This window comes from Phenylobacterium sp. SCN 70-31 (assembly GCF_001724605.1).
Classification (GTDB): domain Bacteria; phylum Pseudomonadota; class Alphaproteobacteria; order Caulobacterales; family Caulobacteraceae; genus Phenylobacterium.
The window spans coordinates 1-55,121 of the sequence record NZ_MEEX01000037.1 but is presented as its reverse complement, the minus strand read 5'-3'; the positions used below and the strand labels follow the sequence as shown (position 1 = coordinate 55,121).

The 55,121-nt window shown below is 70.3% G+C and carries 55 protein-coding genes and 1 tRNA gene (1 of these 56 running past the window's edge); 41 read left to right on the top strand and 15 right to left on the bottom strand.

What is annotated here, in order from left to right:
• The 10 genes from ABS78_RS21025 to ABS78_RS20980 all read left to right on the top strand — a co-directional run.
• Positions 1-160 carry the final stretch of a cupin domain-containing protein gene (locus ABS78_RS21025; protein WP_293384140.1) on the top strand. 215 nt of this gene lie to the left of the window's left edge, so only the last 160 of its 375 coding nucleotides appear in the window; its start codon lies beyond the left edge, outside the window; it ends in the stop codon at positions 158-160.
• Positions 161-189: 29 nt separating this feature from the next.
• A complete protein-coding gene (locus tag ABS78_RS21020; protein ID WP_293384234.1) occupies positions 190-528 on the top strand; it encodes a metalloregulator ArsR/SmtB family transcription factor in 339 nt (112 codons plus the stop codon).
• Positions 525-998: an SRPBCC family protein gene (locus ABS78_RS21015; protein ID WP_293384137.1), complete on the top strand. Its 474-nt coding sequence runs from the start codon at positions 525-527 to the stop codon at positions 996-998. Before ABS78_RS21020 ends, ABS78_RS21015 begins: the two co-directional genes overlap by 4 nt.
• 64 nt (positions 999-1,062) lie before the next feature.
• The gene (locus ABS78_RS21010) at positions 1,063-2,316 is read left to right on the top strand and encodes a TCR/Tet family MFS transporter (protein WP_293384134.1); all 1,254 of its coding nucleotides are present in this window, start codon (positions 1,063-1,065) and stop codon (positions 2,314-2,316) included.
• A 155-nt stretch (positions 2,317-2,471) separates the two neighbouring features.
• Entirely contained in the window at positions 2,472-3,917 is a 1,446-nt protein-coding gene (locus ABS78_RS21005; protein ID WP_293384130.1) for a Do family serine endopeptidase, read from the top strand.
• A gap of 88 nt (positions 3,918-4,005) precedes the next feature.
• Entirely contained in the window at positions 4,006-5,613 is a 1,608-nt protein-coding gene (locus tag ABS78_RS21000; protein WP_293384127.1) for an AbgT family transporter, read from the top strand.
• Positions 5,614-5,665: 52 nt separating this feature from the next.
• A complete protein-coding gene (locus ABS78_RS20995) occupies positions 5,666-6,970 on the top strand; it encodes a replication-associated recombination protein A (RefSeq protein ID WP_293384124.1) in 1,305 nt (434 codons plus the stop codon).
• Between the two features lie 199 nt (positions 6,971-7,169).
• Positions 7,170-7,622: a hypothetical protein gene (locus tag ABS78_RS20990; RefSeq protein ID WP_293384121.1), complete on the top strand. Its 453-nt coding sequence runs from the start codon at positions 7,170-7,172 to the stop codon at positions 7,620-7,622.
• 9 nt (positions 7,623-7,631) lie between these two features.
• Complete coding sequence (locus ABS78_RS20985; RefSeq protein ID WP_293384118.1) at positions 7,632-8,381, top strand: RluA family pseudouridine synthase; 750 nt, start codon at positions 7,632-7,634, stop codon at positions 8,379-8,381.
• Between the two features lie 99 nt (positions 8,382-8,480).
• Complete coding sequence (locus ABS78_RS20980; protein WP_293384115.1) at positions 8,481-8,966, top strand: hypothetical protein; 486 nt, start codon at positions 8,481-8,483, stop codon at positions 8,964-8,966.
• A gap of 9 nt (positions 8,967-8,975) precedes the next feature.
• Here the strand turns inward: ABS78_RS20980 and ABS78_RS20975 are convergent, their stop codons facing one another.
• Positions 8,976-10,223 carry a hypothetical protein gene (locus tag ABS78_RS20975; protein WP_293384112.1) on the bottom strand — a complete coding sequence of 416 codons (1,248 nt, stop codon included), beginning with the start codon at positions 10,221-10,223 and terminating at the stop codon, positions 8,976-8,978.
• A 57-nt stretch (positions 10,224-10,280) separates the two neighbouring features.
• Here ABS78_RS20975 and crcB point away from each other — a divergent pair, with 57 nt between their 5' ends.
• The 3 genes from crcB to ABS78_RS20960 all read left to right on the top strand — a co-directional run bounded on the left by crcB (position 10,281) and on the right by ABS78_RS20960 (position 12,458).
• A complete protein-coding gene (crcB, locus tag ABS78_RS20970) occupies positions 10,281-10,664 on the top strand; it encodes a fluoride efflux transporter CrcB (RefSeq protein ID WP_293384109.1) in 384 nt (127 codons plus the stop codon).
• The gene (locus ABS78_RS20965) at positions 10,661-11,638 is read left to right on the top strand and encodes an RluA family pseudouridine synthase (RefSeq protein ID WP_293384106.1); all 978 of its coding nucleotides are present in this window, start codon (positions 10,661-10,663) and stop codon (positions 11,636-11,638) included. Before crcB ends, ABS78_RS20965 begins: the two co-directional genes overlap by 4 nt.
• An 85-nt stretch (positions 11,639-11,723) precedes the next feature.
• Positions 11,724-12,458, top strand: coding sequence for an ATP12 family protein (locus ABS78_RS20960; RefSeq protein ID WP_293384103.1), 735 nt, complete (start codon positions 11,724-11,726; stop codon positions 12,456-12,458).
• A 3-nt stretch (positions 12,459-12,461) separates the two neighbouring features.
• Here the strand turns inward: ABS78_RS20960 and ABS78_RS20955 are convergent, their stop codons facing one another.
• Complete coding sequence (locus tag ABS78_RS20955; protein WP_293384100.1) at positions 12,462-13,061, bottom strand: PEPxxWA-CTERM sorting domain-containing protein; 600 nt, start codon at positions 13,059-13,061, stop codon at positions 12,462-12,464.
• Between the two features lie 244 nt (positions 13,062-13,305).
• Here ABS78_RS20955 and ABS78_RS20950 point away from each other — a divergent pair, with 244 nt between their 5' ends.
• From ABS78_RS20950 to ABS78_RS20935, 4 genes are all read left to right on the top strand, one after another.
• Positions 13,306-14,301, top strand: a complete 996-nt coding sequence (locus ABS78_RS20950) for an LLM class flavin-dependent oxidoreductase (protein WP_293384231.1) — start codon at positions 13,306-13,308, stop codon at positions 14,299-14,301.
• 103 nt (positions 14,302-14,404) lie between these two features.
• Complete coding sequence (locus ABS78_RS20945; RefSeq protein ID WP_293384097.1) at positions 14,405-15,937, top strand: acyl-CoA carboxylase subunit beta; 1,533 nt, start codon at positions 14,405-14,407, stop codon at positions 15,935-15,937.
• 97 nt (positions 15,938-16,034) lie between these two features.
• The gene (locus tag ABS78_RS20940; protein ID WP_293384094.1) at positions 16,035-17,045 is read left to right on the top strand and encodes a BON domain-containing protein; all 1,011 of its coding nucleotides are present in this window, start codon (positions 16,035-16,037) and stop codon (positions 17,043-17,045) included.
• Between the two features lie 44 nt (positions 17,046-17,089).
• Positions 17,090-17,932, top strand: a complete 843-nt coding sequence (locus ABS78_RS20935; RefSeq protein ID WP_293384091.1) for an aminoglycoside phosphotransferase family protein — start codon at positions 17,090-17,092, stop codon at positions 17,930-17,932.
• Here ABS78_RS20935 and ABS78_RS20930 read toward each other — a convergent pair.
• Both ABS78_RS20930 and msrB read right to left on the bottom strand, forming a co-directional pair.
• Positions 17,866-18,588 (bottom strand): hypothetical protein, encoded by a 723-nt coding sequence (locus tag ABS78_RS20930; RefSeq protein WP_293384088.1) that lies wholly within the window; start codon positions 18,586-18,588, stop codon positions 17,866-17,868. The genes ABS78_RS20935 and ABS78_RS20930 overlap by 67 nt on opposite strands.
• Before the next feature lie 95 nt (positions 18,589-18,683).
• The gene (msrB, locus tag ABS78_RS20925; protein ID WP_293384084.1) at positions 18,684-19,175 is read right to left on the bottom strand and encodes a peptide-methionine (R)-S-oxide reductase MsrB; all 492 of its coding nucleotides are present in this window, start codon (positions 19,173-19,175) and stop codon (positions 18,684-18,686) included.
• A gap of 194 nt (positions 19,176-19,369) precedes the next feature.
• On the opposite strand from msrB, the gene ABS78_RS20920 reads away from it, so the two are divergent.
• On the top strand, positions 19,370-21,343 hold the full coding sequence (locus ABS78_RS20920) for an acetyl/propionyl/methylcrotonyl-CoA carboxylase subunit alpha (protein WP_293384081.1): 1,974 nt from the start codon (positions 19,370-19,372) through the stop codon (positions 21,341-21,343).
• Between the two features lie 219 nt (positions 21,344-21,562).
• On the opposite strand, the gene lipB is transcribed toward ABS78_RS20920, so the two are convergent.
• A complete protein-coding gene (lipB, locus tag ABS78_RS20915; RefSeq protein WP_293384078.1) occupies positions 21,563-22,312 on the bottom strand; it encodes a lipoyl(octanoyl) transferase LipB in 750 nt (249 codons plus the stop codon).
• Between the two features lie 56 nt (positions 22,313-22,368).
• On the opposite strand from lipB, the gene ABS78_RS20910 reads away from it, so the two are divergent.
• From ABS78_RS20910 to ABS78_RS20885, 6 genes are all read left to right on the top strand, one after another.
• Positions 22,369-22,620: a FliM/FliN family flagellar motor switch protein gene (locus ABS78_RS20910; protein WP_293384075.1), complete on the top strand. Its 252-nt coding sequence runs from the start codon at positions 22,369-22,371 to the stop codon at positions 22,618-22,620.
• A gap of 88 nt (positions 22,621-22,708) precedes the next feature.
• A tRNA-Leu gene (locus ABS78_RS20905) sits at positions 22,709-22,793 on the top strand.
• A gap of 178 nt (positions 22,794-22,971) precedes the next feature.
• Positions 22,972-24,387 carry a magnesium transporter gene (gene mgtE / locus ABS78_RS20900; RefSeq protein WP_293384072.1) on the top strand — a complete coding sequence of 472 codons (1,416 nt, stop codon included), beginning with the start codon at positions 22,972-22,974 and terminating at the stop codon, positions 24,385-24,387.
• Between the two features lie 97 nt (positions 24,388-24,484).
• Positions 24,485-25,768 carry a lysozyme gene (locus ABS78_RS20895; RefSeq protein ID WP_293384069.1) on the top strand — a complete coding sequence of 428 codons (1,284 nt, stop codon included), beginning with the start codon at positions 24,485-24,487 and terminating at the stop codon, positions 25,766-25,768.
• A gap of 37 nt (positions 25,769-25,805) precedes the next feature.
• The gene (locus ABS78_RS20890; RefSeq protein ID WP_293384066.1) at positions 25,806-26,972 is read left to right on the top strand and encodes an isovaleryl-CoA dehydrogenase; all 1,167 of its coding nucleotides are present in this window, start codon (positions 25,806-25,808) and stop codon (positions 26,970-26,972) included.
• Positions 26,969-27,379, top strand: a complete 411-nt coding sequence (locus tag ABS78_RS20885) for a DUF3574 domain-containing protein (protein WP_293384063.1) — start codon at positions 26,969-26,971, stop codon at positions 27,377-27,379. The genes ABS78_RS20890 and ABS78_RS20885 overlap by 4 nt, the downstream gene beginning before the upstream one ends.
• On the opposite strand, the gene ABS78_RS20880 is transcribed toward ABS78_RS20885, so the two are convergent.
• Complete coding sequence (locus ABS78_RS20880; RefSeq protein WP_293384060.1) at positions 27,374-28,189, bottom strand: helix-turn-helix transcriptional regulator; 816 nt, start codon at positions 28,187-28,189, stop codon at positions 27,374-27,376. The two genes, ABS78_RS20885 and ABS78_RS20880, sit on opposite strands and share 6 nt — an antisense overlap.
• A gap of 185 nt (positions 28,190-28,374) precedes the next feature.
• Between ABS78_RS20880 and ABS78_RS20875 the strand changes: the two genes are divergently transcribed.
• The gene (locus ABS78_RS20875) at positions 28,375-30,717 is read left to right on the top strand and encodes a hybrid sensor histidine kinase/response regulator (RefSeq protein WP_293384057.1); all 2,343 of its coding nucleotides are present in this window, start codon (positions 28,375-28,377) and stop codon (positions 30,715-30,717) included.
• Between the two features lie 143 nt (positions 30,718-30,860).
• Here the strand turns inward: ABS78_RS20875 and ABS78_RS20870 are convergent, their stop codons facing one another.
• Complete coding sequence (locus ABS78_RS20870; RefSeq protein ID WP_293384054.1) at positions 30,861-32,672, bottom strand: patatin-like phospholipase family protein; 1,812 nt, start codon at positions 32,670-32,672, stop codon at positions 30,861-30,863.
• A 65-nt stretch (positions 32,673-32,737) separates the two neighbouring features.
• On the opposite strand from ABS78_RS20870, the gene ABS78_RS20865 reads away from it, so the two are divergent.
• Both ABS78_RS20865 and ABS78_RS20860 read left to right on the top strand, forming a co-directional pair.
• The gene (locus tag ABS78_RS20865; RefSeq protein WP_293384051.1) at positions 32,738-33,577 is read left to right on the top strand and encodes an enoyl-CoA hydratase-related protein; all 840 of its coding nucleotides are present in this window, start codon (positions 32,738-32,740) and stop codon (positions 33,575-33,577) included.
• Positions 33,578-33,586: 9 nt separating this feature from the next.
• Complete coding sequence (locus ABS78_RS20860; RefSeq protein WP_293384048.1) at positions 33,587-33,997, top strand: DUF1489 domain-containing protein; 411 nt, start codon at positions 33,587-33,589, stop codon at positions 33,995-33,997.
• A gap of 32 nt (positions 33,998-34,029) precedes the next feature.
• Here the strand turns inward: ABS78_RS20860 and panC are convergent, their stop codons facing one another.
• On the bottom strand, positions 34,030-34,884 hold the full coding sequence (panC, locus tag ABS78_RS20855) for a pantoate--beta-alanine ligase (protein ID WP_293384045.1): 855 nt from the start codon (positions 34,882-34,884) through the stop codon (positions 34,030-34,032).
• A 155-nt stretch (positions 34,885-35,039) separates the two neighbouring features.
• Between panC and ABS78_RS20850 the strand changes: the two genes are divergently transcribed.
• Positions 35,040-35,909 (top strand): division plane positioning ATPase MipZ, encoded by an 870-nt coding sequence (locus ABS78_RS20850; RefSeq protein ID WP_293384042.1) that lies wholly within the window; start codon positions 35,040-35,042, stop codon positions 35,907-35,909.
• Positions 35,910-35,931: 22 nt separating this feature from the next.
• Entirely contained in the window at positions 35,932-36,366 is a 435-nt protein-coding gene (locus tag ABS78_RS20845) for a DnaJ domain-containing protein (RefSeq protein ID WP_293384039.1), read from the top strand.
• Between the two features lie 3 nt (positions 36,367-36,369).
• On the opposite strand, the gene ABS78_RS20840 is transcribed toward ABS78_RS20845, so the two are convergent.
• Positions 36,370-37,686, bottom strand: coding sequence for a D-alanyl-D-alanine carboxypeptidase (locus ABS78_RS20840; RefSeq protein ID WP_293384036.1), 1,317 nt, complete (start codon positions 37,684-37,686; stop codon positions 36,370-36,372).
• A 275-nt stretch (positions 37,687-37,961) separates the two neighbouring features.
• Between ABS78_RS20840 and phaP the strand changes: the two genes are divergently transcribed.
• From phaP to ABS78_RS20800, 8 genes are all read left to right on the top strand, one after another.
• Positions 37,962-38,396 (top strand): TIGR01841 family phasin, encoded by a 435-nt coding sequence (gene phaP, locus ABS78_RS20835; RefSeq protein WP_293384033.1) that lies wholly within the window; start codon positions 37,962-37,964, stop codon positions 38,394-38,396.
• 132 nt (positions 38,397-38,528) lie between these two features.
• Positions 38,529-38,990, top strand: a complete 462-nt coding sequence (locus ABS78_RS20830) for a RidA family protein (protein ID WP_293384030.1) — start codon at positions 38,529-38,531, stop codon at positions 38,988-38,990.
• Positions 38,991-38,998: 8 nt separating this feature from the next.
• Positions 38,999-39,766: a glycerophosphodiester phosphodiesterase family protein gene (locus tag ABS78_RS20825; RefSeq protein ID WP_293384027.1), complete on the top strand. Its 768-nt coding sequence runs from the start codon at positions 38,999-39,001 to the stop codon at positions 39,764-39,766.
• Complete coding sequence (locus ABS78_RS20820; RefSeq protein WP_293384024.1) at positions 39,763-40,941, top strand: GNAT family N-acetyltransferase; 1,179 nt, start codon at positions 39,763-39,765, stop codon at positions 40,939-40,941. The genes ABS78_RS20825 and ABS78_RS20820 overlap by 4 nt, the downstream gene beginning before the upstream one ends.
• 67 nt (positions 40,942-41,008) lie before the next feature.
• The gene (locus ABS78_RS20815) at positions 41,009-42,271 is read left to right on the top strand and encodes a S41 family peptidase (protein WP_293384021.1); all 1,263 of its coding nucleotides are present in this window, start codon (positions 41,009-41,011) and stop codon (positions 42,269-42,271) included.
• A gap of 74 nt (positions 42,272-42,345) precedes the next feature.
• Positions 42,346-42,780: an HIT family protein gene (locus ABS78_RS20810; RefSeq protein WP_293384018.1), complete on the top strand. Its 435-nt coding sequence runs from the start codon at positions 42,346-42,348 to the stop codon at positions 42,778-42,780.
• Positions 42,777-43,136: a hypothetical protein gene (locus tag ABS78_RS20805; RefSeq protein ID WP_293384015.1), complete on the top strand. Its 360-nt coding sequence runs from the start codon at positions 42,777-42,779 to the stop codon at positions 43,134-43,136. Before ABS78_RS20810 ends, ABS78_RS20805 begins: the two co-directional genes overlap by 4 nt.
• A 204-nt stretch (positions 43,137-43,340) precedes the next feature.
• A complete protein-coding gene (locus tag ABS78_RS20800; RefSeq protein ID WP_293384012.1) occupies positions 43,341-44,117 on the top strand; it encodes a LemA family protein in 777 nt (258 codons plus the stop codon).
• 195 nt (positions 44,118-44,312) lie between these two features.
• On the opposite strand, the gene ABS78_RS20795 is transcribed toward ABS78_RS20800, so the two are convergent.
• Positions 44,313-44,978 (bottom strand): hypothetical protein, encoded by a 666-nt coding sequence (locus ABS78_RS20795; protein ID WP_293384009.1) that lies wholly within the window; start codon positions 44,976-44,978, stop codon positions 44,313-44,315.
• A gap of 152 nt (positions 44,979-45,130) precedes the next feature.
• Between ABS78_RS20795 and ABS78_RS20790 the strand changes: the two genes are divergently transcribed.
• Positions 45,131-45,457 carry a hypothetical protein gene (locus ABS78_RS20790; RefSeq protein ID WP_293384006.1) on the top strand — a complete coding sequence of 109 codons (327 nt, stop codon included), beginning with the start codon at positions 45,131-45,133 and terminating at the stop codon, positions 45,455-45,457.
• A gap of 372 nt (positions 45,458-45,829) precedes the next feature.
• On the opposite strand, the gene clpA is transcribed toward ABS78_RS20790, so the two are convergent.
• The 4 genes from clpA to ABS78_RS20770 all read right to left on the bottom strand — a co-directional run bounded on the left by clpA (position 45,830) and on the right by ABS78_RS20770 (position 50,811).
• A complete protein-coding gene (gene clpA, locus ABS78_RS20785; protein WP_293384003.1) occupies positions 45,830-48,145 on the bottom strand; it encodes an ATP-dependent Clp protease ATP-binding subunit ClpA in 2,316 nt (771 codons plus the stop codon).
• Between the two features lie 5 nt (positions 48,146-48,150).
• Positions 48,151-48,480 carry an ATP-dependent Clp protease adapter ClpS gene (clpS, locus tag ABS78_RS20780; RefSeq protein ID WP_293383999.1) on the bottom strand — a complete coding sequence of 110 codons (330 nt, stop codon included), beginning with the start codon at positions 48,478-48,480 and terminating at the stop codon, positions 48,151-48,153.
• A 170-nt stretch (positions 48,481-48,650) separates the two neighbouring features.
• Positions 48,651-49,922 (bottom strand): DNA polymerase IV, encoded by a 1,272-nt coding sequence (locus ABS78_RS20775; RefSeq protein WP_293383996.1) that lies wholly within the window; start codon positions 49,920-49,922, stop codon positions 48,651-48,653.
• Positions 49,923-49,929: 7 nt separating this feature from the next.
• Positions 49,930-50,811: an ROK family protein gene (locus ABS78_RS20770; protein ID WP_293383992.1), complete on the bottom strand. Its 882-nt coding sequence runs from the start codon at positions 50,809-50,811 to the stop codon at positions 49,930-49,932.
• Positions 50,812-50,945: 134 nt separating this feature from the next.
• On the opposite strand from ABS78_RS20770, the gene ABS78_RS20765 reads away from it, so the two are divergent.
• Positions 50,946-52,526 (top strand): carboxylesterase family protein, encoded by a 1,581-nt coding sequence (locus tag ABS78_RS20765; RefSeq protein WP_293383989.1) that lies wholly within the window; start codon positions 50,946-50,948, stop codon positions 52,524-52,526.
• On the opposite strand, the gene ABS78_RS20760 is transcribed toward ABS78_RS20765, so the two are convergent.
• Positions 52,516-53,172 carry a hypothetical protein gene (locus ABS78_RS20760; protein WP_293383986.1) on the bottom strand — a complete coding sequence of 219 codons (657 nt, stop codon included), beginning with the start codon at positions 53,170-53,172 and terminating at the stop codon, positions 52,516-52,518. The two genes, ABS78_RS20765 and ABS78_RS20760, sit on opposite strands and share 11 nt — an antisense overlap.
• Positions 53,173-53,292: 120 nt before the next feature.
• On the opposite strand from ABS78_RS20760, the gene ABS78_RS20755 reads away from it, so the two are divergent.
• Both ABS78_RS20755 and ABS78_RS20750 read left to right on the top strand, forming a co-directional pair.
• Entirely contained in the window at positions 53,293-53,658 is a 366-nt protein-coding gene (locus tag ABS78_RS20755) for a response regulator (RefSeq protein WP_293383984.1), read from the top strand.
• A 2-nt stretch (positions 53,659-53,660) separates the two neighbouring features.
• Positions 53,661-55,025 carry a PleD family two-component system response regulator gene (locus ABS78_RS20750; protein ID WP_293383982.1) on the top strand — a complete coding sequence of 455 codons (1,365 nt, stop codon included), beginning with the start codon at positions 53,661-53,663 and terminating at the stop codon, positions 55,023-55,025.
• Positions 55,026-55,121 lie beyond the last annotated feature (96 nt).

Below are 55,121 nucleotides of genomic sequence, written 5' to 3'. Positions count from 1 at the left end.
CATGATCCTCGACGAGGCCGGGAGGGAGCGCCGTCTGGAGATGGCGCCGGGGGCCACCTGCGTCGTGCCGAAGGGGGTCTGGCACCGCGCCCTCGTGCCCGAGCCCAGCCGGTTCATCGCCATCACCTACGGCGCCGGCACGACGCACCGCCCCGCGTGACGTCCGCCGCCCGAGATCTGGCCACAGACCTGGCCCCGGCGCTGGATCGGACCCTGGCCGCCCTGGCCGATCCGCACCGCCGGCGCGTCGTGGACCTGCTGGCCGAGCGGCCCCGGGCGGCGGGGGAACTGGCGCGCGCGCTGGAGTTGTCGCCGCCGGCCATGAGCCGGCACCTGCGCACCCTGCGCCGGAGCGGGCTGGTGGAGGAGACCCATCCCGAGTTCGACGCGCGCGTGCGCATCTACGCCCTGAGGCCCGAACCCATGGTCCATCTGCTGCGCTGGCTCGAGGAGAGCGAGCGGCTCTGGAGCGCCCAGCTCGCCGCCTTCAAGGCCCACATCGAGGCCTCGGGAGCTTCCGGGGAATGACCTCCAGGGTCTATGTCGCCCTGCGCGTGAAGGCGTCGCCGTCCCGGGCCTTCCAGGTGTTCGTGCAGGAGATCGGCGCCTGGTGGCGGCCGAGCGGGCTCTTCCAGACCACGCCGCGCGCCCCCGGCGTGCTGGCCTTCGAGCCGGGGGAGGGCGGGCGACTGACCGAGACGCTGGCGAACGGCAAGGTGTTCGAGATCGGCCGGATCCAGGCCTGGGAGCCCCCGGAGCGGCTGGTCTTCTCCTGGCGCCAGGCCAGCTTCCCGTCCGACCTTCACACCGAGGTCGAGGTGCGCTTCGAGGCCGTGGGCGACGAGACCCGCGTCAGCGTCGAGCATCGCGGCTTCCATCGCGTGCCGGCCGACAGCGCGGCGCGCCACGGCTTCCCGGATCACGCGCTTCTGGCGCGCCTCGGGGAATGGTGGCAGGGACTTCTGGCGTCCTATCGTGGGCGTGCGGCCGGCCCATGAGGCGATCCGCCGGAAAGATCGGCCGGGAAAACGACGCCGAACGGCGCGTGGAGGAGGGGACAGCGTGACCAGTCCGGCGTCCGGCGGGCCGTCCGCCACGGCCAGAAAGGCCAGTTTCGGCTTCATCTTCGCCCTGGCGCTGATGAACTCGGTCTCGTTCGGGATCATGATCCCGGTGCTGCCCAACCTCATCAAGGAATTCACGGGCGGCGACACGGCCGCCGCCTCGGAGTGGAACCTGGTCTTCGCCTCCACATGGGGCCTGTTGCAGTTCGTCTGCGGACCGATCCTGGGCCTGATGTCCGACCGCTTCGGCCGCCGGCCCGTGCTTCTGATCTCGCTGTTCGGGCTGGCCGTCGATTTCGTCTTCATGGCGCTGGCCCCGGGACTATGGTGGCTCTACCTGGGCCGGATCCTCAACGGCATGACGGCGGCCAGCTTCTCGACCGCCAACGCCTATCTGGCCGACGTCACCGCGCCGGATCAGCGCGCGAAGGTGTTCGGCTGGATGGGGTCGGCCTTCAGCTTCGGCTTCATCTTCGGCCCGTTCATCGGCGGACAACTGGGTGAGATCGATCTGCGCCTGCCGTTCGTGGCGGCGGCCGGCCTGACCTTCGTCAACTGGCTGTATGGACTCTTCGTCCTGCCCGAGAGCCTGGCGCCGGAACGGAGGACGAAAGCCTTCGACTGGAAGAAGGCCAATCCGGTGGGCTCCCTGGTCCTGCTGCGCTCGCGGCCCGGCCTGCTGCGGCTGGCCAGCGTCGGCTTCCTGTTCCAGCTCGCCCACGTGGTCCTGCCGACGATCTTCGTGCTCTACATGGGCTACCGCTACGACTGGGGCCTCGCGGTTCTCGGCTGGACGTTCCTGGCGACGGGTGTCTCGGGCGTGGTGGTGCAGGTCTTTCTGGTGGGGCCGATCGTGAAGCGGTTCGGGGAGAAGACCGCAGTCATCCTGGGGGCGGCCGCGGGGTGCGTGGGTTTCGCCTGGTACGCCTGGGCGCCCACCGGAGCGCTCTATCTGTTGGCCGTGCCCGTCTTCGCCTTCACCAGTCTGATGATGCCCGGGCTCCAGGGCCTGATGACCCGCAAGGTCGAACCCAGCGAGCAGGGCCAGCTTCAGGGCGCCAACCAGGCGCTCATGGGACTTTCGTCCATCTTCGGCCCCGTGATCTTCGGGGAGGCGTTCGCCTGGTCGATCCGCCACGAGGGATTCCACCTGCCGGGCCTCGCGATCTATCTGGCGGCGGCGATGATGGGCCTGGCGCTCCTGCTCATCCTGGGGGCGGCGCGGCCGCCGCCCCGCGAACCGGGCGCCTGACTTCGGGACCCCGATCCCGCGTGGCCTCGTCCCGGGCGACCTGATACCGAGTGGGCCTCACCCGCACAGGCCTTGATGCGCCGGCGTCGGGCTTCGCCATGATTGCGCCGAAAAGGGGCGTAGCGTTCCGCCGACTTCTTCTGCCTGGAGACTCCATGCGCGCGTCCCGCGTTCCCGTCCTCGCCCTGGTCCTGCTGCTGGGCGCCTGCTCGCCCCGTGATGGCCAGGCCCAGTCCAATTCACCTGGAACAAGTTCGTCCGGGGCGAACCTGCCCGCGGCGAACCGCGCGCCGCCCGCCAACGCCGCGACGATGAAGGTGTCGTTCGCGCCCGTGGTGCAGCGGGCGGCGCCCGCGGTGGTCAACATCTCCGCGCGCCGGCTGGTGCGCCAGCAGACCGATCCGTTCTGGTCCCTCTTCGGACTGGGCGTGCCCCAGGCCCGGCTGGCCGCCTCGCTGGGCTCGGGCGTGATCGTGCGCGAGGACGGGATCGTGGTGACCAACAACCACGTGGTCGAGAACGGCCAGGAGATCACCATCGGCCTCAACGACCGGCGCGAGTTCCCGGCCCGCATCCTGCTGGCCGATCCGCGGACCGACCTGGCCGTGCTGAAGGTCGAGTTGCCGCCGGGCGAGCGCCTGCCCGTGCTCGCCATCGACGATTCCGGCGACACCCAGGTCGGCGACCTGGTGCTGGCCATCGGCAACCCGTTCGGGGTGGGCCAGACCGTGACCAACGGCATCGTCTCGGCCCTCAACCGCGCCACCGACCCGACCGGAGAGGCCGGCGCCGCCTATGTCCAGACCGATGCGGCCATCAATCCCGGCAATTCCGGCGGCGCCCTGGTCGACATGGACGGCGACCTGATCGGCGTGAACAGCTTCATCCTCTCGCGCTCGGGCACCTCGTCGGGCGTGGGCTTCGCCGTGCCGGCCGAGGTGGTGCGACGGGTGGTCGAGACCGCCGTGGGCGGTGGTCGCGCGGTCGTCCGGCCCTGGCTGGGCGCGCGGACCCAGAGCGTCAACGCCGACCTGGCCCGCAGCCTCGACCTGCCGACGCCTCAGGGCGCCCTGATCGCCGACATCTATCCGGGCGGCCCCGCGGCCCGCGCGGGGCTCAGGACCGGCGATGTGGTGCTGCAGGCCGAGGGGCGGCCCATCGTCGACGCGTCCGGCCTCAACTATGTGGTGCGCAACGCCCGGCCGGGCGAGACCATCCCGCTCACCATCCGCCGCGCCGACGGCCGCGACCAGCAGCTGACCCTGCGCGCCGATCCGCCGCCGGCGACCCCGGCGCGCGACGAGCGCACCCTGGCGGGCCGCCATCCGTTCGACGGGGCCACGGTGGCGAACCTGTCGCCGGCGGTGGCCGATGAACTGGGCCTGGACCCGTTCGTGGGCCAGGGCGTCCTGGTGGCCCGCGTGGAACGGGGCGTCGCCATGAACATCGGCCTGCGCCGCGGCGACATCATCCGCGAGGTCAACGGCGCGAAGATCGCCTCGGTGCGCGATCTGGCGGCGGCGGTCGGCCAGCCCGCGCGCACATGGCGCCTGGCCATCGAGCGCGACGGGCGGATCGTCACGGCCACCTTCTCGGGCTGATCCGACGCGTTATGGTAGGGGGCGTCGCTTTGGACGCGGCCGAGTCCCGGCCGCCTACCGGCCGCGGTCTCCGGGGGAGTGTTCGAGCTTGAGCGACGAAGTGACGGGCGGCGGACCGCCGCGGACACGCGGGTTCCTGGGCGCAGTCGAGCGGCTGGGCAATCTGCTGCCCGACCCCATCATGATCTTCGTCTGGCTGATCGCGGCGCTGATGGTGCTGTCGGCGATCGGCGCGTCCCTCGGCTGGTCGGCCTCGCTCACCTACGCCGGCGCCGAGGCTCCGCAGTACGGCACGCTGGAGAACGGCGTCCTGACCTTCAAGGCCACGTCGCTGTTCTCGGAGGAGAACATCGGCAGGCTCCTGACCGAGATGGGGCGTACGCTCACCGGCTTCGCGCCCCTGGGCCAGGTCCTCGTCATCATCTTCGGTGCGGCCGTGGCCGAGCGTGTCGGGCTCCTGAGCGCGCTGATACGGGCCAGCCTGCGCAATGCGCCGAAGGTGATCCTGACGCCGGTGGTGGCGATCATCGGCATGGTTTCGCACCATGCGTCCGACGCGGCCTATGTGGTCTTCATTCCGCTGGCGGCGTTGCTGTACGCCGCCGTGGGCCGCCATCCTCTGGCGGGCCTGGCCGCGGCCTTTGCGGCGGTGTCGGGCGGGTTCGCCGGCAACGTCACGCCCGGCCAGCTCGACGTGCTGCTGTTCGGCTTCACCCAGGAGGCGGCGCGCATCATCGACCCGGCCTGGACCATGAACCCGCTGGGCAACTGGTGGTTCATCCTGGCCATCGTCGTCGTCTTCACACCCATCGTCTGGTTCGTGACCGACCGGATCATCGAGCCGCGGCTGGGGCCGTGGGGCGGCGAGGCCGACGACGAGCTGAAGGCCGACCTGGCCAAGTCGGCGCTGACTCCGGCCGAATGGCGCGGGCTCAAGCTCGCGGGGCTGGCCGCACTGCTGGTGGTGGCGCTGTTCGCCGCGCTTTCGCTATGGCCGGGCTATACGCCGCTGATCGACGAGAGCCGCGAAGGACCGTCCCGGCTGCAACCGTTCTACAGCGCGCTCATCGCCGGCTTCATGCTGCTGTTCCTGCTGGGCGGCATCGCCTTCGGGATCGGCACGGGGGCCGTCAAGGGCGCGTCCGACGTGCTGGAGAAGATGATCGACGGGGTGCGGATGATGGCGCCCTACATCACCTTCGTCTTCTTCGCGGCGCACTTCGTGGCGATGTTCAACTGGTCGCGTCTCGGGCCCATCGCGGCGATCCAGGGCGCGGAACTGCTCCAGGCGCTCAGCCTGCCGGCGCCGTTCCTGCTCGTCAGCGTGCTGGCCTTCTCGTCGGTGCTGGACCTGTTCATCGGCTCGGCCTCGGCCAAGTGGAGCGCATTGGCGCCGGTGGTGGTGCCGATGTTCATGCTGCTGGGCATCTCGCCCGAGATGACCACGGCGGCCTACCGGATGGGCGACAGCTACACCAACATCATGACGCCCCTGATGTCGTACTTCCCGCTGGTCCTGGCGTTCTGCCGCCGCTGGGATACGAGCATCGGCGTGGGCTCGCTGCTGGCGATGATGCTGCCCTATGCGCTGGCGTTCATGGGCGCGGGCGTGCTCATGACGGTGGCCTGGGTGTTCTTCGACCTGCCGCTGGGGCCGGGCGCGACGGTTCACTACACCCTGCCGGGCGCGCGCTGATGGTGTCGACGGCGGCGTCGACGCCGCCGCGGGGCGTGCTACACCCCTGGGCATGGCCGACCTCTTCGAAGCCGCGGGACTGACGCCGGCGCAGCCCGCGCCGCTGGCCGACCGGCTGCGCCCGCAATCGCTGGACGAAGTGGTGGGCCAGGACCACCTGCTGGGCGCCGAGGGTCCGATCGGACGCATGGCCGCCGCGCGCCGGCTGTCGTCCATGATCCTGTGGGGGCCGCCCGGCACCGGCAAGACAACCATCGCCCGCCTGCTGGCCAAGGCGGCGGGCTACGAGTTCCAGCAACTCTCGGCGGTCTTCTCGGGTGTCGCCGACCTCAAGAAGGCGTTCGAACAGGCGCGGACGCGGCGGTTGGCGGGCCAGGCCACCCTGCTGTTCGTGGACGAGATCCACCGCTTCAACCGCGCCCAGCAGGACGGTTTCCTGCCGTTCGTGGAGGAGGGGATCGTCACCCTCGTGGGCGCGACCACCGAGAACCCCTCGTTCGAGTTGAACGGCGCGCTGCTATCGCGCTGTCAGGTCTATGTGCTCAAGCGCCTGGACGATGCGGCGCTGGACGGCCTGCTGGCCAAGGCCGAGGTGCAGGAGGACCGTCCGCTGCCCCTGGAGGCCGATGCGCGGCAGGCGCTGGTCAACATGGCCGATGGGGACGGCCGCTACCTGCTGACCCTGGCCGAAACCCTGTTCAACATCGCCTCGGCAAAGCCGCTCACCATCGCCGAACTGGGCCAGATCCTCCAGAAGCGCAGCCCTGCCTACGACAAGGACCGGGAGGAGCACTACAACCTCATCTCGGCGCTGCATAAGTCGATCCGCGGCTCCGATCCTGACGCGGCGCTGTACTGGCTGGCGCGGATGCTGGCGGGTGGCGAGGACCCGCTGTTCATCGCGCGTCGCCTGGTCCGCGCGGCGGCCGAGGACATCGGCGCGGCCGATCCGATGTCGCTGGTGCTCGCCAACGCCGCCAAGGAGACCTACGACTTCCTCGGCAGTCCCGAGGGCGAGATCGCCCTGGCCCAGGTGGTCGTCCACCTCGCGGCCGCGCCCAAGTCGAACGCGGTCTACAAGGCCTTCGGCGCGGCCATGAAGGCGGCGAAGGATACCGGTTCGCTGATGCCGCCGGCCCACATCCGCAACGCGCCGACCCGGCTGATGAAGGACCTGGGTTACGGCAAGGGCTACGCCTACGACCACGACACGGCCGAGGGTTTCTCGGGCCAGAACTACTTCCCCGACGGCATGCCGCGCCGCCGCTTCTACGAGCCCCGCGGCGAGGGCGCCGAGGCCCGCGTCAAGGAACGCCTCGACCGCTGGGCGGCGCTTCGGCGCGAAAGGGGCGGTTAGGGCGGAGGCGCCGGCGGGGCGAGACGCGAAGCGGCGCCTCTCGAATTCCGAGGAACCCCGGAAAACGCGGACGAGCGTGGACGGCGACGCTGTGATCCCGCGCTCGCGGTTGCAGGACGGAACTGACGGCGCTTTCCGGGAGAACATTGTTTTCCCTTCGCGTCGGGCCTAGCCTCGCCGCGAGCCGGGAGGATCAGACATGACCGAGTCCATGGATAAGCCGCGCGAGGCGGCCCCCTGGCATCTGTGGCTTGTGGGGGCGGTGGCGGTGCTGTGGAACGGCTACGGGGCGTTCGGCTATCTGCTGACCCATCTCCAGGGCGAAGCCTTTCTGCGCAGCGCCGGCATGACCGAGGCGCAGATCGCCTTCACCACCGGCGGGCCGGCCTGGATGACCGCCGCCTGGGCTATCGGTGTCTGGGCCGCCCTGGCCGGGTCGCTGCTCCTCCTTCTGCGCTCGAAATGGGCGTTCCACGCCTTCTTGCTCTCGATCGCCGGCTTCGTCGGCTCGATGATCTACACGCACCTCCTCTCGACTGGCGGCGAGGTGATGGGGCCGTCGGGGGCGGCGATCAATGTGATGGTGGGCGTGAGCCTGATCCTCTTCGCCCTCTACGCACGGCGGATGACGGCGCGGGGTGTTCTCCGCTAAGCCCGGCGGGTGAAGCCCCATCCCAAGCCTGTCGTCCCCAAGCCCGTCGCCCTGAGTCCGGAGGAGATCGCCTTCGTCCGCGGCCTGGTGCTGTACGAGGACTCCGAGATCCTGGCCCTGAACAAGCCGCCGGGCCTCTCCAGCCAGGGCGGGCGGGGCCAGGTCCACACCCTGGACGAGCTGCTGTGGGCGTTCGCCAGACCGGGCAAGGCGCGGCCACGCCTCATCCACAGGCTGGATCGCGACACCTCGGGCGTCATCCTGACCGCGAAGACCAAGCCCGCGGCCGGCTTTCTCGGCAAGGCGCTGATGGCGCGCAAGGTGGCCAAGCACTATCTCGCCATCGTGACGCCTGGGGCGCCCGAGCCGAGGTCCGGGGTCATCGACCAGCCGCTGCGCCGCGACGAGCAGGGTCGCGAGGCCTTCATGCGCCCCTGCGACGCCGGCCATCCCGACGCCGAGACCGCGGTCTCGCGCTATCGCGCCCGCGCGGCAGGCGAAGGCGCGGCCCTGCTGGAGTTGTCGCCCGAGACGGGGCGGATGCACCAGCTCCGGGTCCACCTGGCGTCCATCGGCCGGCCGATCGCCGGCGATGCGCGCTACGGGGGCGCGCTGGTGGTCGACGGACACCCGGTTCCCCGCCTGATGCTGCACGCGGCCGCGCTGGAGTTTCCACACCCGGCCGGCGGGCGCAGGCGGCTGGAGGCGCCCCCTCCGGCGGACATGACGGCCCTGGCGACGGCCCTCGGACTGGCCTGAACTCCGCGTCCGGGGCCGTGGCGTGGAACGGCCGCGCCAGATGCTCCGTTTCGGTCTAGAAGGGCGACGAGGGACGCCTGCCACGCTTCGGATCGCCACATGCTTCGCCCCATCCTCGTTCTCGTCGCGGCGCTGAGTCTCGCCGCCTGCGCCACGGCGCCGACGCTCTACCAGCCGGCCGCCGGGCCCGGCGCGGTGGGCTATCGCGAATACCGCATCGAACCCGGCCGCTACCGCGTCACGTTCCAGGGCGGTCCCGGCGCGCCCCCGGCCCAGGTGCAGGACTACGCCCTGCTGCGGGCCGCCGACCTGGCCATCGCCGAGGGCTACGACTGGTTCCGTGTCTCGGACCGCTTCATGGAGGGCCGTCCAGACAACAGCCCGCGGGTCGGGGTCGGCGTGGGCGGTGGAAACTACGGCTGGCGCAGCGGCGTCGGCGTGGGCGTCGGCACCAGCTTCAACCTGGGCGGCGGCCCGGCTGTCGCGTCGACCGTCGAGGTCGTCATGGGCCGCGGCGCGCCGCCGCGCGACGCCGACGTCTACGACGCCCGCGCGCTGCGAGGCACGCTGGGCGCGCGCGTCTAGCGATTTCCGTCAGGCTACGTCGCGCCGAGTGACGTCACCGGGTGCGGCGCGAATGGCGGCGTGGGTGAATCCCGCGTCGTCGGCCATCTCGAAGTGGATTCGTTCGGCCAGGCCCTGGGCGATCAGGGCCGGCGCCTTGCCCCGCATCTGGTGCGCCATCGACCGCATGAAGGTTTCCAGCCGGGCGTCTGGCAGACCCAGGTCGGCGAAGTCGGCGACGAGGCCGTTGAAGCGGGCGCCGCTCACGGGTCCCAGAGCCTCTCGGTTCGGCTGGAGGCGCGCCAGGACGCCCCGGGTGATCCCGCCCACCAGACTGACCACCTCGACCAGGCGGCCCGAGGGCGTGCCCCGCTCCACGTCGATGAACTCCAGCATCGCGCCCTGACGCACCTTCTCGTTCGATGCGCCCGGCACATTGAGCAGGAGGTGGCGGCCCTTGCGCCCGCCCATCGTCCGGAACGAGACGGGCAGGATGACGGGCGGCTGCTTGCGCGCGTCCTCGGGCAGGAACAGCCCGCCGAAGGCCAGGGTGGCGCGGTCGATGGCCAGCATGTCCTCGTCGGCCAGCCGGCCGAACTTGCGGACCGGAATCACCTCGCCGGTGTCGCGGAAGGTGACGGTCGGTTCGATCCGGAGCACCGCGGTGACGCCGTGGCGCAGGCTCACCACGTGCTCCAGCGCGAAGTCGATCTGGATCGCCTGGCCGTTGAAGGCCACGAACGACACGGGGTTCCGCTCGCGCTCGCGCTCGGCGCTGACGCGACTCCGGTAGGGCGAGAAGGCCGGCGCGGGCTCGGCCGGGGTGGCGCTGGACCGGGCTGCGGCGATCGCCTCGGGGTCGACGTCGGCGCAGCTCAGGTAGTCGCCGTCGATCCTGGTCACCGCCCTGATGCGGATGTCGCGGCGGTCGGCCGAGCCCAGGAAGAACTCCAGCACCTCTTCCAGCACCCGCATGCCCACGGCCTGGGCGGCGACCCCGTCCTCGGTGGTCATGGCGACCAGGACGTCCGTGTCGCTCAGTTGATGGTGGATGTCCTGGTAGGACAGGTACTCGTTCAGCTTCCGGGCCATGTAGCCCCAGACGTCGTCCCGCTTCTTGTCCCAGCGATCGCCCGAACGTTCGCGGATGGCCTCGACGCTGATCACGAACACACCGCCCCGCTCCAGGCGGTCGGAACCGGCCAGCCGCTCCAGCACCGTGGAGGCGGTCTTGGCGCTGATGCGCGTGATCGGCGTGTCGACGGGGGCGTCCGACATGACGGCAGCCTGACCCACGTTGGCAAAGGAACCGTTGCCGAGCATAACGATGGCCGCATGCAGACACTTCTACTGGTGGCCGGCGGTGGGGCGGTGGGCGCGACGGCGCGCTATCTCCTGGGCGTTCAGGCGATGCGGACGCTGGGCTCGGCGTGGCCCTATGGCACGTTCGCGGCCAACGTGATCGGCGGGTTCCTCATGGGCGTGCTGGCGGGGGTGCTGGCGCTGCGAGGCGGGGCCGATCAGGAGAAGTGGCGGGTGCTGCTGGGCGTGGGCGTGCTGGGCGGCTTCACCACCTTCTCGGCCTTCTCGCTCGAGGTGGCGCTGATGATCGAGCGGCGGGCGTGGGGCCAGGCTTTCGCGTACAGCCTGATGTCGGTGGTCCTGTCGGTCGCGGCGCTGTTCGCGGGCCTGATGCTCATGCGGCGGTGGATGGCGTGAAGGAGGTCCGGACGCTCTACGTCGACAAGGGCGAGGAGGGGGTGCGCCTGGACCGGTGGTTCAAGCGTCGCTGGCCGCACCTGAACCATATCCAGATCCAGAAGCTGACCCGATCGGGACAGATCCGGGTGGACGGCGCCCGCGCCAAGCCCGACACGCGGCTCACGGCCGGAAGCCAGGTGCGTGTGCCCCCGCTGCCCGATGCGCCGCCGCCGCAGGAGAAGGGGCGGCTTCCCGACCGCGACGTCGCCTTCGCCCGGAGCCTGGTGATCTACGAGGACGAGGAGGTCCTCGCGCTGAACAAGCCGTCGGGCCTGGCGGTCCAGGGCGGAACGAAGACGAACAGGCACGTCGACCGTCTGTTGTCGGCGTGGGGCGAGGGGCTGGAGCGGCCCCGGCTGGTCCACCGCCTGGACCGCGACACATCGGGCGTGCTGGTGCTGGGCAAGACCCCCGGCGCGGCGGCGAAGCTGGCCGGGGCGTTCGCACGGCGGCGGGCGCAGAAGACCTACTGGGCCATCGTGGCGGGCTTCCCGAAGCCGGGCGACGGCGTCCTCGACCTGCCGCTGGCCAAGCGCGGGGTGGGCGACCGCGAGATGATGGTCCCCGTCGATCCCCGGGACGAGCGCGCCGAGACGGCCGAGACCGAGTTCGTCACCTTGGCCCGCGCCGGTCCCAAGGCGGCCTGGATGGCGCTCTGGCCGCATACCGGGCGCACGCACCAACTCCGGGCCCACATGCTGGCCATGGGCCATCCGATCCTGGGCGATCCGAAATACCACGACGAGACCTCGGTCGGTCTGTCCGAGGGACTTCGGCTCCAGCTCCACGCCCGACGCCTGGTCCTGCCGCATCCTTCGCGCGGGACCCTGATGCTCGAAGCCCCCATCAGCCCCGAGCTGAAGGCCGGCTTCGAGCGTTTCGGCTTCGATGAGCACGAGGCCGATCCCGAGCCATTCCGCCGACGGCGTTAGATCCGCCCAAGGAACGTCGCCGCCTTGCGGATATCCTGTTTCCCCGCCATGTGAGCGCCCGTCGCCGCCAGTCGAAAGGGAACACATGGACCTGCGCAAAGGCTTCCATGAGCCGGCCGAGAAACCCCGGCGCTTCTATGAGGCGGTGACCCTCGCCGACGCCGAGGGCGGATTCCAGGTGCTGCTGGACGGTCGCAACCTGCGCACGCCCAAGGCGATGCGGATGATCCTGCCGACCCGCGCGGCGGCCGAACAGGTCGCCGAGGAGTGGGCAGGCCAGGGCGAGACGATCGAAATGGCCGCCATGCCCGCCACGCGGCTCGCCAACACGGCGATCGAGTCGATCCCGGCAGCCCGCGAAGGGGTCGCCGACCAGGTGGCGCAGTATGCGGCCTCGGATCTCGTCTGCTATTTCGCCGAGGCCCCCGAGGCGCTGGTGTCGCGCCAGCGGGCCGGCTGGGAGCCGGTGCTCGCCCGGGCGGAATCGGAGGCGGGGCTGCGTTTCGAGCGATGTGCGGGGATCGTCCACCGCGACCAGCCGCCGGAGACCCTGGCCGAAGTGCGCCGTCTGGCTCTGGCCCTGGGCGATTTCGAGCTGGCGGGCCTGGCCTTCGGCACGCCGCTGTTCGGTTCGGCCGTCCTGGCGCTGGCCCTTCATCGCGGCTGGCTGTCGCCGGACGAAGCGTTCGATCTCTCCCGCGTGGACGAGGCCTTCCAGGAAGAGAAATGGGGCGTCGACGAGGAGGCCGCCGAGCGCGCCCAGCGCCTGCGCGCGGAGGCGCAGATGCTGGGCCGCTGGTTCCGGAGCCTCGCCGGCTGACGGTCAGGCGAAGGCGAGCCGCCGCCGCGCGCGCATCATGGCGCCCACGCCGCCGAAGCCCAGGATGAGCATGGCCCAGCTCGCGGGCTCGGGGACCAGCGCGGCGGGCACGCCGACTTCCCCGGAATTGAACGCCGCCAGGCCCGTCGCCGCGCCGTTGTTGACCACCGCCTGCGCCGAGAAGCCGTCGATCGCGACGCCCGAATAGATGGACCGCGCGGTAAGGCCGGCGAACGACACGTCGCCGAACGGACCGCCGCTCGCATTGAACGGGGCGCCCGTCCACCGGAACACCAGATTGACGATCAGGGGATCGTCGTCCTGGCCCGGAGGCGGGAGCAGCAACGAGGTGTTCTCGGTATAGGCGTCGACATCGCCCGAATAGATTCCGGCGCTTATCGAGCCGTCCACGTAGCCGAGGAAGTCGAAGATCACGAGCGTGGAGCCCTCGACCAGGCCCTGATCGCCCGCCAGCGTACCGCTGTACGAGAACTCGTAGTCCGAACCGACGAGCGTAACGGTGTCCAGAACCGGGATGATGGCCGCGTGGGCCCCGGTGGACAGCGCCAATGCGGCCGCCGCCGCCAACAGGACGTTTTTCAAGGTTCGACCCTCCAACTCACGCCGTCTCCGGCGCTCCCAAAGAGCCCACACCCCGATGATCGATCTTGGTCACGCCGGCTGACGCCTGGCAACTTGAAAGACCGATGAAATCCAAAATTCTTCTACTTTTTTCAGACCCTTAGATTGGCTGTGGACGCCGTGCGCGGCCCGGAAGCGCCGCCGTCCGTCCCGCAAATCTCTCGGGCGGGTCGCGCCAGCGCCCGCGAGCCCCTAAATGGGCGACATGGTCCCGCTCTCCGTCCTCGATCTGTCCCCCATCGTCCAGGGCGGAAGTCCCGGCCAGTCGCTGCGCGCCAGCCGCGATCTCGCCCATGCGGCCGAGCGGCTGGGCTACCGGCGCTACTGGCTGGCCGAGCACCACAACATGACCGGGATCGCCAGCGCCGCCACTGCGGTCGCCCTGGCCTATGCGGGCGAAGGCACGTCCACGATCCGTCTGGGCGCGGGCGGCGTCATGCTGCCCAACCACGCGCCCCTGGTCATCGCCGAGCAGTTCGGGACGCTCGAGGCCATCTTCCCCGGGCGGATCGACCTGGGCGTGGGCCGCGCGCCGGGCACGGACCAGCTCACCGCCCGCGCGCTGCGCCGGACGCTGGTGGGCGGCGTCGACCGCTTTCCCGAGGACGTGCTGGAACTGATGGCCTTCCTGGCCGATCCCCAGCCGAACCAGGCCATCCGCGCCGTGCCGGGGGCGGGCTCGAACGTGCCGGTGTGGATCCTGGGCTCCAGCCTGTTCGGCGCCCAGCTCGCGGCGGCGCTGGGGCTGCCCTTCGCCTTCGCCTCGCACTTCGCGCCCCAGATGCTGGACGAGGCGGTGGAGATCTACCGCCGGGAGTTCACGCCGTCGTCCGAAGGCGCGAAGCCGCACCTGATGCTGGGCCTGAACGTGGTTGCGGGCGAGACGGACGCCGAGGCTCGGTTCCTGTTCACCTCGATACAGCAGGCGTTCCTGAACCTGCACCGGGGTCAGCCCGGCCCGCTGCCGCCGCCGCGCGAGGACGCGGACGGCCTTCTGGCGGGCGCCACGCTCCAGCCCGGTTCGCCGCTTTCGAAGGCGGTGGTGGGCGGGCCGGACACGGTGCGCGCGGGTCTGGCGGCCTTCATCGAGCGCCATCGCCCGGACGAGATCATCGTGACCGCCCAGATCTTCGAGCAGACCCGGCGCATCCGCTCACTGGAGCTGGTGGCCCAGGCCCGCGACGCCCTGACGTCGGCATAGGCGGGACCTGGCGCGGCTCGCGCCGGGAGGGGATGCCCCCGCGTGAACTTGCCTCGATGGATGCGCGGTTCTACGGCTGCGCGTCCGTGAAGGAAGGTCGTCCGTGAAGCATATCCTGGAAGAACTCGAAAAGCGCCGCGCCGAGGCCCGTCTGGGCGGGGGCGAGAAGCGGATCGCCAGCCAGCACGCCAAGGGCAAGCTGACCGCGCGCGAGCGGATCGACCTGCTGCTGGACGAAGGCTCGTTCGAGGAGTTCGACATGTTCGTCGAGCACCGCGTCGCCGAGTTCGGGATGGACAAGCAGCGCATCCCCGGCGACGGCGTCGTCACCGGCTGGGGCCGCATCAACGGCCGGGTGGTGTTCGTCTTTTCCAAGGACTTCACGGTGTTCGGCGGCTCGCTGTCATCGGCCCACGCCGAGAAGATCCTGAAGGTCCAGCGCCAGGCGATGAAGGTGGGCGCGCCCGTGATCGGGCTGTTCGACGCCGGCGGCGCGCGAATCCAGGAGGGCGTGGCGGCCCTGGGCGGCTATGCCGACATCTTCCTGGAGAACACCCTGGCCTCGGGGGTCATCCCTCAGATCAGCGTGATCATGGGCCCCTGCGCGGGCGGCGACGTCTATTCGCCCGCCATCACCGACTTCATCTTCATGGTGAAGGACACCTCCTACATGTACGTGACCGGTCCCGATGTGGTGAAGACCGTCACCCATGAGGACGTCAGCCACGAGGACCTGGGCGGCTATCGCGTCCATGCGCTGAAGTCGGGCGTGGCGGACGGAGCGTTCGAGAATGACTTGGAGGCGCTGACCCAGGTGCGCCGGCTGGTCGACTTCCTGCCGCTCAACAACCGCGAGAAGCCGCCGGTCCGCGAGGCCTACGACGAGCCCGGGCGGGCGGAGATGAGCCTGGACACCCTGGTCCCGGCCAATCCGAACAAGCCCTACGACATGAAGGAGCTGATCCTGAAGGTCGTGGACGAGGCCGACTTCTTCGAGATCAGCCCCGACTTCGCCAAGAACATCGTCGTCGGCTTCGCCCGCATGGACGGCCAGCCGGTGGGCATCGTCGCCAACCAGCCGCAGACGCTGGCCGGCGTTCTGGACATCGATTCCAGCCGCAAGGGCGCCCGCTTCGTGCGCTTCTGCGACGCCTTCGAGATTCCGATCGTCACCTTCGTGGACGTGCCGGGCTTCATGCCGGGCACCAAGCAGGAGCAGGGCGGCCTGATCCGCCACGGCGCTAAGCTGCTGTTCGCCTACGCCGAGGCCACCGTGCCCAAGATCACCCTCATCACGCGCAAGGCCTACGGGGGCGCCTACGACGTGATGAGCAGCAAGCACATCCGCGGCGACATCAACTACGCCTGGCCCACCGCCGAGATCGCGGTGATGGGCTCGAAGGGAGCGGTGGAGATCATCTTCCGCAGCGAGATCGGCGACCCCGAGGCGATCGCGGCGCGCGAGGCGGAGTACAAGGCCCGCTTCGCCAACCCGTTCGTGGCGGCCTCGCGCGGCTACATCGACGATGTGATCATGCCGCACTCCACGCGGAAGCGGATCGTCAACGCGCTGAAGAACCTCAAGGGGAAGCAGCTCACCAACCCGTGGAAGAAGCACGACAATATCCCGCTCTGACGGCGGCGGACTTTCGGGGAACCCCTTCGCGGCGGACTTGTTCTGAAAGCCAGGCGGGCGCGGACCGCGCCTGTGACTCGGAACAAAGGAGAACGCCATGGCGGGACGCTGGCACGACGAATGGGACTGGCGCGCCGAGCGCGACCGGCGCGACGACGATCGCTACGATGCCTATGACGCCGATAACGGCGGCCGCGCGCGCTGGTCGCGATCGGAAGGTCGTTCCTTCGAAGGCGACCGTGGGTTCGGCGAACAGGATCGGGTGTTCGGTGAACAGGACAGCGGCGTCGGCTATAACCGCGGTCGGGACGAACGGCCCGACTGGCAGCGCGCCGACTACCGCGGCGTTTCCCCCGCCATGCGCCGGGGAGACTACGACGCCGGCTATCGCGCCCGCACAGGCCAGGACGCCCGGCGCCACGACAGCCATACCAATCCCTACGGCGCCAACGACTGGCGCAACGAACAGCCGGGCCCCTACGGCTATGCTCCGGAGGGCCGCCGGTTCGGGACCGCCGACGCCGACCGCCGTTGGTCGCGGGAGATGCGCCGACCCGTGTACGGCGACAGCTTCGAGTCCGCGCGCAGCTACCGCGACTCGGACGAGGGCCGGGACTTCGAGGACCGCGCGCGCGAGGCGGGAGACTTCTTCCGTCGCGCGGGGCAGCGGATCTCCAACTGGTTCGGCGACGCCACCGACTTCGACGAAGACCGCCGGCGCTATGACGCCTATCGCGGCCATCGCGGCCTGGGGCCCAAGGGCTATCAGCGTTCGGACGACCGGATCGGCGACGAGGTGAACCAGCGTCTCACCGATGACGCTTGGCTTGACGCCAGCGAAGTCAGTTGCTCGGTCTCGGGCGGCGAGGTGACGCTGTCGGGTACGGTGATCAGTCGCGAAGCCAAGCACCGCGCCGAGCGACTGGTCGAGGACATCTCGGGCGTGAAGCATGTGCAGAACAACCTGCGGATCGACCGCGGCTCGTACTTCACCCGATCAGGCCGGGGCTTCGGCTACAGCGCCGACGAAGCCGGCATGGCGTCGTCCGAAACGCTCAAGGACGTGACCGACGGTCACAACGGCCCGCCGGCGCAGAAGAAGAGCTAGCGGCCGCGACAGGCGCTTCCCGGCCACCTAGGCTGGGAGACGTCATGCTGTCCGCCTTCCAGCCCTGGTTGGTCCGCTGGGGCCTGGAGCCCGATGGCGACCCCGCCGTCACGCCCTATGCGGGAAGCCGCCTTCTGCCCGTCCGCCAGGGCGGGGTCGCCGCCATGCTCAAGCTGGCCTCGTCGGCGGACGAACGCCGCGGCGCGCGGCTGATGGCCTGGTGGGCGGGGCAGGGCGCGGCGCCCGTGCTGGCCCACGACGACGACGCGCTTCTGATGCTGCGGGCCGGCGGCGACGGCGACTTGAGACAGGCGGCGGACGCGGCGGCGTTTCCTCGCCTGTGCGAGGTGGTGGCGGCGTTGCATCGTCCGCGCCCGGACCCTCCGCCCATGCCGCCTCTGTCGCGGCTGTTCAGGGCGTTGCTGGACTCCGGCGAGCCGCGGCTGGCGGCGCCGGCGGCCGTGGCGCGGATCCTGCTGGACGATCCTCGGGACCAGGTTCTGCTGCACGGCGACATCCATCACGGCAACGTCCTGGACTTCGCCGCGCGAGGCTGGCTGGCGATCGACCCGTGGGGCTATGCGGGCGAGCGCGCCTATGACTACGCCAACATCCTGCGCAACCCCGACTTCGATCGTGTTCGGACGCCGGGGCGGTTCGACCGCGGACTCTCGGAAATCTCGCGCCTCGCCGCGTTGGATCCCGACCGCCTGCTCCGCTGGACCTACGCCCACGCGGGCCTCGCGGCGGCGTGGGAGCTGATGGATGGCCACGACCCGGCGCGGTCCTGGACGGTGATGGCGCTGGCGGAGGCGCGGCTTCAGAGCGGCGGCGCGGGCGGGGCGAGGCCGGCCCGGGGCGTGATGGGCGCGCCGCCGCCGAACTGAGGGCACCGGTCCCAGTTGAAGGCGCGGACGCCGAAGACGTCGATGCAGGCCGGAACCTCGCCCGATCGGATGCGCCCTTGCTGCTGGAGCCAGGTGCATTGGGCCACCGCGCCGATGAGGTAGCTGGCGACCGGCGATTCGGGGTGGCGTCGATTGGCGATCCCTCGATCCCCGGCCCGGGTGTCGGTGAAGGCCAGGCCGTAGCCCATGGGCGTCAGCACGATGGTATGGGCGTACTCGTGCGCGGCCACGTTGATGGCGCACGACTGCGCCACGATGTCGGGTTGGGCGAAGGCGGCCAGCACCCGGCGGCCGATCAGCATGTCCGAATAGCGCCCTGTGACCGCGCCCTCGCCGGCGGCGGCGAGGATGGGGCCGCCGTCGTTCACCACCGCGACCTGGGCCGGTGCGAAGCGGGCGCCGAACGGCTTCAGGGCCACGATATCGGCGACGCGCGCGATGGTGGCGTCCTGTTCGGACGGGCGGGCGTAGACCACCGGATAGCGGTCCTCCAGGACCAGCAGGTTGCGGCGGAAGTCGTCGGAGACCAGGACCGCGTGGGCCTGCTCCAGGAGGCGTGCGAGCCTGGTCGCCTCGGCGTCGTCCGCGGCATGGAGGCTGTCATAGGGCGCGCGCCCGGGCGCGGTGTCCTCCATGCGGTTCCCCCAGGCGATCCACGCGACCATTCCCACGGCCGCGAGGGTCGCCCAAACTCCGCTGCTCCAGAGCGCGGAGCGCTCGCGCTCGGCCATCAGCCGGCGGGCAGGGAATGGGCGTTGTCGCCACGGCCCAGGGGGTCGCGCAAGGGCGCGCCTGTCGGCGTGAACTCCAGCGAGACCGAGTTGATGCAGTACCGCAGCCCGGTGGGCGGGGGACCGTCGGGGAAGACGTGGCCCTGATGACTGTCGCAGCGGGCGCAGCGGGTTTCGATCCGCACCATGCCCCAGGACGTGTCGCGCACGCCCTTCACATGGGTCTCGTCGATGGGCGCCCAGAACGAGGGCCAGCCGGTGCCGCTCTCGAACTTGGTCCTGTGCCGGAACAGCGGCAGCCCGCAGAGGCGGCAGCCGTAGACCCCGTCGTCCTTCTGGTCGAGCAGCCCGCCGCAGAACGGCGCCTCGGTGCCATGGTGCAGCAACACCTCGGCCTCCTCGCGCGTCAGCCCCGCTTCCAGGCGCTTGCGTTCCTCTGCGTCAGGCGGCGAGAGGGAGAAACCGGAGGGAGAGACCGTTGGCGTGCTCATGGACGCCAATCTAGGGTCGCCTCCTCCGCCGCGGAAGACCGGAGTCGACGCGCCATGATCATCCCGACCGCCCCAGGGACCGAAGAAGGCCGGGACGTCGGGACGCCGGGGGGCGGGGGTCTCGGCCTGCTGGCCGGAACGCTCATGGCCGTAGCTCCGCGCGCGGGTATGAAGCTGGGTGCATAAGGACTGGAATGTTCTCGAAAATCCTGATCGCGAACCGCGGCGAGATCGCCGTCCGGATCATCAAGACCTGCCGTCGGCTGGGGATCAAGACGGTGGTCGTCTATTCCGAGGCCGACGCCGATTCGATGGCGGTGGAGATGGCCGACGAGGCCGTCTTCATCGGCGGGGCCCCGGCGGCTGAAAGCTATCTGGTGGCCGACAAGATCGTGGACGCGGTGCGCCAGACCGGCGCCGAGGCGGTCCATCCCGGCTTCGGCTTCCTGTCCGAGAACGCCGGGTTCGCGCGCCGGCTGGCCAAGGAGGGGATCGTCTTCATCGGGCCCAATCCCAAGGCCATCGAGGCCATGGGCGACAAGATCGAGTCGAAGAAGTTCGCCGCCAAGGCCGGCGTCTCGACCGTGCCTGGCCACGTGGGCGAGATCGACGACACCGCCCACGCCATCAGGATCGCCGAGGAGATCGGCTATCCGGTGATGATCAAGGCGTCGGCCGGCGGCGGCGGCAAGGGCATCCGGGTGGCGTGGAACCGCAAGGACGTGGAGGAGGGATTCCCCGCGGTGCGCGCCGAGGCCAAGGCCAGCTTCGGCGACGACCGCATCTTCATCGAGAAGTTCATCGAGAGCCCGCGCCACGTCGAGATCCAGGTGCTGGGCGACAAGCATGGCAACGTCGTCCACCTGTTCGAGCGCGAGTGCTCGATCCAGCGCCGCAACCAGAAGGTCATCGAGGAGGCGCCCAGCCCCCTGCTGGACGAGAAGACCCGCAAGGCCATGGGCGAGCAGGCCGTCGCCCTCTCCAAGGCCGTGGGCTACGACAGCGCCGGCACGGTGGAGTTCGTGGCCGGCCAGGATCGCAGCTTCTTCTTCCTCGAGATGAACACCCGCCTGCAGGTCGAGCACCCGGTCACCGAGATGATCACCGGCGTGGATCTGGTCGAGCAGATGATCCGTTCGGCCGCCGGGGAGAAGCTGCCGTTCGCCCAGAAGGACCTGAAGATCAACGGCTGGGCGATGGAGAGCCGAATCTACGCCGAGGACCCGTACCGCGGCTTCCTGCCCTCGATCGGCCGGCTCGTCCGCTACTCGCCGCCTCAGGAGGGCGAGACGCCCTACGGCTTCGTCCGCAACGACGCCGGCGTGCGCGAGGGGGACGAGATCTCGATGTTCTACGACCCGATGATCTCCAAGCTGTCGACCTGGGGGAAGACCCGCGAGGCGGCCATCGACGTGATGGGCCGGGCCCTGGAGGACTTCCACATCGAAGGTCTGGGCCAGAACATCCCGTTCCTGGCCGGCGTGATGGACCAGGCCCGGTTCCGGTTGGGCAAACTCTCGACCAACTACATCAAGGACGAGTTCCCCGACGGCTTCCAGGGCCTGCCGCCGACGGACGAACAGCGCGACATGATGGCGGCGGTGGCGGTGGCCATGCATCGGCGTCTGCAGGAACGCGCGTCGCCGGGACGGGTTCGCGACGACTGGATGGTGGTGGCCGGGCTGAAGACCCTGGCGGTGAACGTCCAGGCCATCGACGGCGGACTGACGCTCGACATCGAGGGGCGCAAGTTGCGGCTGGAGGATATCGCGTGGCGGCCGGGCCAGCCGCTGTTCCGGGGCAACCTGGACGGCCGGGACTTCACGGTCTCGGTGAAGCCGGCCGCGGAAGGCTTCGTCATCCGCCATCGGGCCAGCACCCTGCACGTCCTGGTGCTCACCCCGCGCTCGGCCGAGTTGCACGAGAAGCTGCCCCCCAAGAAGGCGGCCGACACCTCGAAGATGGTGCTGTCGCCCATGCCGGGCCTGGTGGTCTCCATCGACGTGGCGGCGGGACAGGAGGTCAAGACCGGCGAGGTCGTGGCCGTGCTCGAAGCCATGAAGATGCAGAACATCCTGCGGGCCGAGCGGGATGGGACCATCAAGGCGGTGAACGTGAAGGGCGGCGACAGCGTGGCCGCCGACGAAGTGCTGGTCGAATTCGCCTAGGGACGTCACCGGCCTCCGCATGAGCGGAGGTCCGGTATGTTTCGTCCACGGATTCTCACGGATCGACACGGATTGATGGCCACGGGGGCATCCGTGCCGATCCATGTTTCCTTGAAGTTCGAGAGGCGCCGCTTCGCGGCCGCTCAGGACGCGACGCCAGCGATCTCCACGACCCGTTCGTGTGTTCGCGCCCGATCTCCCGCGAGAGAGGGAATGGGCTCAGGATACGTCGGACGTTGGCGCTTCCGCGTCTTCCAAGGGCCCGAACACCCTCTGGAAGCTGGCCTTCAGCGCCGTATCGGCCTCGGCCATCGTCACGGGCAGGCCGAGGTCGACGAGGCTGGTGACGCCGTGGTCGGTGACGCCGCAGGGGACGATGCCGCCGAAATGGCTCAGGTCGGGCTCGACGTTCAGCGACACGCCGTGGAACGAGACCCAGCGGCGCAGCTTCACGCCGATGGCGGCGATCTTGTCCTCTCGGGTCGGCACGCCGGGCGCGCGTCGCTCGACCCAGACGCCCACGCGGCCTTCGCGCACGTCGCCTCGGACGTTGAAGGTGTTGAGCGCGCCGATCACCCACGCCTCCAGGGCCGCGACGAATGCACGAACGTCGCGCCGCCGCTTCGACAGGTCGAGCATGACGTAGGCCACGCGCTGACCCGGCCCATGATAGGTGAACTGGCCGCCGCGACCGCTCTGGAACACGGGGAAGCGTCCGGGATCGAGCAGGTCGCCCGCCTTGGCCGAGACGCCGGCGGTGTAGAGCGGCGGATGCTCGAGAAGCCACACCAGTTCGCCGGCCCGACCTTCGGCGATGGCGACCGCGCGCGCCTCCATCGCGGCGACGGCCTCCGGATAGGGGACGTGGACCGTCGAGACGGCCCAGCCGCATGCGGCCCCGTCGGTGCGACCGAAGGGCGCTGGCGTGGCCGTGTCCGGAGCCTGAGAGTTTAACGCGCGATCAAGCATGTTCGCCCAATGTGGGGCCGTGCGCGTATCGCGCAAAGGGCTAGAGGTGTTCGGGCGTGAGCCAGGTCAAGGCGGTGAATGTCGAAATCCAGGTGGTGCTGGGCCGGGCCACCCTGCCGATGGCGCAACTTCTGCGCATGGGCCGCGGCGCCGTCATCCCGCTGGACACGACGGTGAACGAGGAAGTCTGGATCCTGGCCAACAACCATCCGGTGGCGCGCGGCGAAATCCAGATCAACGACGAGCGCATCGCCATTGCGGTGACGCGCGAGGCCAACGTCTACGACTACATGGCCGGCGGCGTCTGAGGCGGGCTCCCGAGCCGGCGAAAGGGGCGCTTCACAAAGCGGGCGGGGTTTGCTACCTGCCGCGCCTCACCACGGCGCCTCACCACGAGCGGTCGTGGCGGAATTGGTAGACGCGCAGCGTTGAGGTCGCTGTGGGGCAACCCGTGGAAGTTCGAGTCTTCTCGACCGCACCATCCTGCTTCGCCTTCCGGGCTTCGCAGGACTTGACGTGGGCGCCGCCGGGCGAGCGGGATGCTCTGCGAAGCCCTGGCTTGTCCTGTGGCCGTCGAGTCCCTCGACCGCACCGGTGAATCAGGGCCACTACCGAGGCACGAGAAGAGTCGTCCGCACATACCCCCCGGGGAGGTCCGCATGAGCCGCGAAACGGACGACCTCGCCGACGTGGCCGACGCCGAGGAAGACCTCGAAGACCTGGCCCTCGAAGACGACTACGCCCTCAATCCCGAATTCGTCTCCGACGTGGCCGACGCGCTGGATCGCGGCGACGCCGAGCGGCTGCGCGAACTCCTGGCGGCGCTGCATCCGGCCGACGTGGCCGACCTCATGGGCTTCCTGGCGGCCGACGCGCGCGCGGAGCTGATCCCGCACCTCGATCCCGAGACCCTGGCCGAGATCCTGTCCGAGCTGGACAGCGAGATCCGCGAGGCGGTTCTGGAGCACGTGCCTTCGGCCACGCTGGCCAAGGCCATCGGCGAGATGGAGTCGGACGACGCGGCCGACGTCGTCGACGACCTCGAGGCCGACAAGCGCGCCGAGGTCATGGCGGCGATTCCCGAATCGGAACGGGCGGCCATCGAGACCAGCCTGGCCTATCAGGACGAGACCGCCGGCCGCCTGATGCAGCGCGAGGTGGTGGCGGCGCCGCAGTTCTGGACCGTCGGCCAGGCCATCGACCACTTCCGGCGGGACGCCGACGAACTGCCCGAACTGTTTTTCGACATCTATGTGGTGGACCCCGCCTACAAGCCGGTGGGGGCGGTGCCGGTCTCGCTGCTGCTGCGCCACAGCCGACAGACTCCGCTGGCCCAGATCATGGAGCCGGTGACCGAGATCACCGTCGACCTGGACCAGGAAGAGGTCGCCTACATCTTCGACAAGTACCACCTGATCTCGGCCCCCGTCGTGGATGTGGCCGGCCGGCTGGTGGGCCAGATCACCGTCGACGACATCGTCGGCGTCCTCCAGGAGGAGGGCGAGGAGGACATCCTGGCCCTGGCCGGCGTGTCGGATGCGGGCCGCGACGCCGATGTGCTGGGCATCGTGAAGTCCCGCCTGCCGTGGCTGCTGATCAACACCTTGACCGCCGCCCTGGCCGTCAGCGTGATCGGCGTGTTCGAGGGCGAGATCGAGAAGCTCGCGACCCTGGCCGTGCTGATGCCGGTCGTGGCCTCTCTGGGCGGCAACGCCGGCACCCAGACGCTGACCGTCGCCGTCCGGGCCCTCGCCAGCCGTGAGCTGTCGGCGTTCAATGCGGCCCGGACCGTGGTCCGCGAGATGGTGGTGGGCGTCGCCAACGGCGCGGTCCTGGCGGTGCTCACCGGCGTGGTGATCTTCGGCCTCTTCCACGACGCCCGCCTGTCGGCGGCTTTCGCCCTCTCGATGGTCATCACGCTGTTCGTCGCCGGCTTGGCGGGCGCCCTGATCCCGCTCGCGCTGGAACGCATGGGCCGGGATCCGGCCGTTTCCTCATCCGTCTTCGTGACTTTCGTGACCGACTTCACAGGGTTCTTCGCCTTCCTGGGCCTCGCCGCGATAATCCTGATGTAATTCTCACCGGGCCATCTGGCGTCAGGTTTGCGCCGGAGGTCCTGGGGCGCCGCGCGCCTGTGCCGAATTGGGACGACTGGGGAGTTATTGGGGAGCCATGCTCTCGCGCCACCGCGTTTCCCGGGCGGCCATCGAACTGATCAAGCGGTTCGAAGGCTACCGCCGACACGCCGCCCAGCTGCCCGATGGCCGCTGGACGATCGGCTACGGGCATACCCTGACCGCGCGCGAGGGGGCCGAGGTCTCGGAGCCGGACGCCGAGGCGTTGCTGGTCTACGACCTGATCGCGGTGCAGCACGCCGTCAACGAGACCCTGTACGCGCCGATCGGCCAGAACCAGTTCGATGCGCTCTGCAGCTTCGCCTTCAACATCGGCCTGGACAATTTCCGGCGCAGCCAGGTGCTGAAGCGCCTGAACGCCGGCGCCATGGTCCAGGCCGGCTGCGCCATGGAGCTGTGGCGAAAGACCGACTTCGAGGGCGAGCGGATCGTGCTGGACGCGCTGGTCCGGCGGCGCGCCCATGAGAAGGCGCTGTTCCTGACGCCGGACGACGGCGGGTGGGCGGCTGCGCCCTCGTCGGTGCTGCGTCCGGCCATCGACCTGGACGCCCTCGATCTGGTGCCCGTGCGCCGCCCTGTGACCGTCGAAGCCAGCTTCGAGGGCGACAAGGTCTCGCTGCGACGCGAACCGGCCGCGACGGACGAGCCCGGGATTCCGGCCGAGCCGCCGCCGGACCTGATCTCCGAACCCGTCGCGGCGGTCACGGCCGCGGCCGAGGCGGTGACATCGCGCCTGGAGAGCATCTTCGCCGATCCTGGACGCGAGCCCGAGGCCGCCGCGGAGACCGAGGCCAAGGGTGGCGCGGCGGATGCCGGGACGCCCGAGGGCGAGCCGCGTCCTGAGGCCGATCTCGCGCCGCCGTTCGGGTCCTTTCCCGAACCAGGGCTCGAACCCGCAACCGAACCCGGCTCCGACACGGGACCCGCTCTCGAGCCTCGCCGGGAGCCGCCGAGGTTCGAAACGGCCGCCGACGCCGAGCTGGACATCCCGCGGGCTCCCCAGGGGGCTGCGTTCGCGGACGTCCTGGATGCGCCCCTGGTGAATCTGGAGGTCGGGCCGTCCGAGTTCATTCCGGCGCGGCCGCGGCCTGCGCCGCGACCGAAGGAACCCTCCCTGGCGCTGGATCTGCTCCTGGCGCTCCTGGGGCTGGCCTTCTTCGGATTCGGCCTGTTCTGGGGCCTGAACTGGCGTGGCGACGTGGGGGGTGTCGTCACCCCGCGGATGGTCGCCTGGTCGGCGGGTCTGGCGGGCGTAGGCTTCGTGGCGGTAGCCGTCTTCCGCCTGTTGCAGCGGCTGGGACGCGAGGCCGAACGGGACTGACGTCGCGGCGCGGCGCGGGGCGTGCTAACCAGCCGCCATGATCGCGAACCACGGACCTGCGATGGATTTCGGCCTGGGCGAGGCCGCCGACGCCATCCGCGACACCACGGCGCGTTTCGCGGCGGATCGCATCGCGCCGCTGGCGGCCGAGATCGACGCCACCAACACCTTTCCTCGCACCCTGTGGCCGCAGATGGGCGAACTGGGCCTGCACGGGATCACGGTGGAGGAGGCGTTCGGCGGCCTGGGCCTTGGCTATCTCGAACATGTGGTGGCGATGGAGGAGGTGTCCCGGGCGTCGGCCTCGGTGGGCCTGAGCTACGGCGCCCACTCGAACCTGTGCGTGAACCAGATCCGGCGCTGGGGCACGCCGGAGCAGAAGGCGCGCTATCTGCCCAAACTCATCTCGGGCGAACATGTCGGCTCCCTGGCCATGAGCGAGGCGGGGGCGGGCTCGGACGTGGTCTCCATGCGCCTGCGGGCCGACCGGAAGGGGGGCCGCTACGTCCTGAACGGGACCAAGTTCTGGATCACCAACGCGCCGCACGCCGACACCCTCGTGGTCTACGCCAAGACCGATCCGGAAGGCGCCTCGCGCGGGATCACCACCTTCCTCGTCGAGAAGGGCATGAAGGGGTTCAGCGTCTCGCAGAAGCTGGACAAGATGGGCATGCGCGGCTCGGACACCGCCGAACTGGTGTTCGAGGACTGCGAGGTGCCGGAGGAAAACGTCATGGGGCCGGTCGGCGGCGGGGCCGGCGTGCTGATGAGCGGCCTCGACTACGAGCGCACGGTGCTGGCGGCGGGCCCGCTGGGGATCATGCAGGCCTGCCTGGATGTGGTGCTGCCCTATGTGCGCGAGCGGAAGCAGTTCGGAAAGCCGATCGGCAGTTTCCAGCTCATGCAGGGCAAGGTGGCCGACATGTATGTGGCGCTCAACTCCGCGCGGGCCTACGTCTACGCCGTCGCCCGGGCCTGCGACGCCGGCCGGACGACGCGGTTCGATGCGGCGGGGGCGATCCTGATGGCCAGCGAGAACGCGGTGAAGGTGGCGCTGGAGGCGATCCAGGCGCTGGGCGGCGCGGGCTATACCCGGGAGTATCCGGTCGAGCGGCTGCTGCGCGACGCCAAGCTCTATGACATCGGCGCCGGAACCAACGAGATCCGCCGGTTCCTCATCGGCCGGGAGCTCTTGGGCGGATGAGGATCGCTCTGGCCGCACTGGCGATCGCGGCGTCGGCGGGGTGCGCCAGCCCCCGCGCCGTGATGCTGTCGTCCGCGTGCCCCGACGGGCAGTCCCAGCTCCGGACGGCCCAGGTCTTCCTGGCCGTGAAGCCGCCGGCCCGGGTGGGCGAAGCCGACCTGCAACGTTTCGTGGACGACGAGGTCAGGCCCCGCTTCCCGGACGGAGTGACCGTCGTGAGGGGCGGCGGCCAGTGGACGGGCACCGAGGATCGCCTGATGCGTGAGGCGCGCAAGGTCGTGCTGATCGCCCTGCCGTCGCGCGGCGACCCGACGGCCGAGGTCGAGGCCGTCCGGACGGCCTACAAGGCCCGGTTCCGGCAGGAAGCCGCTGTCGTGCTGCCGCCGCCGACCTGCGTCACGCTATAGGGCTCCTGCGGCCGAAAGCCGGGCGTCGTGCGCCGCGCGCAGGGCGTCCGCCGTCGCGGCGTCGGCGGGGAAGAAGGTCTCCAGCGTCAGTTCCGAAAGGGTGATGTCCACGGGCGTGCCGAAGACCGTCGTCGTGCCGAGGAACGACAGCAGGGTGTCGCCCGCCATGAGCTGGAACGGGATCGCCACGTCGCCGTAGTCCTCTGGCCGGCGGTCGGGCGCCGGCGGCTGGGGATAGCTCCGGATTTCCTCGATCAGGTCCGCAAGGCCGGGATCGGCGGTCAGCTCCACCTGCCGCCGGAGCCGCTCCAGGGCGTGGGCGCGCCATTCGCCGAGGTTGGCGATGCGCGGGGCCAGGCCGTCGGGGTGCAACGAGAGGCGCATGACGTTGGGCTGCCCGGCCAGGAGTTCGGGCGCCACCCCCGCCAGCAGCGGCTCGACCGCCGCGTTCGCCGCCACCAGATTCCAGCGCAGGTCCACGACCAGGGCCGGATAGGGTTCGTGCGCCTTCAGGATGACGTCCACCGCGCGGCGGGCGGCGGTCAGATGCGGATCGTCGAGGCGGCGTTCGGGAAACATGGGCGCATACCCCGCTGCGACCAGGACGACGTTCCGCTCGCGAAGCGGGATGTCGAGCTGCTCGGCGAGGTGGAGAAGCATCTCCCGGCTGGGCTGGGCGCGGCCGGTCTCCACGAAACTGAGGTGGCGGGTCGAGACGTCGGCTTCCAGGGCCAGGTCCATCTGGCTCATCCGCCGGCGGGTCCGCCAGATGCGCAGGTGTTCGCCGACGTGTTTGAAGGCTGGGGTCATGCGTTCGACCTTAGCGGCGGCGCGAGGCGGGTCCATGACCTGGCAGGTAAAGCGATGCGGAAGTCGAAGACCGGCGTTACCTGCGACGATGCGCCTCACGCTACAGCTCAGGCGTGCGCTGGCCCTTAAGGTATTCGTGAAATGGTGGAGAGCGCCACAGCCACGCTCGCCGCCATAAGGACCCCGTGCTGGAAGCTCAGGACCCCGTGCTGGAGATCACCGGCGAGGATACGCCGTCCGCGTACCGGACGACGCTTGTCGGCCTGCTGCAACCCTGGCCGCTCTGGGTGGTCTTCAACGGCCTGACCGCCGGCGCCGCCGCGTTGCTGGGATCGCCCTTGTTCGCGCTGGTCTGGGCGGTGGTTTCGTTCGGCCTCGACGCGGGTCTCCAGGCGCTTTACCGGCGCTGGATTCCAGGTGCGGAGGCGGCTCCGCAGGGGCCGGGCCTCGCCCGCGTGTCTGCCGTCTGCGCGCTGCGGACGGCGGTGTGGATGGCCGCGCCCGTCGCGACGGTGTGGGCGGCGCCGTCGGCGGCTTCCTGGGCCTTCCTGGCGATGGCGTCGTCGACGCTGCTGGCGATGGCGAGCGCCGTGGGCTGGATGTCGCGCGGCGTCTGGATCGCCACGGCCGCGCCGGTTCTCATCGGCGTCCTCGTGGCGGCCGGGTCCGACCTGTCCGGCTTGGCCGGTCTCGGCGTGGCGCTGAGCGCGCTCTCGGCCGTCCTGACCTGCGCCCTGATCATCGTGGCGACGCGGCGCATCATCGATGGCGCCGCCCAGGACCGTGCTCAGGTTCAGGCCGCGATGCGCGAACTGCGGTCGGCGTTGCAGCGCTCGGAAGAGGCCGAGCTCCGAGCCGAGAGCGCTCTGGATCGGACGGTCCGCTCGGAGGAACGCCTGAACCTCGCGCTGGGCATGGCGGGACTCCACATCTTCGAGCTGGATTACGTCCGCGGCGAACTGGTGAAGGCCGGCGCGGAGGACACGTTCTTCTCGACGCCCAAGACCTTCGAGGATCTGGCCGACGACGTGTACGTCACCATCGATCCCCGCGACCGGCGCATGGTGAAAGAGGCCTGGCGGCGGCACGTTCAGGACGGCGAACCCTTCGCGCCCGAATACCGGATCGCGCGTGGCGACGGCGTCGAGGTCTGGGCCACCGGCAGGTTGCGAGTGATCGAAGGCGACGACGGCGCTCCGCTGCGGGTGATCGGCGCGCTCCAGGACATCACGGCCCGGAAACAGGCCGAACAGGCCCTGTTCCGCGCGCGGGACGAGGCCGAGGCGGCGAACCGCGCCAAAAGCCAGTTCCTGGCCAACATGAGCCACGAGATCCGAACGCCGATGAACGGCGTGATCGGGATGAACGAGCTTCTGCTGCGGACGCCGCTGACCCCGCAGCAGCGGCGCTACGCCGAGGCGGCCCGCAGTTCCGCCGACGCCCTCATGGTCATCATCGACGACATCCTGGATATCTCGAAGCTGGAGGCGGGCCGTGTCGAACTGGAGGCCATCGACTTCAGCCTCCTCCACCTCGTGGAGGGCGTGGTGGAGCTGCTGACACCCCAGGCGACGGACAAGGGCGTGGCGGTGGCTTGCCAGGTGGGGGGCGAGGCGCGCCTGCCGCTGAAGGGCGATCCCACCCGGCTGCGCCAGATCCTTCTGAACCTGGCGTCCAACGGGGTGAAGTTCACCGAGCACGGCCGCGTGGACATCGATGTCCAGGCCGAGCCGGCCGGTGAGAGCCGTCGGCGCGTCCGCGTGGAGGTGCGCGACAGCGGCATCGGCGTGACCCCCGAGCAGAAGCGAAAGCTGTTCCGCAACTTCCAGCAGGCCGACAGCTCGACGACCCGCCGGTTCGGCGGCACGGGCCTGGGCCTGGCGATCTCGCGCCAGCTCGTGGAACTGATGGGCGGGCGCATCGGTGTGGCCGACCGCGACGGCGGCGGCGCGGTCTTCTGGTTCGAGGTGGAGCTGGAGGCGGGTGGCGAACCGGCGACGCGGGTCGAAGACACGCCGTTCCAGGACGCCGAGCCTGCGGGGCACGCCAGGGTCCTGCTGGTCGAGGACAACGAGGTCAACGCCCTGCTGGCCGGGGAGATCCTCCGGCACGTCGGCCTCGCCGCCGAGCGTGTCTCGGACGGCGCCCAGGCGATAGAGGCGGTGGCGCGGGGCGGCTTCGACGTCGTGCTGATGGACGTCCACATGCCGGTGATGGACGGCCTGGAGGCCACGCGGCGCATCCGCGAGCTGCCGGGCGCTGCGGGCCGGATTCCCATCGTCGCCATGACCGCCAACGCCATGAAGAGCGACGAAGAGGCCTGCCGGGCGGCCGGGATGGACGATTTCGTCTCGAAGCCCTTCAAGCCCGACGAGTTCGTGGGGGCTCTCCTGCGCGTGCTGCTGATGGCGGCCGACACGGCGCCATCCACCGGCTGCGAGCCTCCTGAACAGCGAAAGCCCGCCCCATTGCTGGGGCGGGCTTTCCATAGTCGGACCGCTAAGGCGGCGCGCGACCTGCCGTCGTAAGGACTAGGCGCGAACCCCGTTCACGGAGGTCCAGGTCACGGTCACCGCTTGGCGGTTGGAGCTATGAGACACTGGATCACCTCCTTTCAGTTGTTGAACGAACACCCTGAATATGGGCCGCGTCGCCGCCGTCTGCAAAGGGCTCATTCCGCCGCAGCGTAGGCCGAGGCCATGAAGGGCGACAGAGTGGCGCCCTGCGCCTGTTGTTCGCGCAGGCTGGGGCGGCGCCGAAGCTGCGTGACCGGCTGGCTGAGCTTGTCGAGCGCCGCGAGCGTCGCGCGATAGCCCGCCTCGACCGCCAGGTCGTAGGCGCCCCAGTCGCGGATTTCGATGCCGCTCACGTCAGGCTGGATCAGCACGTCGGTCGCCTCGCGGGCGGCGGCCAGGTCGCGGCCGGTCGAGACCGTCGCCGTGCGCATCAGGAGCGAGACGATGGGCGGCCCCAGGCGCCACTGGCCCGACCGGATCCAGCGCCAGACCGACGAGGGCCGGGCCACGTCCTTGGCGGTGATGCTGCGCGCGGTGGTCACGTCCACGCCGACGACGGGGCCGGGCTGAGCCGCGCGCATGATGTCGGCCGGGAAGTTCTTCATCACGGCGCCGTCCACCAGCACGTTCTGGCCGTCGGTCGCGGGCGGCAGGACGCCGGGCAGCGAGATCGTGGCCCGCAGGGCCTGGGCCAGAGCCCCGCGCCGGTGGAGCTGGTAGGCGCCCGTGGTCAGGTTGGACGACAGGCAGAAGAACGGCAGCCAGAGGTCGGCGATCTGGGTGTCCCCGAAGTGGTGGTGCAGGCGCTCGCTGACCTTCACACCGTGGGTCATGGCCAGCAGGGGCAGGGCGATGTCGTCCAGCGGACTGGAGTTCACGAAGGCCTCGCGCAGGCGTCGGTTCATCTCCTTGGCGTCCCAGCCCATGGCCAGGCCCGCGCCGACGATGGCGCCCATGGACGACCCCCCGACGAAGTCGATCGGGACGCCGCGTTCCCGCAGCGCATTGATGGCGCCCACGTGCGCGTAGGCGCGGGCGCCCCCGCCCGATAGCACCAGGCCCACGGACTGCCCCGTCAGCAGTCGGGCCAGTCGCTCGAAGTCGGCGGCGTGACCGCGGCGGGCATGGAACACCCGCGCGGCGGCGGTGGCGTCCAGCCAGGCCTCGGCGCCTCGGGGCCGTTCGATCTCGGGAGGTTGGATCAGCAGCAGGTCGACCAGTCCCTGATCCTGCAGCGTGGCGGCGCCGGGCGGACAGGCGGCCTCCTCGGCCATCCTGTCGCCGCGGCCCACGCGGAGCAGGCGGTCCACCTGGCGCGGAACGAAGGCGGCCCAGGTCGGTTCGTCCCGCTCGGCCACGTAGAGGACGAAGTCGTGGACCCGTTCCACCTCCGAGAACCATTCGGTGGGCGCGGATTCGGCCTCGGAGCCGATGGTGGTGACCTCATAGCCGAGGGCGGCGATCTCGCGCTCGATCCGCTCCACCAGCGGGCGCATGGGGCCGGGACGCCCCACGGGGATGAAGCCGAACACCGAGGGATCGCCCACGGGCGGACCGCGCCGGGCGTTCTGGCGGCTGCGCAGGATCATCAGGCGGGCGAGTTCGGTCATCACCGAAGCGTCGGCGTCGCAGGCCGCGAAGAAGGCCGACTTTGGCACCGCGAAGATCTCGGAGTCCCGGAGGGCGTAGACGTCGGCCGAGTGCGGGATGCCGGCGATCAGCGACATCTCGCCGGCGGGCTCGCCGGGGCGGATGACACCCAGGAACTGCGGCTCCTGGCCCTCGTCGCGGCGGAAGGCGCCCAGCCGGCCCGTACGCACCACGAAGAGGCGGTCCGAGGCGTCGCCCTGGCCGAACAGCTTGGAGCCCCCGGGCAGGGAGAACCAGATGGTCTCGTCCCGTGCGCGCGGCTGATGGAACAGCCGCGCCAGGGCCGAATCGACGGGAATGTCCGGAAGGTCCGACACGGCGGCGGAGGGTAGCGTCCCCCGACGGCCAGGGCTATGCCTGCGCTCCCTTCCGGAGACGCCCCATGACCAACGAATTCGTTCATCCCCTCGTCGAGTTTCCGGACGTCAGCGCGACGACCGAGCTGGTGCACATCTCGGCCACCCTGGGCGGGGCGGTGACGGTGACGATGAACCGGCCGGCCAAGCGGAACGCTTTCGACGAAGGCCTGATCTCGGCGCTGGAGGAGGCGTTCCAGACGTTGAAGGGCGCCGAGGGCGTGCGTGTTGTGTTCGTCCGTGGCGCCGGCGGAACCTTCTCGGCGGGCGCCGACCTGGACTGGATGCGCGCCGCCGTCGACCGCACGGAGTCGGACAACCGCGCCGACGCGATGGAGTTGGCCAAGATGCTGAAGGCGCTGCACGACCTGCCGGCGCTGACGGTGGCCCTGGTCGAGGGCGGGGCGTTCGGCGGCGGCGCGGGCCTGGCGGCCGCCTGCGACCTGGCCCTGGCCACGGCCGAGGCCAGGTTCAGCTTTTCTGAGGTGAGGCTGGGCCTGATCCCGGCCACGATCAGCCCCTACGTGATCGAGGCCATCGGCCCGCGGCGCGCCCGCGCGCTTTTCGCCACAGGGCGCATCTTCGACGCCGCCCACGCCGAACGCGTGGGCCTCGTGGACGAGGTGGTGGCCGACCCGGCCGCCCTGCGCGCCGCGGCCCAGCGGATCGCCGCCGAGATGCGGGCCTGCGCGCCCGGCGCCGTGGAGGGCTCCAAGCGGCTGGTGGCCGACGTGGCGGGCCGCGTCATCGACCGGGACCTGATGGAGCTGACCGCCCATCGCATCGCCGCCGCCCGCGTGAGCGAAGAGGGCCAGGCAGGGGTGCGGGCGTTCCTGGAACGCCGCAAGGCGCCCTGGGCCGAGTAAGGGCGGCGCATGGCGCTTCACATGATCAAGCTGGTGGTCGGCGCGGCCACCATCGAAGACCTGCTGGCGTGGCGGGCGCAGCATGCCGGCCCAGGCGAGCCCTGGACCTTGCGGACGCGCATGACGCCCAAGCGGGCCGCCGAACTGCTGGACGGCGGTTCGGTCTACCGGGTCTTCAAGGGTGAGATCCTGTGCCGGCAACGCATCCTGGCGGTGGACACGGTGGGCGAAGGCGCGGCCGCTCGCTGCCACGTGACCCTCGACGAGACCATCGTTCGCGTCGCGCCGACGCCCCGCCGCGCCTTCCAGGGCTGGCGCTATCTGGAAGGCAAGGATGCGCCGCCAGACCTGGACGAAGCCGCCTTTGGGGACGTGCCCGCCGACCTCGCGCGAAGGCTGCGCGAGGCGGGGGCCTGGTAGGACATCGCCTATCCTGCCGCGCGAGAGGAACCTCAGTCGCCCACGTTGTCGATGAGGCGGGTGCGGCCGAGGCGGGCGGCGCCCAGGACCCGGAGAGGGCCGTCGGCTGGGCCGGGCCCGAGACGCTCCAGGGTTCCGGGGCGGCGGACCTCGACATAGTCCACCGGGCCGAATCCGGCGGCCACGAGACTGGAGACGGCCTGCTGCTCGGCCGTGGCCACGTCCGCGCCGGCCTTCACCGCCTCGAACACCTCGCGGAGCGCCGCGTTGAGCCGGGGGGCCACGGCGCGCTCGGCGGGGCTCAGGTAGGCGTTGCGGGAAGACAGCGCGAGACCGTCGTCGGCGCGGGCGGTCGGACCGCCCACGATCTCCACCGGCAGGTCGAGGTCGGCGACCAGGCGACGGATCACCTGGAGCTGCTGGTAGTCCTTCTCGCCGAAGACGGCGATGTCGGGCGCGCACTGGTTGAGGAGCTTGGCCACCACCGTCGCGACGCCGGCGAAGTGGCCGGGGCGCGCCTGGCCGTCCAGCGGCTCGGAGACGCCGGCGACGGTCACGGTGGTGGCGGCGCCGGCGGGGTACATCTCGACGGTCGAGGGGGCGTAGAGCAGATCGCAGCCCGCGCCGGCCAGCAGGGCGGCGTCGCCCGCCTCGTCCCGGGGGTAGGCGTCGAAGTCCTCGTTTGGGCCGAACTGGGTGGGGTTTACGAACACGCTGGCCACCACGCGGTCGGCGCGGGTCCGCGCCAGCCGCACCAGCGACAGATGCCCCTCGTGCAGCGCGCCCATGGTGGGCGTGAAGCCGATCCGAAGGCCCTCGGCGCGCCAGGCGCGGACGCGGGCGCGCAGGTCTGCTACGGTGCGGACGATCGGAAGGGACGCGGACATCGGCGGGCTTATGCGGCGGCGCCGGGGCCAAGTCCATCCGCAGGGGGCCTGTCGGCAGGCCGCGACGGAACTGTACGTTGACGTCGTCGGGGCTCGCGAGGTCACTTAGCGCAGGCGAGTCGGCCAAGCGTGGCCGGCGGGGAGCGAGAACTGTCATGAGCCAGGCCAGCACGGTAAGCCAGGCCAACACCGTCAGCAGGGCCAGCGTCATCGTGGTCGGCAACGAGAAGGGCGGGGCGGGCAAGTCGACCATCGCCATTCACATCGCCACGGCCCTGCTGCACGGCGGCGCCAAGGTGGCGGTGCTGGACCTCGACCTGCGCCAGCAGACCCTGGGTCACTTCTTCGCCAACCGTCGCGCCTGGCTGGCGGCGAATGAGGCCGAAGCGCCCATGCCGCTGGAACATGCGATCAGCTCCGCGGGGGACGCCCTGGCCAAGGCGCCCGCAGAGGAACAACTGGCCCGGTTCGAAGAGGCCTTCGCCGAGATGGCCCAGGCGGCGGACTTCGTTCTGATCGACACGCCCGGCAGCGACACGGCGATCAGCCGCGCGGCGCACGTGCGGGCCGACCTCATCGTGACGCCGATGAATGACAGCTTCGTCGATTTCGACATGCTGGGAGTGGTCGATCCGGTGACGCTCGATCTCAAGCGCCACAGCCTCTACGCCGAGACCGTTTGGAGCTGCCGCAAGCAACGGGCGACGAACGAGCGCAAGCAGATCGACTGGGTGGTGCTGCGCAACCGCCTGGCGCCCACCGAAGCCCGCAACCGCCGCCGCCTGGACGAGCGGGTGGAGGCGCTGTCGAAGAAGGTGGGATTCCGCGTGGGTCCGGGTTTGCGGGATCGGGTGATCTACCGCGAACTGTTTCCCTTCGGCCTGACCGTCGCCGACCTGTCGCCCGCCATCCGGCCGGTGTCCATGAGCCTGCAGCATGTGGCCGCCCGGCAGGAGCTTCGGGCGCTGATGATCGCCCTGGGCTTCACCGGGCTGGACGACGCCGAACGGATCGCGGCGGAGTAGACCGCCCCGCGGGAGCCCATCGATGCTCTACCTCGCGCTGGGCGGCGCGGCGCTCGCGCTCTACCTCTGGGCCACGCGCCGGACGTCGCCGTTCCTCAAGCGCCGCGAATGGCGGATCGTAGGCGGCATGCTGTCGCTGGCCGCCTTCACGGCGGCGGCGTTCGTCGGAACCCGCGGCGGCTGGGGCGCCGCCGCCGTCCTCTGTATCCTGGGTCTCTGGTTCGCGGCGTCGGCGCGCAAGTCCGCGCCTGCGTCCGCCCCGCCGGCGACCGCTTCCCGGGACATGAGCCTCGACGAGGCGCGGCGGATTCTCGGGGTGGGGGCCGGCGCGTCCGAAGACGAGATCAAGTCGGCCTATGCGCGCCTGATGCGAGCGGTCCACCCGGACAAGGGGGGTACGGCGGGCCTGGCCGCACAGCTCAACGCTGCGCGGGACCGGCTGTTGAAATCGAGATAGGCGTCAGCCGCGGGCCGGCGGCACCACCATGCAGGGCTGCTTCTTCGCCTTCAGCTCGCGGCAGGCGCCCTTGGCCTGGGCCTCGGTCATGCCCGAGAAGCGCGACCGGTACCTGGAGCCGTCCTTCTCGGCCACGCCCCGCGCCTGGGTGAAGGGCGCGCCGAAGCGCTTCTGGACGATGTTGAGCTGCTTGCGCGCGTCGTCGCGGCTGGTGAAGCTGCCGACCTGCACCGTCCAGCGACCGCCCGCCGACGCCTTTGCGCCGCTGTTCAGCTTGGGCACCGAGCTGGGCTCGACGATCTGAATCGACGAGGCGCGTCCGGGCGGCGGCGCCGAGGCGAGCTGGACGCTCAGGCCGCGATCGGTGTCGCCCTGCTGCATCGAGGCTTCGGTCGCCTGAGCCAGTTGCGGCGGCTCGAAGAAGTTCTGCGCCACGGTGATCTGCTCGCCGCGCGCGCGGCGCTCCAGCACGTCGAACCCGGTCACCAGCAGGCTCTCGGCCACGCGGTCGCGGGTCGCCACGTTGGGGCCGCCCATGACCACGGCGATCAGTCGGCGGTTCTCCCGCACGGCCGAGACCGCGAGATTGAAGCCCGAGGCGTTGATGAATCCGGTCTTCAGCCCGTCCACGCCGTCCATCCGGTAGAGCAGGCCGTTGTGATTGCGGATGCTCTGGCCGCGGAACTCGAAGTTCTTGGTCGAGAAGAGGCGATAGTACTGTGGATAGTCGCGCATGACGGCGCGCGACAGGATGGCGAGGTCACGGGCCGTGGTGAGCTGGCGGCTGTCGGGCAGGCCGGATGCGTTGGCGAAATGGGTGTTCGCCATCCCGAGTTCCTGGGCCCGGAGCGTCATCAGCGCCGCGAAGCGTTGCTCGGTGCCGCCCAGCTTTTCGGCCAGGGCGACCGCGGCGTCGTTGGCGGAGCGGGTGACCATGCCCTGCATCGCCTCGTGGACCGTGATCGAGTCGCCTGCGCGCACGCCCAGTTTGGTCGGGGGCTGAGCCGCCGCCCGCGGCGAGAACACGACCGGGTCGTCCAGCTGGATCTTGCCGGCGGCCAGAGCCTCGAAGGCCAGATACAGAGTCATGACCTTGGTGATCGAGGCGGGATACCGTGGGGCGTCCGCGCGACTGCCGTAGAGCACCTCGCCGGTCCGGGCGTCCACGACGATCGCCGCATACTTCGTGGAACTCTGCGGGATCAGCGAGAGATAGGGCGCCACATAGGGTTGCTGGGCGACCGCCGGCGCGGCGGCCGTCAGGGCGGTGGCGGCGGCCAGGCCGAGGGTAAGCAACAGGCGGCGGGCGTGCTTGGTCATGCTTCGTCCGTCGAATCAAAGTGTTGAGGCGGCTACTGCGTCGCCTGTGAGAGTGGGTAGCATGCCCCGCCTACCCTTGCAGGAGGGTAAACAAGGTTTGAACGGGCGGATTTGCCGCGGCGCCCCTTGAGCGGGCATGTGACGTTCATGTTGCACTGCACAAAAAGTCGTTGACTGCTGCGGTGCAACATGAGAGAACGGCGATGTCGAACGGGACGATCACGTCCCCCATACCGAATCGTTCCGTAGCCGTCCGTCATTCAGGAGCCTGCCCCATGGCCGCCGCCGAAGCCGCGAAGTCCACCTTCGAACAGTTCACCTCCGCCTCCAACGTCGCCTTCAAGGAAGGCGTCGAGAAGAGCCTTGCGTCGCTCAACGAGCTGAACGCCGATTCCAAGAAGAACCTCGAGGCGCTGGTCGCCTCGGCCACCGCTTCGGCCAAGGGCGCGGAAGCCCTGGGCGCCCAGGCGATGGCCTTCTCCAAGGCCGTCTTCGACACCAACGTGTCGGCCGCCAAGTCGCTGGCCGGCGCCAAGAGCGTGCAGGAAGTGGTCGAACTCCAGACCGCCTTCGCGAAGACCGCGCTGGAAACCTACATGTCCGAATTCGGCAAGATGACCGAGACCGTCTCTTCGTCGGTCAAGGAATCGATGAAGCCGCTCAACGAGCGCGTGACCGCGGTCGTCGAGAAGTATCAGGCCGTCCGTTAAGCGCGGCCGATAGACAGTCGCGTACGTCCGTCGGTCTCCCCCGGTCGGCGGACGAGTTTCGAGTAGGAAATGGGCCGCCCCCTCGTGGGGCGGCCCTTTTTCTTTGCGGCGGGCGGGGCTAGAGGTGCGGCCATGAGCACCGTCGAAGATCGTCTCTCCGCCCTCGGGATCGAGTTGCCGCAGCCGAATGCTCCGGTGGCCAACTACGTGCCCTTCGTCCGCTCGGGCGAATTGGTCCACATCTCGGGCCAGGTTTCCGTGGATGCCTCGGGGGGCGTCCGCGGTGTGGTGGGCGAGGACGTGGACTTCGACGCCGCCGTCCGCGCCGCGCGTCTCTGCGGGATCAACCTGCTGGCCCAGATGAAGGCCGCCTGCGAAGGCGACCTGGACCGCGTGGTCCGGGTGGTGAAGCTGGGCGGGTTCGTCCAGGCGGGACCTGACTTCTTCGACATCCCGAAGGTGGTCAACGGCTGCTCCGACCTGATGGTCGAGGTGCTGGGCGATGCGGGCCGTCACGCCCGTTCGGCCGTGGGGGTGTATCGTCTGCCCCTGAACTTCGCCGTCGAGGTCGACGCGGTGGTGCAGGTCCGGTGAAGGCCGCCGTGGAAAAGGGGGGCTTCGGCGAGGCCTGGGACCTCCTCTTCCATCCGCCGGTCGCGCACCGGGGGCTGTGGAGCCCCGACGGCGCGCCGGAGAACTCGCTGGGCGCCTTCCAGGCCGCCTGCGCCGCGGGCTACGGGATCGAGCTGGACGTCCAGATCTCGGCCGACGGCGAAGCGATGGTCTTCCATGACGGCAAGCTGGCCCGGATGACCGGCGCCGAGGGCCGGGTGAAGGACCACAGCGCCGCTGATCTGGCCGGGATGCGGCTGGCCGGCACGGACGAGAAGATCCCCACGCTGCTGGAGACCTTGGCCCTCATCGGCCATCGGGCGATGGTCCACGTGGAGCTGAAGACGCCGTTCGGCGAGGTGGGGCCGCTGGAGCAGCGGGTCCACGAGGTGATCGCCGACCACAACGGGCCGCTATGCGTGATCGGCTTCAATCCCTATTCCCACGCCTGGTTCGCCGACCGCTATCCGGGCGTGCTGCGGGGGCTCGACAGTTACTCCTACGCCCGGGCGCCCAGGATGGCCGAGGCCCAGCGCAAGGCCTTCGCCGACCTGGAGCACGTCGAGATCGCGCGGCCCCACTTCCTGGCCCTGGGCCTCGACATGCTGCCCAGCGCGCGGGCGGCCGAGTATCGGGCGCAGGGCTATCCGGTGGTGGCCTGGACCGTCCGCACGCCCGACGAATGGGCCGCGGTGAAGGACGGTTGCGACAACCTGATCTTCGAGGGCTTCACGCCGGAACAGGGCGGCCGGGCGTGACTCTGCGGCCGGCGGTGAAGGTCGCCCGCCGCATCGCCGAGATCGGCCGGGAGGCGTGGGACGCCTGCGCCGACAACCCGGCCTATGCCGGCAATCCCTTCATCCGGTTCGACTTCCTGGACGCGCTGGAGGCGTCGAACTGCGCGGTCGAGCGGGCGGGGTGGGGGCCCCAGCACCTGTCGGTCGAGGACGAGGCGGGCCGGACGGCGGCGGTGATGCCGCTCTACCTGAAGAGCCACAGCCAGGGCGAATACATCTTCGACCACGCCTGGGCCGACGCCTATGAGCGGGCCGGAGGACGGTACTATCCCAAGCTGCTGTCGGCCGCGCCGTTCGTCCCGGCGACCGGCGCGCGGCTGCTGGCGCGGCCGGACGTGGATCGCGAGGCGGCCTGGCGCATCCTGCTGGGCGGCGGCCTGTCGGTGTGCGAGCGCTACGGCGCCTCGGGCCTCAACCTCAACTTCGTCACCGAGGACGAGTGGTGCTGGCTGGGCGAGCAGGGCCTCGGGCGGCGCGAGGGGCAGCAGTACCACTGGGAGAACCGCGGCTACCGCGACTTCGACGACTTCCTGGGCGCGCTGTCCTCGGGGCGGCGCAAGACCATCCGGCGGGAGCGCCGCGACGCGCAGGCCGAGGCCGAGATCGTCCGGCTGACCGGCGCCGACCTGACCGAAGACCACTGGGACGCGTTCTTCGGGTTCTACATGGACACCGGCTCGCGCAAGTGGGGCCGGCCGTACCTGACCCGCGCGTTCTTCTCGGAGCTGGGCGAGCGGATGGCCGATCGGGTCCTGCTGATCCTGGCCCGGAGGCCGGATGGGCGCGGCGGCGGACGGTGGATCGCGGGCGCCTTGAACCTGATCGGCGGCGACTGCCTCTACGGCCGCCATTGGGGCTGCGTCGAGGACGTGCCGTTCCTGCACTTCGAGCTCTGCTACTACCAGGCCATCGAATGGGCGATCGAGCAGGGGTTGCCGCGGGTGGAGGCCGGCGCGCAGGGGCAGCACAAGATCGCCCGTGGCTACCTGCCGAAGCCGGTCTATTCCGCCCACTGGATCGCCGATCCCGCCCTGCGCGCGCCGGTCATGCGCTACCTGGACCAGGAGCGGGCGGCCGTGGACCAGGAGATGGAGTGGCTGGAGGAGGCGTTTTCACCGTTCCGGGAGCGCCCTTGACCGCAAGGCGGTTGCCAGACCGGCTCGCCACGCCGCAGGCGGCCGGCTCCCGCATGGAGCCGCTTAGATGATCGTCCGTCCGCTGGCCGCCGCCCTCGCCAGTCTCTTCGTCCTTGCGTCGCCCGTCCGCGCCGCCGACCCGCCGTCGGCCTACGGCGCGCTGTTCGACGAGGTCTGGAAGACCGTCGAGACCAACTTCTACGATCCCACGTTCAACGGCCGTGACTGGCGCGCCGTGGGCGACCGCTATCGCGCCGAGGCGTCGGCCGCCCCGGACGATGCGGCGTTCGGGCGGGTCGCCAACCGGATGCTCAACGAGCTGGGCGTGTCCCACCTCCACCTCTCGCCGCCCGCGGCGAACGCGACGCGCGGGGGAGTCGGGATCGGCGCCGAGATCGAGAGGATCGACGGCGCGCGGGTGGTGGTCGAGGTCGCGCCGCTGTCCGACGCGCAGCGCCAGGGCCTTCGCGTGGGCGACCGGATCGTGGGTCCGAAGTCGCTCGCAGGCCCGCTGGGCGGCGCCGTCGATGTCGAGGCCCTGGGCTGCGACGGCGAGGTCCGGCGGATGCGGATCCGGCACGAGCAGTCGGGCTGGCCGCCGCCGCATCCCGGCCTGTCCTGGCGCGTCCTGGGCCTGCGGCCGGGGCTGAAGGTGGGCTATCTCCGCATCGACCGTTTCGACGACGGCGCCGCCGACCTCGCCGACCGCGCGATGGACGCGCTGGCCGACACCCAGGGCGTGGTCATCGACATCCGGCGGAACAGCGGGGGCAACCTCTCGGCGCTGCGGCTGGCCAGCTACTTCTCGGGCGAGAGCCGGCCGGCAGTCGCGCTGCTGGCGCGCCCCTATCTGGAACGCCTGGGCCGGCGGGCGACCGCGGCCGATCTCGCGAACCTCGCGCCGACCCAGGGCGCCTATACCGACGGAGCGGTCTTCGCGGCCGTCGAACGGGGCCAGGGCGCCGCCGTCTATCACTCGGAGGAGATGGGCGCGAAGCGCTACAAGGGCGCGGTGGTCGTGGTGATGTCGGGCGAGACGGCCAGCGCCGGCGAGGGCTTCGCCCACATCATGCGCGAACTGGCGGGCGCCCCGCTGGTGGGGCGCGCCACCGCCGGCCAACTGCTCAGCAGCGACCGCTTCGGCCTGTCGGGCGGATGGCGGCTGACCGTGCCGGTGGGCGGCGTCTGGGGCGTGGACGGCCGCGACTTCGGCGACCGGCCGGTGACGCCCGACGTCGAGGTTCCGCGCACCGCCGCCGATCTCTGCCGCGTGCGGGACGCCGATCTGGACCGCGCGCTCGAGGTGCTGGAGAGCCGGCTCGGGCGGTGAGAGCCCGCACGCCGCGTTCCGCGATCCCCGGCGATTTGGTAGGCAGGTCCCAGTTTCAGAGGGAGCGCTTGGGCATGAGCCTGGACGGGACGTACGACGCCGGCAACATCTTCGCGAAGATCCTGCGGGGCGAGGCGCCTTCGGTGCGGGTCTTCGAGGACGAGCATGTGTTCGCGTTCATGGACGTGTTCCCGCAGTCGAAGGGCCACACGCTGGTGATCCCGAAGCATTCGACGGCGCGCAACCTGCTGGAGGAAGCGCCCGAGACCCTCGGGCCGCTGATGGCGGGCGTGCAGCGGGTGGCCAAGGCGGTGCGCGCGGCGCTGAACCCCGACGGGATCATGATCAGCCAGTTCAACGGCGCGCCGGCGGGGCAGACCGTCTATCACCTGCATTTCCACATCATCCCGCGGTGGGAGGGAACGCCCCTGGGCCGCCACGCCGAGGGGATGGCGGACGTCGAGGAACTGAAGGCGCTGGCGGCGCAGATTTCCGCAAAGATCTCATGACTTCGCCTGCGGGCCTGGCCGCGGCGAACATCGCCTTCGGGGCGGCGGCGTTCGGGCTCGTGGCGTCGATCATTCGGCTGAAGCAGCTCAGGGCGCAGAATCGGATTCCGCCGCACGTGGCCGAATACTTTGCGCCGATCACCGATGCGGCGCGCCTTCGCGCCAAACTCGGCGGCAGCCTGACTCCTCGCGGCGGCAACGTCGCACGCATGCGCAACGGGCGCGTGCTGGCGCTCGTGATGGGGCCTTCACACAGGGAGATCGGCGACCGCTGGCTCACGGGGTTTGTGCATCTGCACCGGTTCGCCCTGATGGCTGAGATCGGGGTTCTTCTGGCCGGTCAGTTCGGCGCGTAGGATGATCGACCGAGCCTTGCACCGGGCGAACGCTACGCGGCGGATCGTCGGCGAGCAGTTCCCCCATCGGGTGTCACGACTTGGCCGTACGAGCGAGTTGGTCTAGGCAATGGAGGTCGCGCCGTCCCGCCTGCGACGGGACGTGCGGCTTGTCATGAACGGAGCGCCGCGGGCCTCGTCGCGCTCCCGGGGGCGTTGAGACTCATGGAACTGCTGCTTCTCCTGATCGTGCTCGGCCTGCTGGGCGCCTTTGTCGTTAAGTATAACCATCTGCAGAAGCTGGGAAATCAGGTGAAGCGCTTCCGCGGCGACATCGCCGCGGCGATGAAGAAGCGCGGAGACCTCGTGGGCCGGCTGAGCGACATCGCCAAGTCCTATGGCGACCACGAAAAGCTGACCCAGATCACCGCGTCGACGAACATGAGCGGCGTCGCCGGCGTCGGCCCCGACATGGAGAACGCCTCGCGGCTGTTCTCGGGGCTGGCCATGTCGTTCCCCGACCTCAAGGCCAACGCCACCTACCAGCAGTTGATGTCGCAGCTGCACGAGATCGAGGGCAACCTCCAGAGCCGGCGCGAGCAGTACAACGAGGCGGCCAGCGTCTATAACAGCTACCGCTCCTCGCTGCCCCAGGCGCTGTTCGCCTCGGCCGTGGGCTTCCCCGAGGCGCCGTTCTTCACCGTGGACGAGAGCGGCCTGGAAGTGCTGCCCGAGTTCAAGACCGACGACGGCCTGATCCTCAAGGAAAGCCTCCAGAAGGCGGGCAACCGGGCCGGCGCCCTGGCCCAGGGGGCGGCCCAGACCGCCACCCAGAAGATCGGCCAGGTCCGCACCCAGCTCCAGGAGGCGCGCGAGGCGCAGCAGGCCGCCGCTCAGGAGGGGCCTGTGGAAGAGGCTGCGGTGGTCGAGGTCGAGCCGGTGCAGGCTCCGGTCGCCGCGTCGCCCGCCGAACCGGCGCAGCCGTCCGACCGCACCGCCTGAACACCATCCCGGTATCCGTCCGGCGTCCGCCAGGAGGCCAGATCCGAGCTTCACAGGAAGGGCCCCGGAACATCGGTTCCGGGGCCTTTTCCATAGGGCGAGCGCCCGCACCGGCGGACGCCGGCCGGGGAACGTATGAGGCGAGGGGGAGGCCGCTCTGCGGCCGGGGCCGGGGACGGATCGATCCGCGCCGGATCAACCCCGTCGGGGCGGCGGGCCGGTGGACGGTCGCCGCGGGACGGCGAGGGGCGAAGACCCAGCCGGTGGTCGGGCGAGGCCGACCCCGGCGGAACCCACCAGCCGGGCGCGCAGGGCGTTGGCGCCGCTTCCGGGACTGTTTCCGGGGCCGCCTCCCAAATCGGGCGACCTGGAGCCGGGCGGGCTTTGGGGAGCGCTCGCCCCCGTGGCGCCGATCCGGGCCAGCAGCTCGCGCAGGGTGGGAAGCTCGGCCGGCGGCGGGCCGGGAAGGGCGTTCGCCTCGGCCACGACGCCGTTCAGGGTCTTGAGCAGGACAGGCAGGCTGGCCCGCTCGGTCTCGCGGTCGCGGTCGTATTCCATCCGCTCGCGTTCGGGAGCCTCGCGTTCGACGGGGTCCCGTTCGGCCGGCTCGCGTTCGGAGAGGGGGGCGGTTCCAGGACGTGCGCCCGCCGCGCCATCGCGGCGCGCTTCCTGGCGCAGGCGCAGGTCGAGCGCGACCGAAATCCGGAAGCCCGAGAAGCAGCGGTCGAAGAGCTGGAACAGCTCCAGCTTGCGCGCCCAGACCGTCTCGGCCTCGGCCTGTTCCGCGAACGCCACCCCCAGCCGATAGGCGCAGGCCCCCAGCTCGGACAGCATCTCGGACGTGGTCGGCTCGGACGACATGAGAACAAAGATAGAACATATGATCTCGTGACGCAAGAGGTAGTGAGGCGCCGGGGGGCCGGCGCCGTTCAAAGGAGGGTTCGGGCGAGTGGAGACTCGTCTAATGGTTGATTGGTGCTATCGTGTCGGTAGATAGTCGAGGGCGACAGGGCATGACCGAGTTCACCGTTGGGAAGACCGTCGCGCAGAGCGAGCCCCAGGTCACGGTCGACGCCAGCAGTCTGTCCCCGGGTGTCCACCGCTTCAAACTCGTGGTCGTCGACGACAGCGGAAACGAGTCGGAGCCGACCTTCCTGGAGATCGTGGTGACGGACAGTGGAAGACCGACAGCCGTCCTGGATGTCGTCAACGCGAACGGGCAGCGGGTCGAGCCGAAGATCGCAGCCGGACAGCCGGTGATCCTCTCCGGGGCGCGGTCGAGCGACGTCGCTCCGGGGCGGGTGGTGGAGTACCGCTTCACCCTGGTCGATCGTGCGTAGAGTCTGTCAAGGACTCGAAAGGTTAGAGGGGCGGGTTGTCGCCTCACCGTACCCCCCCGTGGGGGAACCCTGTGCAGCAGGGTTGAGGGGGCTTCGCCCGGAACGCCGAGCTTGAGGTCGCTCCCCCTCCACCGCCCTGCGGGCGGTCGCCCTCCCCAATGGGGGAGGAGGAACGGCGCCGCATCGGCGGCTTCTCCATGAGCCCGGCGGGGCCCCGGAAGCCGAGCGCATGGTCCTGCCGACATCCCCGGCCACCATAGCCGACCGCTTGCGCTCGGAAGCCGATCTTCCAAAGCAAAAGGCCCGGGCGCTGGCCCGGGCCTTCTCCATTCCAACAGAGGCGGAAGTCCCTCAATCCCGCGGGCGGCGATGTCAGTCCACCGCTTCGGGCTCGTCCGCCGGGGCCTCGACCACAGGGGCGCCGCGTTCGCGTTCCTCGCCCTCGATCTCGAAGCCCAGCTTGCCGTCCTTGAGCACCACGCGGACGTGGCCGCCCTTGGCCAGCCGGCCGAACAGGATCTCGTCGGCCAGGGGCTTCTTGATGTTCTCCTGGATGACCCGGGCCAGGGGCCGGGCGCCGTAGAGTTCGTCGAAGCCGTTCTTGGCCAGCCAGTCGGCCGCCTCGTCGGAGGTCTCGATGGTGACGTGCCGATCCGCGAGCTGGGCCTCGAGCTGCATGACGAACTTGAGCACCACCTGGCGGATGATCTCGGGCGTGAGCGCGCGGAACTGGACGATGGCGTCCAGGCGGTTGCGGAACTCGGGCGTGAACAGCCGCTTCAGCGCCTCGTCGACCTCGTCCTCCTGCTTGCCGCGGCCGAAGCCGATGGCGTTGCGCTGGGCGTCGGAGGCGCCGGCGTTGGTGGTCATGATGAGGACCACGTTGCGGAAGTCGATCTTCTTGCCGTTCGAGTCGGTGAGCTGCCCGTGGTCCATGACCTGGAGCAGGATGTTGAAGACGTCGGGGTGCGCCTTCTCGATCTCGTCCAGCAGGACCACCGAGTGCGGATGCTGGTCGACCGCGTCGGTCAGCAGGCCGCCCTGGTCGAAGCCCACATAGCCGGGAGGCGCGCCGATGAGGCGGCTGACCGTGTGGCGCTCCATGTACTCGGACATGTCGAACCGCAGGAGCTCGATGCCCAGGGTGGAGGCTAGCTGGCGCGCCGTCTCGGTCTTGCCGGTGCCGGTGGGGCCGGAGAAGAGGTAGCAGCCGATGGGCTTGTTGGCGTCGCGCAGGCCCGCCCGCGCCATCTTCATGGCGGCGGAAAGGGACTCGATCGCGGCGTCCTGGCCGTAGACCGCGCGCTTGAGGTCGGTCTCGAGCTGTTTCAGCGCCTCGGTGTCGGACTTGGAGACCGACTTGGGCGGGATGCGGGCGATCTTGGCGACGACGGCCTCGACCTCCTTCAGCCCGATGGTCTTCTTCCGCTTGCCCTCGGGCAGCAGCATCTGGGAAGCGCCGGCCTCGTCGATGATGTCGATCGCCTTGTCGGGCAGCTTGCGGTCGTTGATGTACTTGGCCGATAGCTCGACCGCCGCCTTGATGGCGTCGTTGGTGTAGCGGAGCTTGTGGAACTCTTCGTAGTAGGTCTTCAGGCCCTTGAGGATCTTGATGGTGTCCTCGATCGTGGGCTCGTTCACGTCGATCTTCTGGAAGCGCCGGACCAGGGCCCGGTCCTTCTCGAAGTGCTGGCGGAACTCCTTGTAGGTGGTCGAGCCCATGCAGCGCAGGGTTCCCGACGCCAGGGCCGGCTTGAGCAGGTTGGAGGCGTCCATCGCCCCGCCGCTGGTGGCGCCGGCGCCGATCACGGTGTGGATCTCGTCGATGAAGAGCACCGCGTCGGGGTGGTTCTCCAGCTCCTTGACCACCTGCTTGATGCGCTCCTCGAAGTCGCCGCGGTAGCGGGTGCCGGCCAGCAGCGCGCCCATGTCGAGCGAGAAGATGGTCGAGCCCGCCAGGACGTCGGGCACCTGCTTGTTGACGATCTTGCGCGCCAGGCCCTCGGCGATGGCGGTCTTGCCGACGCCGGGATCGCCGACCAGGAGCGGGTTGTTCTTGGTGCGGCGGCACAGGATCTGGATGCAGCGCTCGACCTCGGCCATCCGCCCGATGAGGGGGTCGACCTTACCCTGCTTGGCCTTCTCGTTGAGGTTGACGCAGTAGGCCTCGAGCGCCTCGCCGCCGGTCTTGACCTGGGGCTTCTCCTCGTCCTCGGCGCCCTTCACGGGCTTGGCTTCGGAGGCGCCGGCCTTCTTGGCGATGCCGTGGGCGATGTAGTTCACCGCGTCGTACCGCGTCATGTCCTGCTCCTGCAGGAAGTAGGCGGCGTGGCTCTCGCGCTCGCTGAAGATGGCCACCAGCACGTTGGCGCCGGTCACCTCCTCGCGGCCCGAGGACTGGACGTGGATCACCGCGCGCTGGATCACGCGCTGGAAACCCGCCGTGGGCTTGGCGTCCTCGCCGTCGTCGACCACGAGCGAGCGCAGCTCATTGTCGACGTAGTTGGTGAGGGTGGTGCGAAGCGCCTGGAGCTCGACGTCGCAGGCGCGCATCACGGCGGCCGCGTCCTCGTCGTCGACCAGGCTGAGCAGCAGGTGCTCGAGCGTCGCGTATTCGTGTTTGCGCTGGTTGGCGTAGGCCACCGCGCGGTGGAGGGATTCTTCGAGCTGGCGAGAAAATGACGGCAAACGCCTCAGTCCTTTTCCATGGTGCACTGCAGCGGGTGTTGATGCCGCCGCGCCGTATCAACGACTTGGGCTACTTTCGTTTCCGCCACTTCGTATGTGTAGACCCCGCAGACGCCCACGCCATGTTGATGAACATGGAGCATGATGCGAGTCGCGTCTTCGCGCGATTTGTTGAAGAATTGCTCGAGTACGTACACGACGAATTCCATCGGCGTGTAGTCGTCGTTGAGCAGAAGAACCCGATACATGGCCGGCTTCTGCGTCTTCGGCTTCGTCTGGGTGACGACCGCGGAGCGAACGCCGGTGTCTGCACCGCCTTCCTTCCGTTCGCTCATCTGCCTGGTCTCCTGGGGCGGCGCCTCGATCGTTCGATCTTCCGATTAGATATGGAAGATAGCGCCTTTTGGAAGGGTTGAATCGTCGCGGTTGACCTTGACGTAGGGGCGGGGGCGCCCATGCCGGGGCGGCGCCGGTTCCTGGCGGGGCGCCTGTTTCGGGGGCGTTCTCACTCTTCCCTGTACGTTCCGCGGGCGCGAAGGAGGCGCCCGGAGGTGACCGCGCCCGGCCCGAATCGGTCGCGGAGGGCGTCGACCGAGCGCTCGCTGGCCAGCGCCCGGCGCTCGTCCTCGGCGAAGAAGTCGGCCCCGGCCTCGGCGGCGTCGACCAGATCGGCGATCCCGACGCCGATGAGCCGCCAGGGCTGGCCGGTCGCCTCGCGGGCCAGGAGCTCGCGCCCGACCTTGAAGAGGGTGTGCGCCGTCTGGGTGGCCACGGGCAGGGTGCGGCGGCGGGTGACGATGCGGAAGTCGGTGGCGCGCAGTTTGAGCGTGACCACCCGGCCCGCGACGCCAGCCGTCCGGGCCTGCCGCGCCACCCGCTCGCAGAGCGGGGCCAGCCGGTCCTCCAGGTCGCCGAGCCGGGACAGGTCGTCGTTGAAGGTGGTCTCGGCGCTGATCGCCTTGCGGGCCTCGTTGGGATTGACGCTGCGCGTGTCGCGCCCGTGCGCCAGCTCGGAGAGGCGCAGGCCGTGCGCGCCCCAGCGGTCGGCCAGCACTTTCCGGTCGGCGCGGGCCAGGTCGCCCACGGTGCGGAAGCCCGCCTTCTCCAGCGTGGCCACCATCGCGGGGCCGACGCCGGGCAGGATGCGCACCGGCCGCGGGGCCAGGAAGGCGGCCGCCTCGGCGCCGATCACCGAGAAGCCGCGGGGCTTGTCCAGGTCGGAGGCGATCTTGGCCAGGAACTTGTTGGGGGCGAGGCCGATGGAGACGGTCAGGCCCGTCTCGGCCTCGATACGGGCCTGGAGGCGGGCCAGGGTGAGCGCCGGCGGGGCGCCGTGCAGCCGCTCGGTGCCCGAGAGGTCGAGCCAGGCCTCGTCCAGGCTCAGGGGTTGGATCAGGGGCGTGAGGTCGGCGGCCAGGCCCAGGATGCGCTTCGATTCGGCGCGGTACTTCGTGAAGTCGGGTTTGATGACCACGGCTTCGGGGCAGAGCTTCAGCGCCTTGAACATCGGCATGGCCGAGCGCACGCCCGAGATGCGGGCGATGTAGCAGCAGGTGGTGACCACCCCGCGCTTGCCGCCGCCGACGATGACGGGCCGGTCCCGCAGCTCGGGCCGGTCGCGCTTCTCGACGCTGGCGTAGAAGGCGTCGCAGTCCATGTGCGCGATCGTCAGCCGGTCCAACTCGGGATGGGCCGCGATGCGGGGCGAGCCGCAGGTCGGGCACCGCGGCGGCGGCGCGTCGAAGGCCCGGAAGCAGTCGCGGCAGAAGGCCTTCATGGCGCCGTCATGCCCGGGGCCACAGCCAGGCCGCGCCGCGCACGCCCGAGGAGTCGCCATGGAGGGCCGGGCGGACCGGCGTGTCGAAGACGTCCGAGAAGGCGTGCGGGGCCAGGGCGGCGGGGAGCCGGGCGTAGATCTCGGCGATGTTCGACATGCCGCCGCCCAGCACGACGACGTCGGGGTCCAGCACGTTGACGATGACGCCCAGGCCGCGGGCCAGGCGGTCCAGATAGCGGTCGAAGGCCGCGCCGGCGTTCGCGTCGCCGGCGCGCATGGCGGCGATGGCGTCCTCGCCGCCCAGGCCCGCGTCGCGGGCGAAGCCGGTTCCGCTGACGAACAGCTCCATGCAGTTGGCGCGCCCGCACCAGCAGGCGATCTGCGGGTCCCACGGCCGAGGCGAGGGCAGGGGCATGTGGCCCCATTCGCCGGCGATGCCGTTGCGCCCTTCCACGATCCGGCCGTCGACGGCGAGGCCGGCGCCGCAGCCCGTGCCCAGGATGGCGGCGAAGACCACCCCGGCGCCGGCGGCCGCCCCGTCGACGGCCTCGGACAGCGCCAGGCAGTTGGCGTCGTTGGCGTAGCGCACCCGGCGCTCCAGCACCCGCGCGAGATCGGCCGGGAACGGGCGCCCGTTCAGGACCGTGGAGTTGGAGTTCCGCATCGTCCCGGTCCTGGGCGACGGGGAGCCGGGGCCGCCCACGCCCACGCGGTCGGTCCGGACGCCCGCCTGCCGCTCGGCCTCGGCCACGATCGCGCGGGTGGCCTCCAGGCGATCTTCGTAGGCGGGCGGGGTCGGCCCACGCACCCGCGCCTGGAACCGGCCGTCGGCGTCGAGCGCCGCCGCCTCGATCTTGGTGCCGCCGAAGTCCACGCCGATGCGGATCATGCGATCAGATATACGCGATCCGGGCGCGCGCGTGAGGCTCTCCTGTCGGGCTCGAGAGGCTGGACTCGCGACGGACTCCAATTTAGAAAAATGGGTATGATGCGCTGGCGCTCCACGCCGGCCGGGAGGGCAGGATGGATACGTTGCACCGCCGGGGCCTGCTGGCCGCCGCCGCGATCTCGGCGCTCATGCCGGCTGCCGGGGCCTGGGGCGCCGCGCCGCCACCCGTGGCCGCGACGCGTGCGGGGCGGGTGCGTGGCGTGCAGGTCGACGGGATCAACGTGTTCCGGGGCGTTCGCTATGGCGCGAGCACCGAGGGCCGCCGATTCCAGCCCCCCAAACCGCCGACACCCTGGCGCGGCGTGGCCGACGCCCTGGAGTTCGGGGCCCAGTCTCCGCAGGTGTCGGGCGGCGACGGCGGCGGACTGTTCCGCTCGTGGGCGAACCCCCAGCCGGACAGCGAGGACTGCCTGTTCCTCAACGTCTGGACGCCGGGCCTTGGCGACGGGGGGCGGCGGCCGGTGATGGTGTGGTTCCACGGCGGCGGCTTCTCGGTCGGGTCGGGGTCCAGCCACGGCTATGACGGCGTCCGGCTCTGCAAGCGCGGCGACGTCGTGGTGGTCACGGTGAACCATCGGCTGAACGTCTTCGGCTACGGCTACATGGGACCGAGCGCGGCTTCGGAGCTGGCCGACTCGGGCAACGCCGGCAATCTCGACATGATCCTGGCGCTGCGCTGGGTGCGGGACAACATCGCCGAGTTCGGGGGCGACCCGGGCAATGTGATGATCTTCGGCGAATCCGGCGGCGGCGGAAAGGTTTCGACCCTGATGGCCATGCCGGCCGCCGCGGGCCTTTTCCACCGGGCGGCGGTGCAGAGCGGCTCGAGCCTGACCGGACTGACGCCCGAGGAAGCGTCGGAAAGCATGCGGAAGCTGGCCGCCGCCTGCGGCGTCGCGCCGGACGACGCCCAGGCGTGGCGCGCGCTGCCGCGGGAGCAACTGGTCGCGGGGCTGCGGAAGGCGGCGGTGGAACTGCGCCCCGTGGTCGACGGGCGCGCCTTGCCCCGCCACCCGTTCACGCCCGACGCCCCCGAGGTGTCGCGCAATGTGCCGATGCTGATCGGGACCACGAAGGACGAGATGACCCTGCTGCTCGGGGGGCGCGTTCCGTCGTCGTTCCGCGCCACCTGGGACGATCTGCCGGCCCGCGCGGCCCCGTTCCTGGCCGACGTGGACGGGCCGGAGACCATCGCGGCGTTCCGGAGGCTCTATCCCGACGCCAGGCCCAGCGACATCCTGTTCACGATCGCCACCGTGCGGGCGACGCGCAAGGCCGCCATCACCCAGGCCGAGCGGAAGGCGGCCCAGGAGGGGGCGCCGGCCTACATGTACCTGCTGAACTGGGAGACGCCGGTGGACGGCGGCCGCTGGAAGTCGCCGCACGCCCTGGATATCGCCCTCATGTTCGACAACGTCGCCAAGTCGGTCTCGATGTCGGGCGACTCGCCCGAGGCCCAGAAGGTGGCCGACGCGATGAGCGACGCCTGGATCCGGTTCGCCCGCACCGGCGATCCGGGCTGGGCGCCCTATCGCCCCGACAGCCGCGCCACCATGGTGTTCGACGTGGAATCGCGGGTCGTGAACGATCCGAACCGGGAAGAGCGCCTGATGTTCGCGGACGTGCCGCTGGCGCGGGTGGGGTCTAGCCGCTGACGGCGCGGGCGATGCGCTCGCCCAACTCGGGCCAGTCGTCGATGCGGGGGTGACGGTCGGACAGCGGCGCGAAGGGGCGCAGGCGCAGGTCGGCGACGTGCTGGAAGGTGGCCGTGCGCGGCGCGTGGTCGGCCACCGAGTCCAGGTTCGAGAGCAGGTCGTCCACGAAGGCGGTGGGCTGCGCCGTCTGGGCCACGAGGCCGGCGGCGATCGGCCCCTTGGGACCGGAGTTCAGCACCAACGGGTGTTTCAGCCCATGCTTGCGGAGCCATTCGGCGCGCAGGCGCTCGGCGTCGGCCGGCGCGTTCGACAGGATGAGGATCTCGGCGCGGTCGGAAAGGCGGTTCAGCGCGGCGATGGCCCCGGGCGCGGGCTCCATCTCGTGGCAGTGGCCGGCGAAGAAGGCGTCGAACAGCCGCTTGCCCTCGGCGATGTCCAGGTGCTGCGTCTCGCCGGGGCGGTAGATGTTCTGGAACAGGGCGAACCGCTCGATCCGCATCTCCAGGCCGTGGCGGGCCACGTAGTCGCCGAACCCCTGCATGAACAGGCCCAGCACCTCGTCCACGTCCACCAGCACGAGCGGCCGGTCGGGCGACAGGCCCAGGTCGGCGAGGCGGGGCGCGGCGGGCTCGGCGGGGTTCGTCAAGGCGGGGTCCAGGCTGACGTGAACGCGGATAACGAAGTTTAAGGATATCCCGAGGGATAAGAACGGGAAGGGTGGGGTGGGCCGACTGCGGCCTGGTCCGAGGAGAGCGTCGGGTCCCGAATGGCCAAGAAAGTCCTCATCGTCGAGGATAACGAGCTGAACATGAAGCTGTTTCATGATCTGCTCGAAGCCCAGGGCTACGAGATCCTGGAGACCCGCGAAGGACTCGCGGCGCTGTCGCTTGCGCGCGAGCACAGGCCCGACCTGATCCTGATGGACATCCAGCTTCCCGAGATCTCGGGCCTCGAAGTCACCAAGTGGCTGAAGGAAGACGACGATCTGGCCCACATCCCGGTCGTCGCCGTGACCGCCTTCGCCATGAAGGGCGACGAGGAGCGCATCCGCGAGGGCGGGTGCGAGGCCTATATCTCGAAGCCGATCTCGGTGACGCACTTCCTCGACACGATCCGCCGGCTGCTGAACTAGCCATGTCCGCGCGGATCCTGGTCGTCGACGACATCGAATCGAACGTCCGCCTGCTCGAGGCGAAGCTGTCGGCCGAGTACTACGAGGTCCTGACGGCCCAGGACGGCCCCACGGCCCTGGCCCTGGCGGCGGCCGAGCTGCCCGACATCGTGCTGCTGGACGTGATGATGCCCGGCATGGACGGCTTCGACGTGTGCCGCCGGCTCAAGGACGACCCGCTGACCCGGCACATCCCGGTCGTGCTGGTCACCGCCCTGGACGGGCGCGCCGACCGGGTGGCGGGCCTGGAGGCGGGCGCCGACGACTTCCTCACCAAGCCCATCGACGACGTCATGCTGTTCGCCCGCGTGCGCAGCCTGACGCGGCTGAAGGGCGTGATCGACGAACTGCGCGACCGCGAGGCCTCGGGCCGCCGCATGGGCGTGATCGCCGGCGCGGCCTCGCGCCTGGGCGGATCGGGCGGCCGCATCCTGATCGTGGACGACAACGTGCGCCAGGCCGAACGGGTGGCCGCCGAACTGGCGGTCGAGCACCGGCCGGTGGTGGAATGCGAGGCCGAGAAGGCCCTGCTCACCGCCCGGAGCCTGGTGGACCTGATCATCGTCAACGCCAACGCCAAGGCGTTCGACGGCCTGCGCTTCGCCGCCCAGCTCCGCTCGGACGAGGCGACGCGGAACGTGCCGGTGCTGGCGGTGGTGGACCTGGACGAGCGCCGCAAGGCGCTGAAGGCGCTGGAGATCGGGATCAACGACATCCTGGCCCGGCCCATCGATCCCGGCGAGCTGGCGGCGCGGGTGCGTACGCAGATCCGCCGCAAGCGCTACACCGACTATCTGCGCTCGAACCTGGACCACTCGCTGGAACTGGCGGTGACCGACCAGCTCACGGGGCTGCACAACCGCCGCTACATGGCCGGCCAGCTCGAGGCGCTGATGCGACGGGCGGGGCAGGGGGGCGAGCCGGTCTCGGTGCTGGTCATCGACATCGACCACTTCAAGCGGGTGAACGACAGCTTCGGCCACGACGTGGGCGACGAGGTGCTGGCCGAGTTCGCCGTGCGTCTGGCGTCGAACGTGCGCGCCATCGACCTGCCGGTGCGCCACGGGGGCGAGGAGTTCGTCGTGGTGATGCCCGACACCGACCTGGAGAACGCCCGGCGCATCGCCGAGCGCATCCGCCTGCACGTGGCCGGCGCGCCGTTCCGCGTGATGGGCGGCCAGGAGCTGCTGTCGGTGACCATATCCATCGGCGTGGCCACCAGCGCCGGGACGGACGACACGTCGAACGCCCTGCTCAAGCGCGCCGACGAGGCCGTCTACGAAGCCAAGTCCGCCGGCCGCAACCGGGTGATCGCCCGGGCGGCTTAGAGCGCGTTCGGTTTAGATAGACGCATATCCGGCATGCCTGATGTAATTGGCGCACTCGGCGGCTGAGAAGCATTCGAGCAGCCTGCCGATGCGGCG

Coding starts and splice junctions, on each gene's coding strand:
- ABS78_RS20890 (WP_293384066.1), top strand. CDS start 25,806: ATGATCGCGAACCACGGACCTGCGATGGATTTCGGCCTGGGCGAGGCC.
- ABS78_RS20770 (WP_293383992.1), bottom strand. CDS start 50,811: ATGATCCGCATCGGCGTGGACTTCGGCGGCACCAAGATCGAGGCGGCG.
- ABS78_RS20755 (WP_293383984.1), top strand. CDS start 53,293: ATGGCCAAGAAAGTCCTCATCGTCGAGGATAACGAGCTGAACATGAAG.
- ABS78_RS20795 (WP_293384009.1), bottom strand. CDS start 44,978: ATGTCGTCCGAGCCGACCACGTCCGAGATGCTGTCCGAGCTGGGGGCC.
- ABS78_RS20930 (WP_293384088.1), bottom strand. CDS start 18,588: ATGGAGGACACCGCGCCCGGGCGCGCGCCCTATGACAGCCTCCATGCC.
- ABS78_RS20860 (WP_293384048.1), top strand. CDS start 33,587: ATGGCGCTTCACATGATCAAGCTGGTGGTCGGCGCGGCCACCATCGAA.
- ABS78_RS20885 (WP_293384063.1), top strand. CDS start 26,969: ATGAGGATCGCTCTGGCCGCACTGGCGATCGCGGCGTCGGCGGGGTGC.
- panC (WP_293384045.1), bottom strand. CDS start 34,884: ATGTCCGCGTCCCTTCCGATCGTCCGCACCGTAGCAGACCTGCGCGCC.
- ABS78_RS20880 (WP_293384060.1), bottom strand. CDS start 28,189: ATGACCCCAGCCTTCAAACACGTCGGCGAACACCTGCGCATCTGGCGG.
- msrB (WP_293384084.1), bottom strand. CDS start 19,175: ATGAGCACGCCAACGGTCTCTCCCTCCGGTTTCTCCCTCTCGCCGCCT.
- mgtE (WP_293384072.1), top strand. CDS start 22,972: ATGAGCCGCGAAACGGACGACCTCGCCGACGTGGCCGACGCCGAGGAA.
- ABS78_RS20975 (WP_293384112.1), bottom strand. CDS start 10,223: ATGTCGGACGCCCCCGTCGACACGCCGATCACGCGCATCAGCGCCAAG.
- ABS78_RS20790 (WP_293384006.1), top strand. CDS start 45,131: ATGACCGAGTTCACCGTTGGGAAGACCGTCGCGCAGAGCGAGCCCCAG.
- ABS78_RS20775 (WP_293383996.1), bottom strand. CDS start 49,922: ATGAAGGCCTTCTGCCGCGACTGCTTCCGGGCCTTCGACGCGCCGCCG.
- ABS78_RS20750 (WP_293383982.1), top strand. CDS start 53,661: ATGTCCGCGCGGATCCTGGTCGTCGACGACATCGAATCGAACGTCCGC.
- ABS78_RS20810 (WP_293384018.1), top strand. CDS start 42,346: ATGAGCCTGGACGGGACGTACGACGCCGGCAACATCTTCGCGAAGATC.
- ABS78_RS20815 (WP_293384021.1), top strand. CDS start 41,009: ATGATCGTCCGTCCGCTGGCCGCCGCCCTCGCCAGTCTCTTCGTCCTT.
- ABS78_RS20935 (WP_293384091.1), top strand. CDS start 17,090: ATGCTGTCCGCCTTCCAGCCCTGGTTGGTCCGCTGGGGCCTGGAGCCC.
- ABS78_RS21005 (WP_293384130.1), top strand. CDS start 2,472: ATGCGCGCGTCCCGCGTTCCCGTCCTCGCCCTGGTCCTGCTGCTGGGC.
- ABS78_RS20990 (WP_293384121.1), top strand. CDS start 7,170: ATGACCGAGTCCATGGATAAGCCGCGCGAGGCGGCCCCCTGGCATCTG.
- ABS78_RS20865 (WP_293384051.1), top strand. CDS start 32,738: ATGACCAACGAATTCGTTCATCCCCTCGTCGAGTTTCCGGACGTCAGC.
- ABS78_RS20895 (WP_293384069.1), top strand. CDS start 24,485: ATGCTCTCGCGCCACCGCGTTTCCCGGGCGGCCATCGAACTGATCAAG.
- ABS78_RS20765 (WP_293383989.1), top strand. CDS start 50,946: ATGGATACGTTGCACCGCCGGGGCCTGCTGGCCGCCGCCGCGATCTCG.
- ABS78_RS20840 (WP_293384036.1), bottom strand. CDS start 37,686: ATGACCAAGCACGCCCGCCGCCTGTTGCTTACCCTCGGCCTGGCCGCC.
- ABS78_RS20845 (WP_293384039.1), top strand. CDS start 35,932: ATGCTCTACCTCGCGCTGGGCGGCGCGGCGCTCGCGCTCTACCTCTGG.
- ABS78_RS20940 (WP_293384094.1), top strand. CDS start 16,035: ATGGCGGGACGCTGGCACGACGAATGGGACTGGCGCGCCGAGCGCGAC.
- ABS78_RS20920 (WP_293384081.1), top strand. CDS start 19,370: ATGTTCTCGAAAATCCTGATCGCGAACCGCGGCGAGATCGCCGTCCGG.
- ABS78_RS20960 (WP_293384103.1), top strand. CDS start 11,724: ATGGACCTGCGCAAAGGCTTCCATGAGCCGGCCGAGAAACCCCGGCGC.
- ABS78_RS21015 (WP_293384137.1), top strand. CDS start 525: ATGACCTCCAGGGTCTATGTCGCCCTGCGCGTGAAGGCGTCGCCGTCC.
- lipB (WP_293384078.1), bottom strand. CDS start 22,312: ATGCTTGATCGCGCGTTAAACTCTCAGGCTCCGGACACGGCCACGCCA.
- ABS78_RS20830 (WP_293384030.1), top strand. CDS start 38,529: ATGAGCACCGTCGAAGATCGTCTCTCCGCCCTCGGGATCGAGTTGCCG.
- crcB (WP_293384109.1), top strand. CDS start 10,281: ATGCAGACACTTCTACTGGTGGCCGGCGGTGGGGCGGTGGGCGCGACG.
- ABS78_RS20950 (WP_293384231.1), top strand. CDS start 13,306: ATGGTCCCGCTCTCCGTCCTCGATCTGTCCCCCATCGTCCAGGGCGGA.
- ABS78_RS20995 (WP_293384124.1), top strand. CDS start 5,666: ATGGCCGACCTCTTCGAAGCCGCGGGACTGACGCCGGCGCAGCCCGCG.
- clpS (WP_293383999.1), bottom strand. CDS start 48,480: ATGAGCGAACGGAAGGAAGGCGGTGCAGACACCGGCGTTCGCTCCGCG.
- ABS78_RS20980 (WP_293384115.1), top strand. CDS start 8,481: ATGCTTCGCCCCATCCTCGTTCTCGTCGCGGCGCTGAGTCTCGCCGCC.
- phaP (WP_293384033.1), top strand. CDS start 37,962: ATGGCCGCCGCCGAAGCCGCGAAGTCCACCTTCGAACAGTTCACCTCC.
- ABS78_RS20805 (WP_293384015.1), top strand. CDS start 42,777: ATGACTTCGCCTGCGGGCCTGGCCGCGGCGAACATCGCCTTCGGGGCG.
- ABS78_RS20850 (WP_293384042.1), top strand. CDS start 35,040: ATGAGCCAGGCCAGCACGGTAAGCCAGGCCAACACCGTCAGCAGGGCC.
- ABS78_RS20800 (WP_293384012.1), top strand. CDS start 43,341: ATGGAACTGCTGCTTCTCCTGATCGTGCTCGGCCTGCTGGGCGCCTTT.